The sequence below is a fragment of the Clostridium sp. DL1XJH146 genome, assembly GCF_054819755.1.
Window position 1 is genome coordinate 1 of sequence record NZ_JBTVVN010000009.1, and the last position, 57,671, is coordinate 57,671.

53 protein-coding genes and 1 other annotated feature (1 of these 54 running past the window's edge) are annotated in these 57,671 nt (G+C 28.4%); of the genes, 38 read left to right on the plus strand and 15 right to left on the minus strand.

Annotated elements, in window-relative coordinates:
• Positions 1–86: 86 nt before the first annotated feature.
• The 5 genes from ACVHXK_RS06130 to ACVHXK_RS06150 all read left to right on the plus strand — a co-directional run bounded on the left by ACVHXK_RS06130 (position 87) and on the right by ACVHXK_RS06150 (position 5,574).
• Positions 87–1,082 (plus strand): 3'-5' exonuclease, encoded by a 996-nt coding sequence (locus ACVHXK_RS06130; RefSeq protein ID WP_461205596.1) that lies wholly within the window; start codon positions 87–89, stop codon positions 1,080–1,082.
• Positions 1,083–1,267: 185 nt separating this feature from the next.
• The gene (locus ACVHXK_RS06135; RefSeq protein ID WP_461205490.1) at positions 1,268–1,567 is read left to right on the plus strand and encodes a hypothetical protein; all 300 of its coding nucleotides are present in this window, start codon (positions 1,268–1,270) and stop codon (positions 1,565–1,567) included.
• 131 nt (positions 1,568–1,698) lie between these two features.
• A complete protein-coding gene (locus ACVHXK_RS06140) occupies positions 1,699–2,877 on the plus strand; it encodes a M20 metallopeptidase family protein (RefSeq protein WP_461205491.1) in 1,179 nt (392 codons plus the stop codon).
• 100 nt (positions 2,878–2,977) lie between these two features.
• Positions 2,978–3,940: an RluA family pseudouridine synthase gene (locus tag ACVHXK_RS06145; RefSeq protein ID WP_461205492.1), complete on the plus strand. Its 963-nt coding sequence runs from the start codon at positions 2,978–2,980 to the stop codon at positions 3,938–3,940.
• Positions 3,941–3,951: 11 nt separating this feature from the next.
• On the plus strand, positions 3,952–5,574 hold the full coding sequence (locus ACVHXK_RS06150; protein ID WP_461205493.1) for a putative polysaccharide biosynthesis protein: 1,623 nt from the start codon (positions 3,952–3,954) through the stop codon (positions 5,572–5,574).
• Between the two features lie 215 nt (positions 5,575–5,789).
• Here ACVHXK_RS06150 and spoVB read toward each other — a convergent pair whose 3' ends face one another.
• The 3 genes from spoVB to ACVHXK_RS06165 form a co-directional block, all read right to left on the minus strand.
• Positions 5,790–7,301 (minus strand): stage V sporulation protein B, encoded by a 1,512-nt coding sequence (spoVB, locus tag ACVHXK_RS06155; RefSeq protein WP_461205494.1) that lies wholly within the window; start codon positions 7,299–7,301, stop codon positions 5,790–5,792.
• Between the two features lie 475 nt (positions 7,302–7,776).
• Positions 7,777–9,003, minus strand: a complete 1,227-nt coding sequence (locus tag ACVHXK_RS06160; protein WP_461205495.1) for a LysM peptidoglycan-binding domain-containing protein — start codon at positions 9,001–9,003, stop codon at positions 7,777–7,779.
• 283 nt (positions 9,004–9,286) lie between these two features.
• Complete coding sequence (locus ACVHXK_RS06165; protein WP_461205496.1) at positions 9,287–10,504, minus strand: dicarboxylate/amino acid:cation symporter; 1,218 nt, start codon at positions 10,502–10,504, stop codon at positions 9,287–9,289.
• A gap of 257 nt (positions 10,505–10,761) precedes the next feature.
• On the opposite strand from ACVHXK_RS06165, the gene ACVHXK_RS06170 reads away from it, so the two are divergent.
• The 16 genes from ACVHXK_RS06170 to def all read left to right on the plus strand — a co-directional run bounded on the left by ACVHXK_RS06170 (position 10,762) and on the right by def (position 26,010).
• A complete protein-coding gene (locus ACVHXK_RS06170) occupies positions 10,762–10,890 on the plus strand; it encodes a hypothetical protein (RefSeq protein ID WP_461205497.1) in 129 nt (42 codons plus the stop codon).
• Positions 10,891–11,074: 184 nt separating this feature from the next.
• A complete protein-coding gene (locus ACVHXK_RS06175; protein WP_461205498.1) occupies positions 11,075–11,629 on the plus strand; it encodes a ferritin family protein in 555 nt (184 codons plus the stop codon).
• A 137-nt stretch (positions 11,630–11,766) separates the two neighbouring features.
• The gene (locus ACVHXK_RS06180; protein WP_461205499.1) at positions 11,767–13,092 is read left to right on the plus strand and encodes a hypothetical protein; all 1,326 of its coding nucleotides are present in this window, start codon (positions 11,767–11,769) and stop codon (positions 13,090–13,092) included.
• 4 nt (positions 13,093–13,096) lie between these two features.
• Entirely contained in the window at positions 13,097–13,810 is a 714-nt protein-coding gene (locus tag ACVHXK_RS06185) for a zinc dependent phospholipase C family protein (protein WP_461205500.1), read from the plus strand.
• 203 nt (positions 13,811–14,013) lie between these two features.
• On the plus strand, positions 14,014–14,568 hold the full coding sequence (locus ACVHXK_RS06190) for a class I SAM-dependent methyltransferase (protein WP_461205501.1): 555 nt from the start codon (positions 14,014–14,016) through the stop codon (positions 14,566–14,568).
• The gene (locus ACVHXK_RS06195; RefSeq protein ID WP_461205502.1) at positions 14,528–16,258 is read left to right on the plus strand and encodes a B12-binding domain-containing radical SAM protein; all 1,731 of its coding nucleotides are present in this window, start codon (positions 14,528–14,530) and stop codon (positions 16,256–16,258) included. The genes ACVHXK_RS06190 and ACVHXK_RS06195 overlap by 41 nt, the downstream gene beginning before the upstream one ends.
• 246 nt (positions 16,259–16,504) lie before the next feature.
• On the plus strand, positions 16,505–16,831 hold the full coding sequence (locus ACVHXK_RS06200; RefSeq protein ID WP_461205503.1) for an ATPase: 327 nt from the start codon (positions 16,505–16,507) through the stop codon (positions 16,829–16,831).
• Positions 16,818–18,764 carry a V-type ATP synthase subunit I gene (locus tag ACVHXK_RS06205; protein WP_461205504.1) on the plus strand — a complete coding sequence of 649 codons (1,947 nt, stop codon included), beginning with the start codon at positions 16,818–16,820 and terminating at the stop codon, positions 18,762–18,764. Before ACVHXK_RS06200 ends, ACVHXK_RS06205 begins: the two co-directional genes overlap by 14 nt.
• Before the next feature lie 121 nt (positions 18,765–18,885).
• Complete coding sequence (locus ACVHXK_RS06210; protein WP_461205505.1) at positions 18,886–19,377, plus strand: V-type ATP synthase subunit K; 492 nt, start codon at positions 18,886–18,888, stop codon at positions 19,375–19,377.
• Between the two features lie 28 nt (positions 19,378–19,405).
• Positions 19,406–20,002 carry a V-type ATP synthase subunit E gene (locus tag ACVHXK_RS06215; protein WP_461205506.1) on the plus strand — a complete coding sequence of 199 codons (597 nt, stop codon included), beginning with the start codon at positions 19,406–19,408 and terminating at the stop codon, positions 20,000–20,002.
• A gap of 12 nt (positions 20,003–20,014) precedes the next feature.
• Positions 20,015–21,016 (plus strand): V-type ATP synthase subunit C, encoded by a 1,002-nt coding sequence (locus ACVHXK_RS06220; RefSeq protein WP_461205507.1) that lies wholly within the window; start codon positions 20,015–20,017, stop codon positions 21,014–21,016.
• A complete protein-coding gene (locus ACVHXK_RS06225; protein WP_461205597.1) occupies positions 21,003–21,317 on the plus strand; it encodes a V-type ATP synthase subunit F in 315 nt (104 codons plus the stop codon). Before ACVHXK_RS06220 ends, ACVHXK_RS06225 begins: the two co-directional genes overlap by 14 nt.
• Positions 21,318–21,335: 18 nt before the next feature.
• Entirely contained in the window at positions 21,336–23,111 is a 1,776-nt protein-coding gene (locus ACVHXK_RS06230; protein WP_461205508.1) for a V-type ATP synthase subunit A, read from the plus strand.
• Positions 23,104–24,486: a V-type ATP synthase subunit B gene (locus ACVHXK_RS06235; protein ID WP_461205509.1), complete on the plus strand. Its 1,383-nt coding sequence runs from the start codon at positions 23,104–23,106 to the stop codon at positions 24,484–24,486. The genes ACVHXK_RS06230 and ACVHXK_RS06235 overlap by 8 nt, the downstream gene beginning before the upstream one ends.
• A 2-nt stretch (positions 24,487–24,488) precedes the next feature.
• Positions 24,489–25,142, plus strand: a complete 654-nt coding sequence (locus tag ACVHXK_RS06240) for a V-type ATP synthase subunit D (RefSeq protein ID WP_461205510.1) — start codon at positions 24,489–24,491, stop codon at positions 25,140–25,142.
• 406 nt (positions 25,143–25,548) lie between these two features.
• The gene (gene def, locus ACVHXK_RS06245; RefSeq protein WP_461205511.1) at positions 25,549–26,010 is read left to right on the plus strand and encodes a peptide deformylase; all 462 of its coding nucleotides are present in this window, start codon (positions 25,549–25,551) and stop codon (positions 26,008–26,010) included.
• A gap of 351 nt (positions 26,011–26,361) precedes the next feature.
• Here the strand turns inward: def and ACVHXK_RS06250 are convergent, their stop codons facing one another.
• From ACVHXK_RS06250 to ACVHXK_RS06260, 3 genes are all read right to left on the minus strand, one after another.
• A complete protein-coding gene (locus ACVHXK_RS06250) occupies positions 26,362–26,649 on the minus strand; it encodes a hypothetical protein (protein WP_461205512.1) in 288 nt (95 codons plus the stop codon).
• 68 nt (positions 26,650–26,717) lie between these two features.
• Positions 26,718–27,524: a lysostaphin resistance A-like protein gene (locus ACVHXK_RS06255; RefSeq protein ID WP_461205513.1), complete on the minus strand. Its 807-nt coding sequence runs from the start codon at positions 27,522–27,524 to the stop codon at positions 26,718–26,720.
• Positions 27,525–27,763: 239 nt separating this feature from the next.
• Positions 27,764–28,600, minus strand: a complete 837-nt coding sequence (locus tag ACVHXK_RS06260) for an SDR family oxidoreductase (protein WP_461205514.1) — start codon at positions 28,598–28,600, stop codon at positions 27,764–27,766.
• Positions 28,601–28,757: 157 nt separating this feature from the next.
• Between ACVHXK_RS06260 and ACVHXK_RS06265 the strand changes: the two genes are divergently transcribed.
• The 5 genes from ACVHXK_RS06265 (at position 28,758) to ACVHXK_RS06285 (ending at position 33,347) form a co-directional block, all read left to right on the plus strand.
• Positions 28,758–29,312: a flavodoxin family protein gene (locus ACVHXK_RS06265; protein WP_461205515.1), complete on the plus strand. Its 555-nt coding sequence runs from the start codon at positions 28,758–28,760 to the stop codon at positions 29,310–29,312.
• A 151-nt stretch (positions 29,313–29,463) separates the two neighbouring features.
• Complete coding sequence (gene hprK, locus ACVHXK_RS06270) at positions 29,464–30,399, plus strand: HPr(Ser) kinase/phosphatase (RefSeq protein WP_461205516.1); 936 nt, start codon at positions 29,464–29,466, stop codon at positions 30,397–30,399.
• Positions 30,371–30,916: a 5-formyltetrahydrofolate cyclo-ligase gene (locus ACVHXK_RS06275; RefSeq protein ID WP_461205517.1), complete on the plus strand. Its 546-nt coding sequence runs from the start codon at positions 30,371–30,373 to the stop codon at positions 30,914–30,916. Before hprK ends, ACVHXK_RS06275 begins: the two co-directional genes overlap by 29 nt.
• A gap of 40 nt (positions 30,917–30,956) precedes the next feature.
• Positions 30,957–31,898, plus strand: a complete 942-nt coding sequence (locus tag ACVHXK_RS06280) for a magnesium transporter CorA family protein (RefSeq protein ID WP_461205518.1) — start codon at positions 30,957–30,959, stop codon at positions 31,896–31,898.
• Positions 31,899–31,925: 27 nt separating this feature from the next.
• Positions 31,926–33,347 (plus strand): aminopeptidase, encoded by a 1,422-nt coding sequence (locus tag ACVHXK_RS06285; protein WP_461205519.1) that lies wholly within the window; start codon positions 31,926–31,928, stop codon positions 33,345–33,347.
• A gap of 382 nt (positions 33,348–33,729) precedes the next feature.
• Here ACVHXK_RS06285 and ACVHXK_RS06290 read toward each other — a convergent pair whose 3' ends face one another.
• Complete coding sequence (locus ACVHXK_RS06290) at positions 33,730–34,572, minus strand: PHP domain-containing protein (protein WP_461205598.1); 843 nt, start codon at positions 34,570–34,572, stop codon at positions 33,730–33,732.
• 96 nt (positions 34,573–34,668) lie between these two features.
• On the minus strand, positions 34,669–35,394 hold the full coding sequence (locus ACVHXK_RS06295) for a L,D-transpeptidase family protein (protein ID WP_461205520.1): 726 nt from the start codon (positions 35,392–35,394) through the stop codon (positions 34,669–34,671).
• A gap of 142 nt (positions 35,395–35,536) precedes the next feature.
• Between ACVHXK_RS06295 and ACVHXK_RS06300 the strand changes: the two genes are divergently transcribed.
• The 5 genes from ACVHXK_RS06300 to ACVHXK_RS06320 all read left to right on the plus strand — a co-directional run bounded on the left by ACVHXK_RS06300 (position 35,537) and on the right by ACVHXK_RS06320 (position 41,462).
• Positions 35,537–36,319 carry a DUF4912 domain-containing protein gene (locus ACVHXK_RS06300; protein ID WP_461205521.1) on the plus strand — a complete coding sequence of 261 codons (783 nt, stop codon included), beginning with the start codon at positions 35,537–35,539 and terminating at the stop codon, positions 36,317–36,319.
• Between the two features lie 17 nt (positions 36,320–36,336).
• Positions 36,337–37,917, plus strand: a complete 1,581-nt coding sequence (locus ACVHXK_RS06305) for a glycoside hydrolase family 57 protein (protein ID WP_461205522.1) — start codon at positions 36,337–36,339, stop codon at positions 37,915–37,917.
• A 446-nt stretch (positions 37,918–38,363) separates the two neighbouring features.
• Positions 38,364–39,611 (plus strand): M16 family metallopeptidase, encoded by a 1,248-nt coding sequence (locus tag ACVHXK_RS06310; RefSeq protein ID WP_461205523.1) that lies wholly within the window; start codon positions 38,364–38,366, stop codon positions 39,609–39,611.
• Between the two features lie 4 nt (positions 39,612–39,615).
• Positions 39,616–40,245 (plus strand): recombination regulator RecX, encoded by a 630-nt coding sequence (recX, locus tag ACVHXK_RS06315; protein ID WP_461205524.1) that lies wholly within the window; start codon positions 39,616–39,618, stop codon positions 40,243–40,245.
• 50 nt (positions 40,246–40,295) lie between these two features.
• Positions 40,296–41,462, plus strand: coding sequence for a transglutaminase-like domain-containing protein (locus tag ACVHXK_RS06320; protein ID WP_461205525.1), 1,167 nt, complete (start codon positions 40,296–40,298; stop codon positions 41,460–41,462).
• 329 nt (positions 41,463–41,791) lie between these two features.
• On the opposite strand, the gene ACVHXK_RS06325 is transcribed toward ACVHXK_RS06320, so the two are convergent.
• The 6 genes from ACVHXK_RS06325 to ACVHXK_RS06350 all read right to left on the minus strand — a co-directional run bounded on the left by ACVHXK_RS06325 (position 41,792) and on the right by ACVHXK_RS06350 (position 48,372).
• On the minus strand, positions 41,792–42,154 hold the full coding sequence (locus ACVHXK_RS06325; protein WP_461205526.1) for a tetratricopeptide repeat protein: 363 nt from the start codon (positions 42,152–42,154) through the stop codon (positions 41,792–41,794).
• A gap of 161 nt (positions 42,155–42,315) precedes the next feature.
• Positions 42,316–43,116, minus strand: coding sequence for an ABC transporter permease (locus tag ACVHXK_RS06330; protein WP_461205527.1), 801 nt, complete (start codon positions 43,114–43,116; stop codon positions 42,316–42,318).
• The gene (locus ACVHXK_RS06335; RefSeq protein ID WP_461205528.1) at positions 43,103–43,897 is read right to left on the minus strand and encodes an ABC transporter ATP-binding protein; all 795 of its coding nucleotides are present in this window, start codon (positions 43,895–43,897) and stop codon (positions 43,103–43,105) included. The genes ACVHXK_RS06330 and ACVHXK_RS06335 overlap by 14 nt, the downstream gene beginning before the upstream one ends.
• A gap of 156 nt (positions 43,898–44,053) precedes the next feature.
• Positions 44,054–45,064 carry an ABC transporter substrate-binding protein gene (locus ACVHXK_RS06340; protein ID WP_461205529.1) on the minus strand — a complete coding sequence of 337 codons (1,011 nt, stop codon included), beginning with the start codon at positions 45,062–45,064 and terminating at the stop codon, positions 44,054–44,056.
• A 201-nt stretch (positions 45,065–45,265) separates the two neighbouring features.
• Complete coding sequence (locus ACVHXK_RS06345) at positions 45,266–47,626, minus strand: sensor histidine kinase (RefSeq protein ID WP_461205530.1); 2,361 nt, start codon at positions 47,624–47,626, stop codon at positions 45,266–45,268.
• 209 nt (positions 47,627–47,835) lie between these two features.
• The gene (locus ACVHXK_RS06350) at positions 47,836–48,372 is read right to left on the minus strand and encodes a serine/threonine protein kinase (RefSeq protein WP_461205531.1); all 537 of its coding nucleotides are present in this window, start codon (positions 48,370–48,372) and stop codon (positions 47,836–47,838) included.
• 202 nt (positions 48,373–48,574) lie between these two features.
• Between ACVHXK_RS06350 and ACVHXK_RS06355 the strand changes: the two genes are divergently transcribed.
• The 6 genes from ACVHXK_RS06355 to ACVHXK_RS06380 all read left to right on the plus strand — a co-directional run bounded on the left by ACVHXK_RS06355 (position 48,575) and on the right by ACVHXK_RS06380 (position 56,615).
• Entirely contained in the window at positions 48,575–49,870 is a 1,296-nt protein-coding gene (locus ACVHXK_RS06355; RefSeq protein ID WP_461205532.1) for a hypothetical protein, read from the plus strand.
• Positions 49,842–50,477: a hypothetical protein gene (locus ACVHXK_RS06360; RefSeq protein ID WP_461205533.1), complete on the plus strand. Its 636-nt coding sequence runs from the start codon at positions 49,842–49,844 to the stop codon at positions 50,475–50,477. The genes ACVHXK_RS06355 and ACVHXK_RS06360 overlap by 29 nt, the downstream gene beginning before the upstream one ends.
• The gene (locus ACVHXK_RS06365) at positions 50,474–51,361 is read left to right on the plus strand and encodes an ATP-grasp domain-containing protein (protein ID WP_461205534.1); all 888 of its coding nucleotides are present in this window, start codon (positions 50,474–50,476) and stop codon (positions 51,359–51,361) included. The genes ACVHXK_RS06360 and ACVHXK_RS06365 overlap by 4 nt, the downstream gene beginning before the upstream one ends.
• Complete coding sequence (locus ACVHXK_RS06370; protein WP_461205535.1) at positions 51,358–52,137, plus strand: ATP-grasp domain-containing protein; 780 nt, start codon at positions 51,358–51,360, stop codon at positions 52,135–52,137. The genes ACVHXK_RS06365 and ACVHXK_RS06370 overlap by 4 nt, the downstream gene beginning before the upstream one ends.
• A 42-nt stretch (positions 52,138–52,179) precedes the next feature.
• Positions 52,180–52,401: a binding site (T-box leader), on the plus strand.
• 48 nt (positions 52,402–52,449) lie between these two features.
• Positions 52,450–55,086: a valine--tRNA ligase gene (locus ACVHXK_RS06375; RefSeq protein WP_461205536.1), complete on the plus strand. Its 2,637-nt coding sequence runs from the start codon at positions 52,450–52,452 to the stop codon at positions 55,084–55,086.
• Positions 55,087–55,325: 239 nt separating this feature from the next.
• Positions 55,326–56,615, plus strand: a complete 1,290-nt coding sequence (locus ACVHXK_RS06380) for a bifunctional folylpolyglutamate synthase/dihydrofolate synthase (protein WP_461205537.1) — start codon at positions 55,326–55,328, stop codon at positions 56,613–56,615.
• Positions 56,616–56,866: 251 nt separating this feature from the next.
• On the opposite strand, the gene ACVHXK_RS06385 is transcribed toward ACVHXK_RS06380, so the two are convergent.
• A complete protein-coding gene (locus ACVHXK_RS06385; RefSeq protein ID WP_461205538.1) occupies positions 56,867–57,106 on the minus strand; it encodes a TIGR03905 family TSCPD domain-containing protein in 240 nt (79 codons plus the stop codon).
• A gap of 145 nt (positions 57,107–57,251) precedes the next feature.
• Here ACVHXK_RS06385 and ACVHXK_RS06390 point away from each other — a divergent pair, with 145 nt between their 5' ends.
• Positions 57,252–57,671: the 5' portion of a YncE family protein gene (locus tag ACVHXK_RS06390; RefSeq protein ID WP_461205539.1), read on the plus strand. It continues 474 nt past the right edge of the window; only the first 420 of its 894 coding nucleotides appear in the window; the start codon lies at positions 57,252–57,254; its stop codon lies off the right edge, out of view.

Genomic DNA, 57,671 nt, shown 5'->3' on the forward strand with positions numbered 1-57,671 from the left:
CTTTACTAATAATTATATAATATTTTATTACATTTTTGGATTAATTTATCTCGAAATATTTTTACTCGTTAAAGCTGAGGACCAATATTGAAAGTAGAAGTTTGATAGATGTTTTGTATAGTAAAAAAGTACCTTTTACATTAATAGATAAAAGTTATAATTTTTATGATCAATTTATTTGTAGAGATTTATTGGCATATTTGAGACTTTCAATTAATCCATACTCAAAGGAAGATTTTTTGAGAATTATAAATAGACCCTTCAGATATATAAGTGGTAGAATTTTAACCAAAATTAAAGGGGCATACATTGATGAAGATTTATTTGATTATTTAGTAGATGAATTTGAAATGCCAAATTTTCAAATAAAAAAAATAAAAGAATTAAAAAAAGATATTAAATATTTTAATAAGACATCATTACAATATGCTATCAATACTATTGTCAATGATTTGCACTATTATGATTATCTCATAGAATATTCTGAAAAGATGAAGATTCCAATGGAAGAATTAGAATCAGTTCTAGAAGAGTTTAAATTAGCGGCATCTAAGCACACTAATATTGTTAGCTTTTTAACATATGTTAATGAGATTGGAGAAGAGCTAAAGAAAAACGATAAAAAAAATAAGAATTCATTACAAGATGAGAATGAGGTTACATTAAGTACTATACATGGTGTAAAGGGAATGGAATTTAAAAATGTATTTGTAATTAATTGTAATGAAGAAAATATTCCTCATGGTAATGCTTTAGAAGAAAACAACATAGAAGAAGAGAGAAGACTTTTTTATGTTGCTATTACTAGAGCAAAAGAAAAGTTATATTTAGGCTATACAAACGAGATTAGAGGGGTTAGTAAAAAGGTTTCAAGATTTATAAATGAGTGTAATTTAGTAGAAGTTAAAAACTTAAATGAATTCAAAGAAGGAGATGAAATTAATCATAAGTATTTTGGTGAAGGGAAAATTTATAAAATTGTTGACGGTACAATAAAAATTAAGTTTCTAGATGATAAAATAAAATCTTTTAAGAAAGATATTATAATTAATAATGGAGTTATGAAAAAGAAATTAGATTAGGCATAATTGTGAGTGATAAATGACTTAAAAAATATATATAATACAATAATGTGTACTAATAAAAGCATTACTATACATTATTGACTGAGTATACTTTAGTGTGCTATACTTTTATAAAAGAATTGTTAGAATCAATAGGGTGAAACTAAATTTTGTTAAAACAAAAACAATAGGGGGTATTTCAAGTGGTTTCTTTTAAAAAAATGTGGGATGATGTATGGGAAATGATTTTAAGGGAAGATATGAAAGAGTTAGGTGTTGTTAAAGAATTTAGTAGTGGTTTTATTGTTAATATAAATGATGATAAACAAGAGTTTATAAGTAAAGATGATTTTGTTGACATATGGGCAAGGATGCTATTTTTTAACCAAGTGGATAGAGAACAAACATCAGGAAATGAAAAACATGAGTATGTTTATCAAGTTATAAAAAAATTACCATATATAAAGGAAGAAGAAAATTCGCTTTTGATAAAACAAATTTAAAAATAAATCTAAGAACAGATTTATTTGAATAAGATACCCACATATTATATAATTTTATTAGGCTCATATTCTCAGAATATGAGCCTTTAATATTGGTAAGTTATTAATAATAAAAGAAAGGGGTTTATGGAGTGGATTTTTTAGTAGAAGCAAAGAAAATAGAAAAAGAATTAATTCAGATTAGAAGAAATATTCATATGTGTCCTGAATTGGATTTTGATTTATATAAGACTTCTGACAAAGTAAAAGAGATATTAGATAGAGAAGGAATTGAATATTTTGATACAGCAAAAACAGGTATATGTGCTATCATAAGAGGCAATGGAAATAAAACTATTGCGCTAAGAGCAGATATGGATGCTCTACCTATGCAAGAAAAAAATGATGTGGTATACTCATCTAAGGTAGCAAATAAAATGCATGCTTGTGGACATGATGTTCATACTACAATTTTAATTGGAGCAGCAAAATTATTAAATAATATTAAGGAAGAGCTAAAGGGCAATGTTGTACTTTTATTTGAACCAGCAGAAGAAACAACTGGTGGCGCTAAACTTATGATAAGGGAAGGGGTTCTTGATAAAGTACATGTTGATGCTGTTTTTGGTCTTCACGTTGAGCCTAATATTGAAGTTGGTAAAATAGGGATCAAAAAGGATGTCGTTAATGCGGCCTCAAATCCATTTACAATTACAATTAAGGGAAGAGGAGGACATGGAGCTTATCCACATGGCGCCGTTGATCCAATCGTTGCTTCTTCAAATATAATTGTAGCTATACAAAATATAGTAAGTAGAGAAATTGACGCTACATCACCCTCTGTTATTTCAATTGGAACTATAAATGGAGGTACTGCACAAAATATAATACCAGACTCTGTTACAATTTCAGGAATAATTAGAACTATGACTACGGAAAATAGAGAATATGCAAAAAAAAGATTAGAAGAGGTAGTTAGTGGAATTTGCATTGCATCTAGAACAGAGTATGAAATTGATATAGAAGAAAGTTATCCTTGTTTATATAATGATGATGATATGACGGGGATATTAGAAAATAGTGCAAGTACAATAATAGGAAAAGAGAATATAGTAGAACTTAGAAAACCTGCAATGGGAGTAGAAAGTTTTGCCTATTTTTCACTTGAAAGACCTTCAGGATTCTATTTCCTAGGAACAAGAAATGAAGAAAAGGGAATAATATATCCACTACATAATAGTAAATTTGATGTAGATGAAGATGCAATTCCTATTGGAGTTGCAATTCAATGTCAAACGGTAATGGATTTTTTGAATAATAAACAAAAGTAGTTGAATATAAAATATTTTCAGAAATTCTTTAATTAAATAAAGATTTCTGGGGTTAAGTAGAAGAGTAATTTAGGAACTAATAAAAGGAGTTTAATAAAAGATGAAGATTGAGATAGGACAAAACGAAGCGGATCAAAGGTTGGATAAATTTTTGAGAAAGCTTATGAAAGATGTACCATTAGGCATGATTTTTAAATCAATTAGAAACGGTAATGTAAAGGTTAATGGCAAAAAATCAAAGCAAAATTATAGATTAGAATTAGGAGATATACTTACTATAAAATATGTTCAATTTGATAATGAGAATAATGTTAAGAAGTTTAATAGGGTTGATTTTTCAGCTATGCAAATAGCATATGAAGATGAAAACATTTTAGTTGTTGAAAAATGGCCTGGGGTTCTTGTTCATGCCGATGAAAAAGATGGAGAGGCAAGTTTGACAGATTATGTTCTTTCTTATTTGTTTAATAAGGGAGATTATGATCCTAAAGATGAACTAACTTTTAGTCCAGCACCATGTAATAGGTTAGATAGGAATACTTCAGGTTTGGTTGTTTATGGTAAAAACATGAAAGCGCTTCAAATAATAAATGAAATGATAAGAAATAGAAGCATTAAAAAATATTATAGTGCTTTAGTTAAAGGCAGAATAGATGGTGGGCTGTATGAAGGATATATTGTAAAAGATATTCCTACTAATACATCTAAAGTATTTAAAAAAGAGGTTGAAGGTTCTAAGAAGATAGCAATGGACGTAGAGGTTATTGATTCAGTTGGTAGTTATTCATATATTGAAATTGAATTAATTACTGGTAGAAGTCATCAATTGAGAGCACATCTTGCTTCTTTAGGAAACTTTATCATTGGTGATAAAAAATATGGAGATAAAAAGATTAATAATTATTTTAATAATAAATATACATTATGCTTCCAATATTTATATGCGTATAAATTAATTTTTAAAGATTGTCCTGAAGAATTTAGTTATTTAGAAAACAAGGTGATAACACAAGCTTTGCCACCTATTTTAAAAAGAGTTAAAAAGGACGTACTAAAATTTTAGGGGTATGAGATATGAAAAAACAGTCTACTACTAAAGGATTTGCCATTTTATCTATGGCATCTATGATAGTGAAGGTATTATCGTTATTATATCTTCCGTTTTTGCAAAATATAATAACCTTAGAAGGACAAGGAGTATATTTATCTGCCTATCAAATTTTTGTATGGATATACGTCTTGGCGAATTCGGGAATACCGGTAGCTATTTCAAAACTCGTGTCTGAGCAAATGGCACTAGGGAATTACAGAGATGCTGTGAAAAGTTTTAAGATATCGAGATTATTAATGCTTTGTTCAGGGGTGTTTTTTAGCTTGTTCTTATTTATATTTGCGGGTCCAATAGCTAATGTACAGGGAGTACCAAAAGCTAAATTGTCTATTATGGCATTAGCCCCAACTATTCTATTTACTTCAATTGTTTCATCCTATAGAGGATATTTTCAAGGAAGAGGTAATATGGAACCTACAGCAATATCACAAATTTTAGAACAAGTTGCGAATGTTATTTTTACTTTAGTTTTTGCAGCTATGCTTATGAAATATGGTATTGAAGCAGGTAGTGCTGGTGGAACTATCGGAACAACAGTAGGTGCTTTGTTTGCAGCTATATATTTGATTATTGTATATGAAAAGAATAAAATTATCCGTGTGCCTATTGGTTTTGTAGATAATAGTAGAGCTACCAATAAGGAAATATTTAAAAGAATAATAGGTTATAGTCTTCCAATAGTGATATGTGTTGGAATGCAATATTCTGGTGATATTGTTGATATGGGTATAGTTATAAATAGACTTAGAGATATTGGATTGACGGAGAAAATAGTTAATGAAAGATATGCTGTTTTAAGATACTATAGAACACTTATAGGAGTCCCTATTGCTTTGATTTCTGCTTTGGCGGTATCAGTGTTACCTTCTTTATCAGGGGCACATTCTTTGAAGAATAATGGACTAGTAAATGAAAAAGTAAATTTTGCTTTTAGGTTTTGCTATCTAGTAGCTATTCCTTCAGCTATAGGATTGACAGTACTTAACAAGTCAATAATAAAACTTGTATTTCCAAGAGTTTTTGGATATAACCTTGAGTTAGCTGGATATATGTTGTTTTTTGGTGGTGTGATTTTAATTCTACAATCGACTGTTCAAATACAGATTACTATACTTCAAAGTATAGGGAAATTGTATACATCCACAATTTATATGTTAATTGGAGTAACTTGTAAGATTATTGCTGATTACATTTTTGTGGGAATACCAACGATAAATGTATTAGGTGCTTTGTTTGGTAATTTTTTTATGTTTATTGTGCCTTTAATATTGAATTATAGAAAAGTAAATAAAGAATTAAAGGTTAAAGTTAATTTGTTGAAACATATGATTAAACCTCTATTAGCATCAATTCTAATGGGGGCAGTTGTATATGGTATACAACTGGTATTTTCAGTTCTTATAGCTAATTTTAATACTGGATATTTAAATAATGCTATTTCAACTTTAATTGCAATTGGTACAGGCGTTATTACATATGTGTATGGGCTTGCTTTATTTGGTGGTATTACAAAAGAAGATTTAAATGTATTACCAGTTAAATTTAAAAAAAATATGCCTAAATTTATTATCGACAAAATAGTTTAACTGAAAGAAGGATTTTCAGAAAGTTATATGAATAAAAACAGCCCTGTTTAGTAGACAATAGAAAGTCTATTATATAGGGTTTTTTAATTGGCTCTGTTTTAAAATATTGTTGATAGTTAAACTACTATTAATTAAAGATTTTCTGACCAAAGGGAAGAAAATCATCCATAATTGTGCATTGTAAATTGTGCATTGTGCATTGAATTTAACAAGTATCATTCTTCTTTTGAATAAAATAAAGAGTTTAAGTAGAAGAACAATATAAAGCCTGCAAAAATCATAAAAATAACTTTAAATTTGAAAAAATTTGTTGAAAATAACACATTTGTAATATTTATTAGTAAATAAATTAAAATACTTATTAAGAAACTGGTAAATATTCTTGTAGGTTTAAAATCTATATATATTTTTTTCTTGATTTCGTAAAGATTTAAAACTAAAGATGTTAAACTTGTTATAAGTAAACTGATTCCATATCCCATAATATTTATTTGTGGTATTGAAGTTAATAGGAATAAAAGTATTAATTCTTCGACAGAAGTTATAAGAGAGTTTTTAAGTAAAACACTTTGTTTCCCAAGTCCATTAAGGATGCTATAAGTAGTTGCAGCAACGAAAGTGAATGGGGCTGAAATGGAAGCAAATTTTATATAGTAGCCAAGGTCTAATCTATTGTAAAAAAGATACCCTAGTTCATTTGGAATACTTAAACATATTACCATTGTGGCAAGACCAAGTAGAAAAGAGATACTAATTACTTGCTTAATTCTTTTTTCAAGAGTATAGTAATCTCTTTTAGTTAAACTTTCTGAAATATCAGGAATTAAGACCATTGCCATCGACATAATTACAATTATAGGAAAATAGATAATTGTTAGAGCCATTCCTGAAAATTTACCTATCATACCTAAAGCTACCCCGTGATCAAAACCAGCTTTTGTAAGTCTAATAGGAATAATAAGCGTAGATACAGTCGATATTGCAGTTGATAGGAAGCCGTTAATACATAAAGGTACTGACATAATCAATACATCAAATAAGAGCTGTGCATTTCCTTCTTTTTCAGTAGAAATTTGAGTTGGTTTATTTTTTTTATTCCTGTCTATTTTATAAAAAATATACAGTAACAAAAAACTTAGTAATTCTCCACAAGCTAGTGCACCGTAAACAGCTGATACGGTATTTTCTATACCACTTAAAGAAAAGTAATTTATGATTATTACTACTGATATTATTCGAGTGGTTTTTTCAAATATATCGATTATTGCAGGCGTTTTTACGTTATATGTACCATAGAAATATCCCTTTATTATTGAAGATAGGGCAACAAAAATTAAAGCTAAAGAAATAAACCATAAGCTGTACAAACTTCGGGAATCTTTGATAATGTTACTTGATATGTATTTAGTATTTAAAAATAATAAAATTACTATTATTAGAGACCATAAAAAATCGAATATTAATGTTATTTTAATTGTTTTATGTAAATTTCTATTATCATTTTTACTTAAAAAAGCAGAAGATTGCTTTGATATTGCAGTTACCATACCACCACAAACTAAACAAGCAAACACATCATAAATAGGCATTATAAGAGCATAGAGTCCCATACCTTCTGCTCCTAGTTTACGGGATAAAATTATTGAAAAAATAAATTTCAAAATCCCTGTTGTGGAATTTGTTAACGTTAGTACTATGGAGTTTCTAAAAAATTTATCTTTAAACATAAAAATCCCCTCACATAATCAATTAATATTAATACTTATGTTAGGGGCTTTTGTTTTATACTAAGCTTGTTTTTAAATAATAAATTTTATGTTTAATGCACAGTTTTTTTAAAATATAGAGTGCAATTTGCAGAGCTTTTTAAAACATAGAGTGCAGTTTGCAGAGTGCTTATTTAAAACATAGAGTGCAGTTTGCAGAGTGCAGTTAAAGGATTAAAGGATTAAAAGATTAAAAGATTTAAGAGATTTAAGAGTTATGAGATTTAAGAGATTAAAAGATAAAATTGTAAAAGTTTAGGATTTTAGTGTGTGTTATATTTCTAGAATATGGTTAAAATATTATTGGGAGTTTCTAATTTAAAGAAGCTTCTCGACGTGAGTCGAGAAGCTTTAAATTTAATTAAAGATTTTCTGACCGAAGGGAAGAAAATCATCCTAAATTGTACATTGTGCATTGTGCATTGTGCACTGGGTTTTACTGTCCATTTGCTTTTAAAACGTTATTCTGATGAGTACTGCTTAATGAATTACTAACGTGACTTGTTGAATTATAAAAATACATATCAATATGTCCGGCGAGTCCATTAGTGTAGATATCAGTAGAAGAATGAGGCATACCTGTAACACTAACGGCTAATTGATAGTCTGTACCACCTTGATTGAAGTATAAAACCATTGGTCGCATAGCAGACCAAGACCATGTAGGATATATTTCTTCTACTTTATCTGTATCAGCTTTTGTTAAAGTAACTACGTCAGCATGATTAGAGCCACCATAGTATTTTATGTTAAATGCTATACCAGTTTGGATATCTTTTAAAGTAGCAACTTGTCCAACGGTGAAAATCCTTCTTGCGTTAGTCCAATCATATAAATCACCATAATTATCATTAGATCTTTTTTCCATCATAGTAATTCCTATAGGTGATACTGTTTCAGTGGAATCTACAGGTATAGTTATGATTTGGCCAGGCATCAGTATTTCTGTAGCAAGTTTATTTGAATTAATAATAGCTTCCATAGATGTGTTATAGTTTTTGGCAATTGTCCATAAATTATCTCCTGATTTAACTATGTAATTTACTGTTGAGATTTCCTGTTCGATGTATGTGCTATTTGTATTAGAATTATCTTCAGTTGGCAATTTTAGAACTTGTCCTATATAGATAGTATTTATTTCTAAATTATTTATAGTGCATAAAGTATCTACAGTAGTATTGTTGTTACAAGCTATTTTCCATAAGGAATCTCCAGATTTAACAGTGTAGGTCAGAGAAACAGTTGTATTTTGTGTATCTGTTATATTTGATAAATTATCAGGAACTACATTTGAACTTGCAGGTACATATATAATTTGACCTATTTGAAGATTAGAATTATATAAATTATTTAATTTCATCAATTCATTTGTAGTTGTATTATATTGTACAGAGATTTTCCATAATGAATCTCCTGAAAGTACAGTATATGTCGATAGTGTGGGGTCATCAACCTTTATAACTTGTCCAATTTGAATATAATCATTTGAATCCATATTATTCAAAGTAGTTATATCTGAAACTGTAGTATTATAAGTTTGAGCTATTTTCCAAAGGGAATCACCGCTTTTTACTTCATGATTCACGACAGATGCAAAAGCTTTTGTAGGAACTCCTAAAAATAATACTGTAGCTAATAAAGCTGTTATTTTCCACTTGTTCATAACAACACTCCTCTGTAGTTGATAATTTTTATTAATTAGATTAAACTTTTTATTAAATTATAATTTCTTCCTGCTCATTTATTATCTCAAAAAAAATCTTTTGTGTGAATAGTAGGTTAAAGGAAATATTGTTATTTATTTACTTGAAACCATAAAATAAGCATGCCACAAAAGTAATTTATTTTAACTTACTTTTGTGTTTTAACCATAAAATGAATTACTGTATAATTTTATAGGTGTAATAAAAAAAGCTAGAAGCGAAAACTTCTAGCTTTTTAAAGAATTACTCTTTAAATCTATCAACAATTACAGCACATGATGCGTCCCCTGTTACATTGACAGCAGTTCTGAGCATATCAAATATCCTATCTACTCCAAATAGTAACGGTAAAGCAACTATAGGAATATTAGCAGCTATTAATACAGCTACAACTAGTAATGATGGACCTGGAACCCCTGCTTGACCAATAGAACCAACTGTTGCAGTAAATATTATTGCAATGTACTCTGTAGGGCCTAAAGGTATGTTAAAGAATTGTGCGAAAAAACAAGCAGCAAGAGCATAATACACTGCATTTCCATCCATGTTTATTGTAGCACCTAGTGGAAGTACAAATGAAGTAGTTTCTTTTGAAACATCAAGTTCATTTTCACATGTTTCCATGTTGAATGGTAGAGTAGCCATTGAAGAGGATGTTGATAAAGCTACAAGTTGGACAGGATACAATTTTTTGAAGAAATCTAATGGTTTTACTTTTGATAAAAATTTAATAGCTGCACCGTATACTCCAAATGTTTGAATTAGTAAAGCAATTACGTAAACGCCAAATAATTTTAATACTAAAACTAAAAGTTTAGTACCTAATGTACCAACAGAATCAGCCATTAGAGCGAATACACCAATTGGTGCAATATACATGACTTTCATAATTACAAAAATTAATGCATCTGTTAATCCACCAAAAAAATTTGTAACAGCGGTTTTTTTATCTCCTTCTAAAGTTGAGATACCAAATCCTAAAAATAAGCAGAAAAATAATATTTGAAGCATATTTCCACTAACTAAAGATTCGATAGGGTTAGTTGGGATTATTCCCTTAATTGTTTCAAAAAATCCAGGTATAGAACCTTTATCGGCATATTCTGTTGAGAATAATGCTGTTACTTCTTCTATAGGAACACCTATACCGGGTTTGAAGAGTTGTCCAAAGATTAATCCTAATACAACTGCAAATGCTGTTGTAGTTAGATAATAACCAAAAGTTGCAGCACCTATTTTGCCTGCTGATTTTGAATTACCAATTGAAGCAGCTCCCATAATGATTGATGAAGCAACTAGTGGAATAACAACCATTTTAATTAGTTGCATAAATATTTCACCTAATGGCTTGAACATAGTTGCATTAGGTCCCATAATAAGTCCTACAATAATACCAACGAACATTGAAATAATAATCCATAAACCTAGATTTTTAGCAAACGCTTTTGAAGATTTTGACACTTGTATCGCCCCCTGTTTTTTAATATATGTTGATTTAATGCCAATATTATTATAATAGATTTTTTATAAAAATCAAATAAGAATTAAAAAAATGCAATGAATGGATAGTTTTATTAACGTATTTATATTTACAGTGCTAAATTTTATGATAAATAGTAAAGGAATTAAAAAAAGAAAAAAGTTATTTATTGAATAAATATTAATGGGTATATTTATATTTTTTTAAGAGAAATTAAATATAAGGAGGAGTGATGATTATGAAAAAGAAATCTTTCTGGGATAGATTTTTAGATTTGTTAATGCCCTATTATGATAGACTTCCGGATGATGAAGAGAACACTTCTACACGGATTGTTACTAACTATAATTATAAGAAGGAAGACTGACGGTTTATAAAACATAGAGTGAAATGTACAGAGTGAACATTTCACTCTGCGAACTGCACTCTTGTTTTAAAAAAAGGGTTGTTTTTTCCATTTATAGGACTTATATTTGATTATATAGAATTAGTCAATAATTGTGCATTGTGCATTGTGAATTGTGCATTGCCCTAAAAATGGGGGTATATTAGTGGAATTGTATTGTAAAATTTGTGGAATGAAAATTAATGAAAAGAATTATCAATTTAATGAAAATAGTTTTTTGATTAAAAATGAAATTGATGATATTAAGTATTGTCCATTTTGTGGTGTGGACAAAGAGTATTTTTCCAGTAAAGAGGATATTATAGTAATAGATAAAGGACTAGTGGATGAGAAAACAAAAAAGATTCTAGATAAAGCTATGAAACTTGAGGTTTTTAATGGAGAATTTTATGAAGAAGCATCAAAAATTGCTTGTAGTAAAAAAACAAAACAAATGTTTACAGATTTAAGTAGAGTAGAAATAATGCATGCTAAGATTCATAAAAAAATAGGGGGATTTAATTCGCTGCCTAATTTAAGTAAATTAGATTACACAAAATTCAAAGTAGATTCAGCATTAATTGAACAAGCTAATATAAGAGAAATCCATGCTGTTGAATTTTATAATAAGTATATTAAAGAAATACAATATGAGGATATTAAAATTATATTGGAAGCATTAGTTTCAGTTGAGAAGCAACATATTTTTCTTACAGAATAGATAAAATTAATAGTATTATTTCTTCATAAATATCTCAAAAAATAATATATTTTTTTATATAGGCTTATTTTAGTGATTTATAGTGATTTTAGCTAAAAGATAGCTTTAATACAGAGTAATATATTATTGGAGGAAATATGAAGAAAATATTTAAGGTGATATTATCTATTTTTATTGTATCAATTATTTTTTTAGCACTAAGAAATTATTACATAAAGGATTACAGTGTTAAAATAGAGAAAGAATATCTTGATTGTTCTACTAAATTTAAAGGTCTAAAGGGTGCCATAGATTTTGTAGGAGACAATAAAAATAATTTTTATATAGCGTATAAAAATAAAATTCAATTTGTGGGAAACAATGGACAGAGTTATAATGTAATTAACAATCCGAAATTTTGTATAACAGCCATTGAATATTTCGAAGGGGATCTTTATTTTGTATCACAAAATTCGCTATATTGTATTAATATAAAGACAAAAGAGTTAAAAGAAATTATGAATGATTTATCTAATTTTGGTGACTACGATGAAAGTAGATTGACTGTGTGTGAAAACTTTTTGTATATTTCTATCGGAGCGGCTACGAATTCTGGAGTTGTTGGCGACGATAATATATGGCTTGAAGAATATCCATATATCCATGATATTACACCTTATATGATTACACTTAGAGGTTTGAATTTTGGAGATAAAAAAACAGGAGCCTATTTGAGTAGTGGATCAAAAAGTATAGAAGGACAAATTGTTACAGGACATTTCCCAGGGAATGCATCTATAATAGTTTATAATATGGAGACTGGAGATATGGCTACTTTTGCTTGGGGTATTAGAAATGTAACTTCTATGGATTTTGACAGTAGATCAAAGTTGTTTGCATCCGTTGGAGGAATGGAAAATAGAGGCTTAAGACCAGTGATAGGAGATGTAGACTATATATTTGAAATACAAGCTAAAACATGGTATGGATGGCCAGATTATAGTGGAGGAGATCCTGTAAGTTCTCCGAGGTTTAAAGGCGAAGATAATAAAGAAATCCTATTTATTTTAGATAAGCATCCTACTACTAATCCACCGGCTCCTATCTATCAACATGATAAAGTTAATTCACTAACTTGTCTAGCCATAGATAATATAGGAACAATACAAAGGGTAGATACAATATATTTTTTAGACGATTTTAGTAAAACTTTATATTCTTTAGATACGGAAGGGATATTAGATGAAATACTAGTTTTTCAAGATGAAAGCTTGATTTCTAGTATTAAGTATATAAATAATGAAATGTTAATATTAGATTCTAAGAGTGGTATTATGTATAATTTAGAAAAAAAAGACAATGATAGTACAGAAAAGACTAAAATAATGGTAGCATATTGGTTTTTTATTTTCTTAATTATTTGTGTTTCTGGTTATTTAGCATGTACAATTAGAACAAACATAAAAAACAAAAAAAGAGAGTGATTATTTGAAAAGACGAATTGAAGCAACTTATGGTAAAACTTTAAGGGGAATAATGTTTGCAGTAAACCCTATAAAAAAAGCTATTCTTAAAACCCATTGTATTACTCATAAGTATATAAATACTAGATCGATAGATATTTTGAAAAATGAAAAGTACGAGAAAGAATATGAATTATTCAGAAAATATTTAGCAAATATTAATGAAGGGGTAACATGGGCGGATCAAGATTTTAAAAGTACAAATCACTTTTTCCACTATGAGAGGGAAGCTGGACTTTATGGATTTTCTAATGCATACGAAGAGTGCAGAAAATATTATAATAAGGCAGCAGCGTATTATGATGTAGGTGATGTAGGTAGGAGCATGTTTTATCTAGGTGCAGCTTGTCATTTAGTTCAAGATGCTACTGTTCCACAACATGTAAACAATAGATTATTGAATAAACATAGAGGGTTTGAACTATGGATAATTAGCAAAATAATAAGTAATTACCCATTCTATATATTAAAAGGTATTAAGAAATATGGAACAATAAGAGAGTTTATTAGAAAAAATGCGCAATTTGCAAATAAGACTAATTTAAAATACGCTATTATTACGGATAGCGAAAAAAGAAATTTGGGTATAGCAAAAGAGATACTTGCAGAAGCGCAGGAAACAACTGCGGGGTTTCTATTATATTTTTATGAAAATGAAATAGAAAAGAAAAAACACTAATTTAATAATAATTCTTCCATTAAATGGAGGAATTATTATTTTTATGTAGAATTTTTTATAAAGATAGTTTTATATTTTAAAAGTTAAAAAGGCAGATTGAATCTTTGTGCTGTGCACTATAAATAAAAACTATTCACTGTAAACGGGAAACGCTGAACCGTGAACTATGAACCGTGCACTGTGAACTGTGAACTGAAAAGTGGGTGATTGATATTAGAGGTGAAATTGTTTTAAATTTAGAAAACCAAAGATTTAAAGGAAATGTTTTAGATATTGGCGTTAATAATTATGGTATAGTATATAATATTTGTAATGAATCAAAAAGTAATTTAGAGGTAGATTATCTGCAAAATGGGAAGGATAAAGTTAAAGGAAGGCAATATAATAGCTGTGTTATGTTTTTGGGTATGAGCAGCCTATTATTTGAAAAAAATAAAGTCAAAATCTTTGAAATGATATCAAGACATTTAGATGAAAATGGTAAGTTGTTTATTTGGGATATTCAAAAAAAAAGAGGCGAAATAATTGATGTTGATATAAAAGTTGTGTTACCATATAGGAAAATAAAAACCATTAATTATAGGGATTATAATATTATTACAAAACAGGGTAGAAATTCTTTAGAAGTGTTATTAGAAAAAAAATTTGAAATTATTGTCTCAAGAGATATTAACGGATTATTTTACATTGAAGCTCAAAAGAAAAGGAGAAAGTTAAATGAAGAAAAAGAAAGTAACACTAGTGGGAATAAACTCTAAGTTTATTCACAGTAACTTGGCTATAAGATATTTAGAGGCCAATACAAGAGATTTAGACTATGAATGTAATTTGAGAGAGTTTTCTATAAATGATAGGACAGAAAAAATATTAGAAGAAATAATAAGAGAAGAGCCGGACATAATTGGCTTTTCTTGTTATATATGGAATATTGAACTAGTTAAAAGTCTAGCTACTTTGATAAAAATTATTGATAAAAAAATAAAAATTTTATATGGAGGGCCAGAAGTATCTTATTCAGGAAAAACTTTTCTAGAAGAGAATCCTGGTGAGTATTTGATTGAAGGAGAAGGCGAAGTAGCTTTTAGAAAATTAATTTCTTTTGAAATAGAAGAATTACAGTGTAAAAATGGTGAAAAAGAAAGTCAATATGAAAGACTTAGAGATATAAAAGGTATTTATTTTAAAGATAAAGATAATAAAATTATATATACAGGATACAAGGGAAATATGGATATAAATGATGTGGTTTTTCCGTATGAAGATATGGAAGAATTGAATAACAAAATAATATACTATGAAGCATCAAGAGGATGTCCTTTTGGATGTAAGTATTGTCTTTCATCAGTAGATAGAAATGTAAGATTTAGAGATATGGAAAAAGTTAAAAAAGAATTAAAATTTTTGTGTGATAAAGAGGTTAAATTAGTTAAATTTGTTGATAGAACTTTTAATTGTGACATTAAATTTGCTATGGATATTTGGTCGTTTTTAATTGGACTAGAAACTAACACTAAATTTCATTTTGAAATTTCAGCAGATTTAATGACAGAGGAAGAAATTGAATTATTAAAAAAAGTCCCAAAAGGTAGATTTCAATTTGAAGTAGGAATACAAACTACAAATTTTGATGTACTCAATAATATAAATAGATCTGTAAACACAGATAATATCAATAATAAAGTAAAAGAAGTTAAAATTCTATCTAATATAATGCAACATTTGGATTTGATTGCAGGACTTCCTGGAGAGAAACTTTCTTCTTTAAAAAGATCATTTAATGACATTTATGCAATGGAACCTGAAGAAATTCAATTAGGATTTTTGAAAATTTTACATGGAACACCAATGGAAAAAGAAAAAGAAAAATGGGGTATAAAACATTCACCATATCCACCTTATGAAGTGTTGAAAACTAACGATATTTCTTATAAAGAACTTATTTTTCTAAAAAAAGTAGAAGCTATGGTTGATAAGTATTATAATTCAAATAAGTTTAATAATACAATGAGATATCTTGTAACTTTTTTCGAAAATCCATTTTTGCTCTATGAAAGAATGGGATTATTTTTTGATGAAAAGCAATATTTTGATAGAAATCTTTCAAATACTGAATATTATAGAGCTGTTTTAGAATTTTTCAAAACTAATATTAATGAAAAGGATGAAGAGTTAATTGAAATAATAAAATATGACTATTTAAAGCATAATAAGAAAAGGTGGTTACCGGAGTTTTTGCATAGAAATTTGTCAGTGGAGCAAAATAAAAAAATTAAGCATTTTCTAGTACAAAATGATATAATTACAAGTAGAGAAAAGATTCATATCGAAAAATATTTAATTGATGTAATTGAATATGAAAGAAGTAATACTGTAATCCGTAGAGAAACATATATAATGTATTATGAGAATACTAACAATTATTTAATAATTAGTGATTTGAATTTATAGAAAAATGAATGTTAGTTTGTTTTAATTATCAAATTTTTTTAAATTAACTGAATTTTCCCTTGAAAAGTATGTCCACATAGTAGTATAATCTAAATAGTTAAGTTGTTTTAATTACCATATAAAGCATTAGAATTTAAAATGTATAAGGTTAGCTTTTATAGCTTATTGAGTTAGAATATATAGCTTAGTGAGGTAGTTAAAGCTATAAACTAAAGATTCAGAATATTATGTAAAGGTGGTGATAATTTGGCGCTAGAAGCTTTGAATGAAATAAAAAAAGCTGAAGAAGAAGTGAATGAAAAAATTAAAAAGGCACAAAGTGAAAAGATTCAAATAGTTAAAGAGGCTGAAATAAAGGCATCTACTGAGAAAAAAAGAATTTTAGATGAAAAGAAAAAAGAAGCAAATGAAATTATTGAAAAAGCAATTGCTGATGCACAAGAAAAAGCAAAACCTATTCTTCAAACAGGAGAAGAGGCAACAAAAGCTATTATGGATGTTCCAAAGGAAAAATTTGATGGAGCAGTAAATTTAGTTATTGAGAGGATAGTGAATATCAATGGCAATAGTTAAAATGAATAAATTTACACTATATGCTTTTGAATCTCAGAGAAGAGAATTGCTTCAGAATTTGCAGAAATTTGAAGGCGTTCAATTCACAAACCTTCAAGAAAAAATCAATGATGAAAATTTAGAGTTTTTAAAAAGTGCTTCTCAGATTGGGGAAGTTTCCAAAATTGAAAGCGAAATTGCAAAAATTAAGTTTTCTATTGATTTTTTGAACAGATATATTGAAAAAGAAGGTGGATTGAAAGCTCTTAAGGCAGGTAAGAAAACGCTGACCTTTGATGAATTAAATTCATTCATAGAAAAGTCGTCTTGGGAATCTATATATAAGGATTTAAAAGAGAAAGACGAAAAGATGCTAGCTCTACATAACGAAAAAACAAAATTGTTAAATGAGATAGAGTTTTTATATGAATGGTCAAGTTTTGATGCCCCTTTAAAAGATTTGAAAGCATTAAAATTAACTGAAGGCTTTATAGGTTCAATACAAAAGAATTTTGAAGAAAATGTTTTTTCAGAATTAGAAAAAGAAATACCTGATGTTTATTATGAAAAGATTAATGAAAGTAAGACTGATGTATTTATATTTGTTCTTATTCAAAAACAATTTGCAGAAAAAGCTAGTGATATTCTAAAAAATCTTGGATTTAGTAAAGCTACAATTGATTATAGTGATACTCCTCTTAATGTTATTAAAAATCATAAAGATAGAATTAGTAGCATAGATACAGAGGTTGAAACATCAATAGAAACTTTGAAAGAAATGAAGAATGAACTAGATGAAATGGAGCTTGCTTTTGAATATTATAGTAATGAGTTAGAAGTTAAAAAAGTGTGTGAAAATTTTGTTAAGAGTGAAAAGGTTGTTGCAATTGAAGGATGGAACACTCTTGAATCTAACGAAGAATTAGAAGAAATTGTTAAAAATACACTTTCATCTAATTATTATTTGGAATTCAAAGAAGTTGAAGATAGCGATGTTGTTCCTATAAAACTTCAAAACAGTGGTTTAGTAGAACCTTTTGAAAGTATTACTGAAATGTATTCACTTCCAAATTATAAAGAGATTGACCCTACACCAATATTATCAATTTTCTATTTTGTATTTTTTGGGATGATGCTATCAGATGCAGGGTATGGAGTTATTATGGTAATAGGTACAATTCTTTCTTTAAAACTGTTTAAGCTTGAAAAAGGTACTAAGAATTTTATGAAGTTATTCTTATATCTTGGAATTTCAACTACTATATGGGGAGTAATTTACGGTGGATACTTTGGTGATGCTCCAGAATCTTTATTTAATAAACCAGCGCATGCATTTATTAATTCTCAAGAGCAAATTATGCTTATTCTTGGGATAGCTGTAGCAATGGGGATTGTTCATATCTTTACTGGATTAGCTATCAAAGCATATGTGTTAATTAGAAATGGTAAACCGATGGATGCCATTTATGATGTATTAACTTGGTATGTTACTTTAATAGGGTTAGGGTTACTTCTTGGTGGAATTGGTGGAAGTGCAGGTAAAATACTTACAATAGTAGGTGTTGTATCATTGCTTTTAACTCAAGGAAGAGATGCAAAATCCATAGGTGGTAAAATAGGCGGTGGAATATACGGATTATACGGAATTACTTCGTATATAGGAGATGTTGTTTCATACTCAAGATTACTTGCCCTTGGGCTTGCAACAGGATTCATAGCAAATGCATTTAACTTAATGGCTAATCTTATTCCAAAACCAGCGGGTTACGTATTTGGATTAGTAATATTCTTATTTGGACATTTATTCAATTTGGGTATAAATGCTTTAGGAGCATATGTTCATACAAGTAGATTACAATATTTAGAGTTTTTTAATAAATTCTATGAAGGTGGAGGAAAGAAATTTAATCCACTTAAATCTACTAGTAAGTATGTGAATATCACTGATAAATAGGTTTTAAATTGAAATTTGATTTTTACTTGATAAAATCACAATGATGTGAAAAATGTAAAAAATATTAAAACTAATAAAAATATCAAAAAAATTAATTTTAAATTGGTAGGAGGAAAATTATATGTTTGGAACATTTATGGAATTTATGAGTCAAAACGGAGGATTAGCTTTAGCTTTATTAGGTGCAGCACTTGCAACTGCACTACCAGGTATAGGTTCAGCAAGAGGTATTGGTATAGTAGGGGAAGCTGCTGCTGGAGTAATTACTGAAGATCCTGATAAATTTGGTAGAGCACTTATTTTAGAATTGTTACCAGGAACACAAGGTTTGTACGGATTTGTTACTACAATTATTATTTTAACAAGAATTGGATTATTAGGCGGATCAACTCCTGATATGCAAACAGGTTTCTTTATATTTATGGCGTCACTTCCAATTGCTTTAGCAGGATGGAAATCAGCTATATCTCAAGGAAAAACTGCAGCAGCAGGGCTTGCAATTTTAGCTAAAAAACCTGATCATGTAATGAAAGGTGTTTTATTTGCAGTAATGGTTGAAACTTATGCATTATTAGGTTTCGTATCTTCATTATTAATGATCTTATTTATTTAAACTATAGAAGGTTAGGATGTGAAGACGAATGTCTAATATTAGTAATTTAGTGAAGAAAATTATAGAAGAAGGAAATAGCAGCGCAGAAGCAATTTTAAGTGAAGGAAGAAAAGAAGAAGAAAAAATTCTAAACAAAAATATTAAAGAAGCTGAAGAAACTGGTAAGCTTATCATTGAAAAAACAACATTAGAATCTGTTACAAGAGGTGAAAGAGTTATCTCTAATGCAGAATTAAAAGTTAGAAATTCAAAGTTAGAAGCTAAGCAAAAGGTATTGGATAAAGTTTTTGAGGAAGCATTAGAAAAACTTACAAAGATATCTGGAGAAGAGCACCTTAAATTTATTGAAGAAAGTATTTTAGCTTTAGATATTGAAGAGGATGAAGAACTTATAATTGGTAGAGATAATACTGATGTAACTGCTGAATTTGTAAATAAAATTAATGCTGAGCTTGTTAAAAAAGGTAAAAAAGCTGGTATTAAACTTAGTTCAGAAAAAAGAGATTTTAAGGGCGGTTTTGTTATGCAAAAAGATGGTATTGAAATTAATAATACTTTTGAAGCCTTAATAATGTCTCTAAGAGATGAGCTTGAAGCAGACGTTGCAAATGTATTGTTCCAATAAGGGAGGATAGCTATGAGTAATTTAACTTATGCTCAAGCGGTATCAAGGCTTAGAGCAATTGAATCTAAACTCCTTGATAATACAAAAATTGAAAGAATGATAGATAGTAAATCTGCAGAAGAAACTTTTAAATTACTTCAAGAAACTGAGTATGGTAATTATATGGCTCTCATAAAAAGACCAGAAGATTATGAAATACTTTTAAGCGATGAATTGAAAAGGCTTTATAATTTGATGTACGAAATATCACCAAATAAATTATTAATTGATGTTATGAGTCTAAGATATGATTATCATAATATTAAAGTAATTATGAAAGGAATAGCTTTAAATAAAGATTTAAGTAACCTAACTATTGAGGTTGCAACTATTCCTGTATCAAAACTAAAGTCTATGATTACATCAAAGGATTATTATGATTTTAATCTAATAATGAGAGAAGCCATTGAAAAAGTAGAAAAGTTAATTGAAGGTGAATATGACCCACAAGATATAGATATAATTTTAGATAATTATATGTATAAACATATTCTTTCTGCTGCTAGAGAAATCAATGAAGAATATTTAATGAAATATATAAAAATAAACATTGATTTAATTAATATAAAGACATTACTAAGAGTAAAGAAACAAAATAAAGGAAGAGACTTCCTTAAAAAAGTACTTATTGAAGGTGGGTCTATTGATTTAGATACTTTGATTTCTATGTTAAACGAATCTTTTGAGAATATAATTTCTAGACTGGACCACACAGACTACAATGGGGTGCTTAGACAAGGAATAGATGAATTTAATAAGACAGGCAAATTCAATCTTCTAGAAAAGCTTTCTGATAATTTTATTATGAATTTCATTAAGGATGCGAAATATGTTAGTTTTGGTGTTGAACCTTTAATTGCATATATATTTGCAAAGGAAAATGAAATTAAAGTTATTAGAATTATTATGGTAGGTAAGTTAAACAACATTGCGCCTGAAGTAATTAGAGAAAGGCTGCGTGATATATATGTATAAAATTGGAGTTGTAGGAGATAAAGATTCTATACTTGCATTTAAAGCTTTAGGAATTGAGGTTTTTCCAGTAATTGAAAAAGATGAAGCTAGGAAAACCGTTGATAAATTGGCTATGAATAAATATGCTGTTATTTTTATAACAGAACAAGTAGCTAAAGATATAGAAGAGACTATAGAAAGATATAACAGACAAACACTACCGGCGGTTATATTGATTCCAAGTAATCAAGGTTCTCTAAATATTGGTATGCAGAGAATAAGTGATAATGTGGAAAAAGCTGTAGGAGTTAATATTTTATAAGGAAGGTAGGTAAAGAACTTGAAGATCGGAAAAATCGTAAAAGTATCCGGTCCCTTAGTAATAGCTGAGGGTATGGAAGATGCAAATATATATGACGTTGTAAAAGTTGGTAATCAACGTCTTATTGGTGAAATTATAGAAATGAGAAGAGATAAGGCTTCTATTCAAGTATATGAAGAAACATCTGGTCTTGGACCTGGTGCTCCAGTTGAAACAACAGGAGAACCTTTAAGTGTTGAACTTGGACCTGGTCTTATTGAATCAATGTTTGATGGTATACAAAGACCTCTTGATAAGATAATGGAAAAAGCAGGTAGCTTTTTATCTAAAGGGGTAGAGGTTTCTGCACTTAATAGAGAAAAAAAATGGGAATTTAAGCCTACTCTAGCAGTAGGAGATGAAGTAAAAGCAGGATACATAATTGGTCTTGTTCAAGAAACAACTGTAATAGAGCATAAAGTTATGATTCCTTATGGTATTGAAGGAAAGATTACTGCAATTACAGAAGGTGAATATACTATAGAAGATACTGTTTGTGAAGTTGAAACAGTAGATGGAGTAAAAAAAGTTACAATGCTTCAAAAATGGCCTGTAAGAAAAGGTAGACCATATAAATCAAAAATTAATCCTGAAGAACCAATGGTTACAGGACAAAGAATAGTAGATACATTCTTCCCAGTTGCAAAAGGTGGTACTGCATGTGTACCAGGACCTTTTGGTAGTGGTAAGACAGTTGTTCAACATCAGCTTGCTAAATGGGGAGATGCTGAAATAGTTGTCTATATCGGATGTGGAGAGCGTGGAAATGAAATGACAGACGTTCTTAATGAATTCCCAGAACTTAAAGACCCTAAAACTGGTGAAATTCTTATGAAAAGAACAGTACTTATAGCAAATACTTCAAATATGCCAGTTGCTGCCCGTGAAGCATCTATATATACAGGTATTACTATAGCAGAATATTTTAGAGATATGGGATATTCAGTTGCCTTGATGGCTGATTCAACTTCGCGTTGGGCTGAGTCTTTAAGAGAAATGTCTGGTAGACTTGAAGAAATGCCTGGTGATGAAGGTTACCCTGCATATCTAGGATCAAGACTTGCAGACTTCTACGAAAGAGCTGGTAAAGTAGTTTGTCTTAGTGAAGATGATAGAGAAGGTGCTTTAACTGCAATCGGTGCTGTATCTCCAGCAGGTGGAGATATTTCAGAGCCAGTATCTCAAGCAACTTTAAGAATAGTTAAAGTTTTCTGGGGACTTGATGCTCAACTTGCTTATAAGAGACACTTCCCAGCTATTAACTGGTTGAGTTCTTATTCATTATACCTTGAAAAAGTAGGTTCATGGATGAATAGAAATGTATCAGATGAATGGGTTGCACTTAGAACTAGAGCAATGTTACTTCTTCAAGAAGAAGCATCTTTAGATGAGATAGTAAGACTTGTAGGTTTGGATGCTTTATCAGAAGGAGATAGACTAAAACTAGAAGTTGCAAAATCATTAAGAGAAGATTATTTGATGCAAAATGCCTTCCATGACATTGATACTTATGCATCACTAAACAAACAATATAGAATGTTGAAGTTAGTTCTACAATTCCAGGATGAAGCTGAAAAGGCGTTAAAAGCTGGAGTTTATTTAAAAGATATTATTGCCATGGATGATGTTAAAGATAAAATCGCTAGAGCTAAATATATCGACGAAGATCATTTAGATAACATCGATGTAATAGGCAAAGAATTAACTGAGGCAATGGATAAGTTAATTGAAGAAGGCGGTGTTGTGAATGCTTAAGGAATATAAAACCGTTACTGAAGTTGTAGGACCTTTAATGCTTGTAGAAGGAGTTAAGGGAGTAACTTACGACGAACTTGTTGAAATCCAATTACAAAATGGTGAGATGAGACATGGTAAGGTACTTGAAATAAATCTTGACAAAGCTCTTGTTCAAATTTTTGAGGGTTCAACAGGAATCAACTTAAAAGGAACAAAAGCAAGATTTTTGGGAAGACCTCTTGAAATAGGTGTTTCAGAAGATATGCTTGGAAGAGTATTTGATGGAATTGGAAGACCAAAAGATGGTGGACCAAAAATAATTGCTGATGCTAAAATGGATATTAATGGTGAAGCTATTAATCCGTACGCTAGAGATTATCCATCAGAGTTTATCCAAACTGGAATATCTGCTATTGATGGACTTAATACACTTGTAAGAGGACAGAAATTACCAGTTTTCTCTGGTTCAGGACTTCCTCATGCAGAACTTGCTGCACAAATTGCAAGACAAGCAAAAGTTTTAAAATCTGATTCAAAGTTTGCCGTTGTATTTGCTGCGATGGGTATTACTTTCGAAGAAGCTCAATACTTCGTTGAAGATTTTACAAAAACAGGTGCGATTGATAGAACAGTTCTATTTATGAACTTAGCAAATGATCCAGCTGTTGAACGTATAGCTACTCCTAGAATGGCTCTAACTACTGCTGAATATCTAGCTTATGAAAGAGGAATGCACGTACTTGTAATTATGACTGATATTACAAACTATTGTGAAGCTCTTCGTGAAGTATCAGCTGCTAGAAAAGAAGTTCCAGGTAGAAGAGGATATCCAGGATATTTATATACTGACCTTTCTACATTATATGAAAGAGCTGGAAGAATTAAAGGTAAAGAAGGTTCTATTACACAAATACCTATATTAACAATGCCAGAAGATGATAAAACTCACCCTATTCCTGACCTTACAGGATATATTACAGAGGGACAAATAATTCTTTCAAGAGAATTGTACAAAAAAGGTATAATGCCTCCAATAGATGTTTTGCCATCACTTTCTAGACTTAAAGATAAAGGTATTGGTAAAGAAAAAACAAGAGAAGACCATGCAGATACTATGAATCAATTGTTTGCAGCTTATGCTCAAGGAAAGCAAGCGAAAGAATTGGCAGTTATCTTAGGTGAATCAGCACTTTCAGATGCAGATAAAGCTTTTGCTAAGTTTGCTGAAGCCTTTGAAAAACAATATGTAGCTCAAGGGTTTGATAGTAATAGAGGGATTGAAGAAACTCTTGCTCTAGGATGGAAACTTCTTAAAATACTTCCAAGAACAGAGCTTAAGAGAATTAGAGACGAGTATTTAGAGAAATACTTAGATGAAAAAGAAGGTGAGTAAAAATGGCAAGGTTGAATGTAAACCCAACCAGAATGGAACTCACAAAACTTAAAAAAAGATTGACTACTGCAACAAGAGGACATAAATTACTTAAAGATAAGCAAGATGAACTTATGAGAAGATTTATTGAGCTTATTAAGTATAATAATAAACTTAGGAAAGAAGTAGAAGAAATGTTATCTTATTCTTTCAATGATTTTGTAATGGCTAGAGCTTTAATGTCTTCAGAATTATTAGAAGAGGCTATAGCTTATCCGAAAGAACATATAACAGTTGATGTAACTACTAAGAATGTTATGAGTGTTAATGTTCCTAAAATGGAATTTAAGAGAAAGCTTGAAGATGATGAGGGAAGTATATATCCATATGGATTTGCAAGTACTTCAGCAGAATTAGATGGTTCTCTAGAAAAGCTTTATAGTATATTACCAAAATTACTTGAACTTGCAGAAGTAGAAAAATCTTGCCAACTTATGGCAGATGAAATTGAAAAAACAAGAAGAAGAGTTAACGCTCTTGAGTATATGACTATTCCACAACTTCAAGAAACAATCAAGTATATAAACATGAAGCTTGGTGAAAATGAAAGAGGAGCTCTTACTAGACTTATGAAAGTTAAGAGTATGATGGAAGAAGCAGAAGCACAGAAAGGCTAGTTATTAAACTACATTGCAGATATTTGCGGTGTAGTTTTTTTGCGTAGAAAAAATAGAGATATTAAAAAAATGCACAAGGCACTTATAAGAAAAAAATGCACAATGCACAATGCACAATGCACAATTGTGGATGAAATTTTTTAGCGGAGCTAAAAAATTTCTTTAATTTATAAAAGATTAAAAGATTAAAAGATTAAAAGATTAATGATTCAATGTTTTGGTAAATTTAAACAAAGATTTTCTGACCAACGGGAAGAAAATCATCCTTAATTGTGCATTGTGCATTGTAAATTGTGCATTATCTTTTAAAGTGCATTATCTTTTAAAGTGCATTATCTTTTAAAGTGCATTATCATTTAAAGTTTGCTATAATTTAAGTATAAAATAATGATTTGGAGTTGATTTTTTGGCAGTTAAGGAAATTGTGACGGTTGAAAATCCTGTTTTGAGGAGAAAAAGTAGAAGAATAACTGAAATCAATGCTGAAGTGAAAAACTTGATTAAGGATTTAAAGGATACTTTATATGCAGGGGATGGAGTAGGTCTTGCAGCACCTCAAATTGGCGTACTTATGAGAGTTTTTATCGTTGATTTAAGAGAAGGTGATGGAGCTACTGTGATTATTAATCCTAAAATAACTAAAAAGGTTGGTAAACATGATGATATAGAAGGATGTCTTAGTTATCCTGGATATGAGGGGACTGTAACAAGGCCTAAGAAAATAGTAATAGTAGGACAAAATGAGAAAGGTAATTTAGTAAAATATGAAGTATCAGGGCTACTAGCACGTGCATTTTGCCATGAAACAGATCATCTTGATGGGATTATGTATATGGATATGGCAAAGAAAGTGTATAAGATAGAATAACAATGCACAATGCACAATGCACAATGCACAATGCACAATTGAGGAGGATTTTGCTAGCGCAAAATCTTTAAATTAAGTTAAAAGATTTTTATAATGGGCTATCTTGGGATACAATCTGAGATGGTCTTTTATTTTACATTTTTATATACTAAATTAGCAATAATAATACAGCCTAATAAATACATTATATAGCTTATATATAATACAATTTGTATACACTGATTAACTTTATTAATTAAGATAAAAAATAAAGTTAATAATACAGGGGCGTACATTAGATATATTAATAAAGGTTTATTTTTTTTGAATTTTGTCATTTATATATTTACCTCCAATAGTATCAGCTTGTTTTTATAAGCTATAATTTTGAGAATTTTTTTTAGGAGTAGTTTGTCCTGCAACAGCAACTAAAGGTCCTGCAATTATGCCTATAATAACGTCACCATAGTCTTTTGTAGCATCAAAATTATTTGTAATATGAAAAGTAAGTGTAGCTAAACTTAGTAAAAACAAATAAGAAATTAATCTTTTTTTAGTAGTATTTATATGTTTTTTTATGTTTATTTTATTGAAAATAAAATCGAAAATAAAGTATGAAATTAGCATTGCTGGTAGAGTAAATATTATATAATTTTTCATAATCAAACATTCCTTTTTAAAATTCAATTTTAGAAAACTACATAAATGGATATTAGACCTTATTATATTTAATATTTGTTTTTGAATAGCTTGTCTAAGTTATAAACTCCAAAAATAAATATTACAATACTTAAAATATCAATCCATATAGGAAGAAAAGAAATATTACTGTAATCAGATATATAATTTGGATTAAATAATTTAAACAAATCTTCAGTTATGAAACCTAAAAAATTGAAAAATGAATGAGATATAATACATATTAGTAAAGAATTAGTTTTATAATAACACCAGCCAATAAAAATTCCTGCTAAGGTAGCTGCAAGAAATTGCCAAGGATTAAAATGCATTATTCCAAATAATAAGGATGATAAAAATATTGCTTTTTTATAAGAATAGTGTTTTAAGAAACCCTTTAAAATTAGTCCTCTGAAAAGAAGTTCTTCCATTATTGGTGCTAAAATTACAATACATAAAAATAATTGTACTGGTTTATTTTGCGAATTAAAAGTATTATTAAACACTTCAAGCCAAAAACCTTTAATAGGAATAAATATTGTTAGTAGATTAGTTAATTCAGATACTATTATTGATAGTGATAAAATAGTTAATAATATTGATATTATCTTTCTGAAAGAAAGAGGTTTTGTGGATAAGTAAACTTTAAATGAAATTTTATACTGTAGTTTTAACCAAGCAATTATAAGTAATAGACAAAATAATTTTATTACCGCAGAAACTAATAGACTTGAATTTATAGTATGGTGACCGTATATATAAATAAGGTAACAAAAATTAGATAAAAATAGATAAGCAAATAAAATTAATATTGCATTTTTTATTTTAGGGTAGTATTCTTGTTTTTCCCTTAGCATTACTATCAACCTCTCTGTACAAAAAAATGTTTATATACAATATACTTCCTTTAATTATAAAATAATGGAAAGAGTATGTAAAGATATTTTAATGGACTAACTGTTACTATATAAGACTACAATATATTTTTTGTACAAAAGAGTTATGTAGTTCTAAGTTTTGAATATGTGTAATTAGAAGTGAAAGAAGGTCCCTCTAAGAATAGAATCTATGCGGAACCTTACTGCTTTTGAAGATGTCAATCAATATTTGATGGAGATAGCATTGTTTCTAATCTATCTTGCCAGTTGGGGTAGTCGATTTCTAGACAATTATTTATTAAAGATGTATCTAATACAGAGTATTCAGGTCTTCTTGCAAAATTACTTAGATAGTTTGAAGGAATTTCTACTATGTTTTTCTTTATATTGAGATAATTGAATATTCTTTCTACTAATATTGACTTTTTAATTGGATCTGGATTTGCACAATTGTATATTCCGTAGTAATCTGTGCTTATCAATTTTGATATTGAAGAGTATATATCTTCTATACAAGTTGGTGAGCCGATTTCGGAAGAACACATAAAGAGGTCACTGTGTATGTTTTGAAGAATTTTATTCATAAATTCATTCTTTCTACCAAGAATCCATCCACAACGAATTATAAAATATTTTTCGCACACATTTTGAATTAGTTTTTCTCCAGCCAGCTTTGATTTTCCATAATTATTTATTGGATTGCATTCATCAGTTTCAAAGTATGGAGCATCTTTTGACTCGCCATAAACAGAATAGGAGGATAAATACACCAGTGGTATGTTTAAACTTTTACAAACATAGGCTAAGTTTACTGCAGATATTGAGTTATCTCTGTAGGCCACTTTAGGTTCAATTTCACATTTCTCATAGTCATTCTCCTCAAATAGATCTATAACCAATTCTGAGTTAGTAGTTTTTGCTATACTATAGAGACGTGATTTATTGAAGATTATTTCATTATCTTCTTCTATATAGTACACATTATTCTCTGTCTTGAATTGATTGAAGAGTGTACTACCAATATAATTTTTTTTCCCAATGATTAGAATATTCATTTAAAACCCCCAGTTTTAAATTATTGAAGCTATAAGGTATCTAGTATAATATATTTAATAAGTTACTATTTTATTAATAAGTTTTTTATTTATATTGAAATTATAAAATATTACTAAAGAAGAATATAAAATATAATTCAAGAAATGAGGTAATTTAATGAAAACACTGATAATTAATTGTTCGCCAAGAAAAAAAGGTGATAGTTCTAGGATTTCATCTTTTATTTTTTCAAAGATCAAAGGAGAAGTTGAAATAATAGAAACACAAAGCTTAAATATAAGACCTTGTATGGATTGTAAATATTGCTATAACCAGTTTTTAAAATGTTCGATAGATGATGAAATGGTTGATATATATGAAAAATTTATTTTGTATGATAATATAATAATTGTATCTCCAGTCTATTTTGCAGGGTTTCCATCTACTTTTAAAATGCTATTAGATAGGATGCAAGTATTTTGGAGTGCTAAGTATATATTGAAAAAAAAGGTAAGGGAAAAAAACATACAAATCGCAACTATTTTCATATCTGGTGGTGATTATAAAAAGAATTTTATAGGAATGGAGACAAACATAGAATATTTAGGCAAATCTCTAGATGCAATTTATAAACATAGAATATTTATTAAGAATACCGATAAAGAAATTTGGGAAAATAATAAAAATATAGTAAATCAATTGTTGTATTTATCTAAAAATTTGGTTGTATAGGTTGTTTTATGAAAGTTTTTATGAAATAATGTATAATTGAGATAAATAAGATTAGACAAAATAGGATAGAAAAACATTATTAATGGGACATTGATAATTGTATTTTTGACAGTAGATAATAATAATTAATACTGAAAGGAGAATATAACTAATGGGCGTGAGTATAAAGAAATTAATAAAAGATTTAAGTATGGAAATAATTGTAGAAGGAAATGAAGATGTAGACATAAAAGTGTCAAATGTTAATAGACCAGGATTACAATTAGCGGGTTTTTATAACTATTTTGCGCAAGAAAGAATTCAGATTATAGGGAAAGCAGAGTGGAGCTTTCTTGATTCAATGCATACATCAATAAGAAAAAAAAGACTAGATAAATTCTTTAAATTTAAGACTCCATGTATTATTTATTCAAGAGATTTAGAACCACAAATAGAATTAATAGAAAATGCTAAAGAAAAACACACATGGGTTTTAAAGACTAATATGGTAACTACTAAATTTACTAATAGATTGATGAACTATTTAGATAAAGAATTAGCTCCAGAGGTAAGGATGCATGGAGTTTTGGTAGATATTTATGGAACAGGTATCTTAATTATTGGAGAGAGTGGAATAGGCAAAAGTGAAACAGCCTTAGAATTGATAAAAAGAGGTCATAGACTTGTTGCAGATGATGCTGTTGATATGAAGGAAGTTGATGGTGAATTGCATGGAACAGCACCGTATATTACTTCAGGAATGATGGAAGTAAGGGGGATGGGCATTATTGATGTCCCAGCAATTTATGGTATGAGTTCCGTTCTAGATGAAAAGATTATTGATTTTATAATTTACTTAGAGCAATGGAAAGAGCATGAAAGTTATGATAGGTTAGGTATAGATAATGAGTATATGGAAATATTAAAAGTTCCAGTTAAAAGAATTAGGATACCTATTAGACCTGGTCGAAATGTAGCTGTTATTATAGAAGCGGCTGCAGCAAATTTCAGGTATTCAAGCATATCAAAAGAATCTCCGGTGGAAACGATTGATAGAAGAATGAGAGAGGTTATTGCAATTGAATCAAAAAGAAATAATAAGAAATAAAATTATGTATGTTAGAGATAATTTAAGTAAAGAAGAAAAAGAAAAATATGATAGTATTATTTTAAAAAAATTAATTAATTCAGATATATTTAAGAATTCAAAAATAATTTTTACATATGTTAGTATGCAAAATGAAATTAATACTATTGATTTAATACAAAATTGTTTTAAAAATAACAAAGTTGTATGTGTGCCGAAAGTTAATCCTAAGGAAAAGGTAATGAATGCGTATCAAATCAAATCTTTAAGTGAATTAACAGAGGGGCATTTTGGAGTTTTAGAGCCAAAAGAAGGAAATAGAATTGAGCCTTATAAAATAGATTTAGCTATATTTCCAGGTTTAGCTTTTGACAAAGAAGGTTATAGAATAGGATACGGTGGAGGATATTATGATAAATATTTTTCACAAAATAATATTACTGCAAGGAAAATTGCTTTGGCATATGAATTTCAAATAATGAATGATATACCTAGTGAGAAACATGATATCGCAGTAAATTGCATAATCACCAATTGATGTGGAATAATAATATCAAAAGGGTTAAATTGGTGATTTTATGCAGATATTTGACTTAAAGAATAATTTTAGTTTGCTGGATAAAGAGGTAGTTAAAAAAGAATATCAATTATGGATTTATGCAAATAAAGAAGAAATAGAAGAAGTAATTAAAGAATATGATTTAAATAATAATATTTTATTAGAATTTATGAATAAAGGTACAAAGCCATCTAAAATAATTATTTATGATAAATGTATTTATCTTAGTTTGAACCTTTTGCAAATTAATAACAAAAGGATTAATTGTGAAGATATTGATATTATTTATACTGGAGATAAAGTGATTACTATATTAGGAAAAGATTTTGGCTTTATTGAAGAATTGATAAATGATATTCATAGTAAAAAAAATTGTGGTATATTAAAGGATAAAACATCAGCAATTTTTGTTTTTTATTATGTTATTGACAGAGTTATAGTAAATAATTATGAAGCTATTGCAGAGTTAGAGATAGAAGCTGACAAAATTGAAATATCAATATTAAAAAACCCTATGAAGGAACATGTGGATAAATTAATCTCTTTTAGAAGACAAGTATACACTATAAGAAAAAATTTAAATCCAATGAGGTATATAGGCGATTCACTTACTAGAAAAGATAATAAGATGATTGAAAATCAGTATATATCATATTTTTCTGATCTAAAAGATAGGATAGATAAATTAATGGATTCGCTAGATAATCTAGTGCAAGATTTAGCTTTAGTTAGAGAGGCTTTTGAATCTGAAGTTTCAAATAAAACTAATGAGATAATGAAAGTGTTCACAATAGTCACAAGTATTTTTCTACCGCTGAACTTAATTACAAGTATGCAAGGAATGAATTTCAAGAAAATGCCATTAATAAAATATGATTATGGCTATTTTTATATGTTATTATTTATGATTGTAATAAGTATTATATTAATTATAATATTTAAAAAGAAAAAATGGCTTTGATTGTTTAAAATTAAGGAGGAAATATAAATGACAGAAAAGAAAAAAGTAGAAGAGAATGAATTAGAAAAAAAGTATGATTTAGCTTGGGATATATATTCAGAGGAAGACTTAGTGAAATTGGATATTTTAAATGATAAATATATTGAATTTATGTCTAAGTGTAAGACAGAAAGAGAATGTGTAGACGAATTTGTTATTATAGCTGAAAAAAATGGGTACACAAATATTGAGAAATTAATAAAAGAGAAAAAGCAAGTAGTTAAAGAAGATAAAGTATATTATTCTTTCAAAAACAAAGCTTTGATACTTTTTAATATTGGAGAAGAAAAGTTAGAAGATGGCATGAATATTCTATGTTCTCATGTTGATTCACCAAGAATAGATTTAAAACAAAATCCATTGTATGAAGATTCAGATTTAGCTTTGTTTGATACTCATTATTATGGTGGAATAAAAAAATATCAATGGGTAGCTACACCTTTATCAATTCATGGTGTGGTAGTTAAGAAAGATGGTTCTATAGTTAATATTGTAGTAGGTGAAGAACTTAGCGACCCAGTTATTGGTGTGCAAGATTTGTTGGTACATTTATCTAAAGACCAACTAAAGAAAACTTTAGATGAAGGCGTTACTGGAGAAGATTTAAATCTTCTTATTGGAAGTATGCCTATTAAAGATAAAGAAGTAAAGAATAGAGTGAAACTAAATATATTAAATATATTAAATGAAAAATATGGTATAAATGAAGAAGATTTTGTTTCAGCTGAAATTGAAATCGTGCCAGCAGGTCCGGCAAGACATTATGGATTAGATAAGAGTATGGTTATGGCGTATGGACATGATGATAGAGTTTGTGCATATACTTCTGTAGAAGCAATGTTAAATGTGGAGAAAGTTAAAAAGACTGCAGTAACTTTACTAGTTGATAAAGAAGAAATTGGAAGTGTAGGTTCAACTGGCATGCACGGATTATTTTTTGAAAATGCTGTAGCTGAACTTATGAATTTAACTGGTGATTATTCTGAACTAAAATTGAGAAGAGCACTTTTAAACTCTAAAATGCTTTCATCAGATGTAAGTGCAGCATTTGATCCTAATTATGCAGGAGCCTATGAAAAGAAAAATTCAGCCTTTTTAGGTAAAGGAATTGTTTTTAATAAATATACAGGTTCAAGAGGTAAATCTGGTTGTAATGATGCTAATCCAGAATTTATAGCAGAAATAAGAGGAATTATGGCAAAACACAATGTAGTTTGGCAAACATCAGAATTAGGTAAGGTAGATCAAGGTGGCGGTGGTACTATAGCCTATATTGCAGCTAAATATGGAATGGAAGTAATAGATTGTGGGGTTCCGGTACTAAGCATGCATGCGCCAAATGAAGTTGTTTCAAAAGCTGATGTTTATGAAACAATGAAAGGGTATGAAGCGTTTATAAAAGAAGCATAGATAATTCAATGCACAATGCAAGATGCACAATCAAAAGATAAATAAATGTTAGCAATTAGCAATTAGCAATTTGCAATTAAGGATAATTTTGCTACGCAAAATTTTTGAGTTAATTAAATTAAAGATTCTCGTTGCAAGACGATAATTATCCACAATTGCAAATTGTACATTGCAAATTATTCATAAAAAAACTATAAAACTAACAAATCTTATTATTATCAAAAATTCTTTAAAACATAGCACAATTATAAAAGAGGTGATTAGATGGATGAAATTTATCAGTTTATAAAGGCTCCTGAGAATTCTAAGAAGGTTTATGTTGTATTTGTTATCATTGGTATTGGGATGATTCTAAACCTCATTAAAAGGGTAAGAGATGAGATTAAGAAGAAGTAATTCCAATAGCTTCGACAAGAATTCTAAGATCATCGCCTTTAAGAGGACAACTTCCTATATATCCATGTTTACCATCATTATCATGAAGACCATGGTAATCAGATCCTGCCGTTATTATTTTATTGTATTTATTAGCTAAAAGTCTAAATTTTGCTTCGTCCCCATGTTTATTTAGTGGGTATTTAGCTTCTACACCATCAAAATCGAGTTTAAACAATTCTTCAATAGTAACTTTTTTCACTAGTGTTGGATGAGCTAAGACTACAAAACCTCCAAGAGATTTCAACATTTTTATTGCATCTTCAGTAGTAATTTTTTTGTTTGGAATATATGCAGGACTATCATCCCCAATTAAATTATCAAATATATAATTCCAAGTTAAATTGTATCCAGCATCTATAATTGCGCTAGCTAAGTGAGGTCTACCAAGAACTCCATGCGATTTTTTAAGTACTTTTTCAAAATCTAATTTTATGTCAAAAATCTCGTCTAAGTTTTCAATGATTTTTTTCCCTCTATAAGTTCTGTAATCTTGAAAAGATTTAAGAGAATCTATCAATTGAGGGCTATCGTAATTATTACTGTTAAAGTATGCAAGAACATGGACACTTATATTATTATATTGAGTTGACATTTCGATTCCAGGAATAACCTTCACACCTAGTTTTCTACCAATTTCAATAGCTTCTTTGTTTCCCGATATATTATCATGATCAGTTATTGCTATTATATCTAAGTTAACTTTTGATGCTAAAGTTACTAACTCTGACGAAGAAAGCTTTCCATCAGATGCCAATGTATGTAAATGAAAATCACCTTTATTAAATATATTATCACTTCCTTATTTAGTATAATAATAAGTATAACATAATTAATATTTACATAAGAAAGTTTTTTGTTTTTATAAGGTGTACTTGGAATAATATTAGTCAATAAGTTCTACTCCTAGTTTTTCATAAAATGTCCAATCAACATAGTCGTTAATAGGCAAGCTGTTATCTTTTTTGAATTTGTGAACTACTTGTTTAAAGTAATCACCATATAGCCCATCAGGATTAGCATTGTAATAGCCCTTTTCTTTTAAAATTCTTTGAAGTTCATATACATCAGCGCCTCTCATGCCTGGTTTTAGTTTTCTAAGATATGACCCGAAATTTCCAAATGGACCAGCCCATATAATAACTTTTGTTCCATGTTTGGTTATTTTATAAAGTTCAGCTACATCTTTGTTCCACATTCTAATGCAACCATGCGAAGAGTTCCAACCGATAGAATTAGGATAAATAGTACCATGTATACCAAATTTACCCCAAGGAACATTGAAACCCATCCAACGGCCACCAAAGCCTTCACCCCAAGTACCCTTGCTTATTACGGTCCATGTACCTATAGGTGACGGAGATATTGGTGCACCACCTGCTATAGTATATGTTTTTATGATTTTACCATCTTGGAATACATTCATAATACTGTCTACAACATCTACTAATATTACTATTGGTTTGCTAGAATCGTAATTTTCTATATCGACTTGGATTTCATAATTACTTTCTTCAGCATACACTGGTGTAATCATAAATAGACAAGAAAAAATAATAGAAAATATAAATAATTTTTGTGAACTTTTAAATAATTTCATACAAATATTCATATATATATAATCAACTCCTATAGGTATTATTATCAGCATTTAAATTTTTTTTATGATATGTTTAGTACAATTAATCATTTATTTTTGAATATTTTCATTTTTAATGTATAATTAAATATAAAAGAATGAAGAGGTGATATTAGTGCATTTTTATGATAAAATTTCTATTGTTTTGATGGTACAAGGTACATTTGATTTGTTTTGTTATTTTAGTGTTTCTCCAGATGCAATTTATGGTTTCGAGGTGAAATATGGGGTAGGGTCATGGAATGGTTCACAGCCCATTTTGAAAGTTAAGAAGATGGTAGATGGTAAGGACATAGAGATTAAAAGCAAAGAAATAAATAAATTTGATACTAGCTCTTTTATAAAATTGGAAGAAGACAATATTGATGTATTTGTTGAATATGGAAGAAAATTATTTGGACATGATTACGTGGCATTGGCAAGTTCTAATATGGTATCAACTCCAAGAAGTAGCAATTCAAAAGAAGATTTAATCTATTTCGTTGAATTAGAAAATAACCAAGTTTCTACGATTAATACAGAAAAGTTTGATAGTGAAGATTTTATTAATGAATCATTTAGTGTTTCTGATGAAACAAGTAATATTATATTAGGTAATAATATTTCATCAAGTATTAACATAAATGATGTAAATAATAATAAAAGCGGAGAGAGTAAATATAATTTTGGTATTAGATATAGTATATCCGCAGATGATCTTATTTCTAATAATGTACTTAAAGAAAGTAGCTTTATAAACATAGAAGAAACTAGTAGAATGTATTCTTCATCAGATAATATTGATACTAATTCATATTATTCTAATAAAGACAAATTTGAGGATAATGAAAATATAGAATTTTTCAAGCAACACTTTTATAATATTAATAGAATATATAAAACAAGTTCTTCAAAATAAAGCAAGGAGGAAGTAATATGAAGGACGGATATGTATCATTAGTTCTCCACAGCCATTTGCCATTTGTTAGGCATCCTGATGAAGATGATGCACTTGAAGAGAGATGGTTATTTGAAGCAATAAATGAATCGTATATTCCTCTTATAAGTATATTTGATAAGCTACTTGAAGATAAAATTGAATTTAAAGTAACTATGTCTATTACACCTACATTGATGAGTATGTTAGAAGATGAATATTTAAATAAAAAATATTTTATATATTTAATTAATGCAATTAAATTAGCAAGAGAAGAAATTGATAGAACTAAGTATGACAAGAATTTAAATGAACTAGCAAAATTTTATTATGATCGATTTAATAAGATATTAAGTATATATGATAATTATGAAAAAAGACTAATGAATGCTTTTAGAAAGTTTGATAAGTTAGGGTGTTTAGAAGTAATTACTTGTTCTGCAACGCATGGATTACTACCATTATTAACAATAAATAAAGAAACAGTGAAAGCACAGATAAATATAGGTGTTGATTATTACACAGAAATTATGGGACATAAACCTACAGGTATTTGGCTTCCAGAATGTGCATATACTTATGGAATTGAAGAGGTACTTAAGGATTGTGGGATCCAATATTTTATTGGTGAGAACATTTCTGTAATGAATGCTTCTCCTAAACCTGTTTATGGTACATATGCCCCTATTGTTGATAGAAGTGGTGTATGTGTCTTTGGGAGAGATGTTGAAACATCACATCAAGTTTGGAGCAGCAAAGAAGGATATCCAGGTAATTATAGTTATAGAGAGTTTTATAAAGATATAGGATATGAATTAGATTATGATTATATAGCTCCTTACATTCAAAAAGAAGGAATTAGAGTAGATACAGGAATAAAATATCATAGAATTACTGGTGATATGCGGAATAAAGAATACTATAATAGAGCAGAGGCTTTAGAAAAAACTAAGGAGCATGCACTTCATTTTATGGAGGGTAGAAGCAGGCAAATATCAGAAATATCAAAGCATATGAATGTTAAACCAATAATTACTTGCCCTTATGATACAGAATTATTTGGTCATTGGTGGTTCGAAGGCCCTGAATTTCTTGGCGAATTTATTAGATTTGCAGCTTCTAAAGAAAGCAATTTTGAATTAATAACACCTAGTGAATATCTTAAACTAAAGCAACCAATACAGATGTCAGCCCCTTCTCCATCTACTTGGGGAGAAAATGGAGATTATAGAGTATGGCTAAATGATTCTAATTTTTGGATCTATAAAGATATTCATGAGTGCGCTTTGTATATGAAAAAACTTGCAAATTTATATAATAATCCAGATAAGTTATTAGAGAGAGCTCTAAATCAAGCTGCAAGAGAACTTTTATTGGCAGAATCATCAGATTGGCCCTTTATCATAACCAATAAAACAGCAGAAGATTATGCAATAAGAAGAGTTAATTTGCATATACAGAGATTCTATAAAATTTGGGACCAAATATTGAGGAATAAGATTGATGATAATTGGTTAGAAAGTGTAGAAGAGTTGGATAATATATTTGAAAATATTGATTATAGAATTTATAGGGGATAGTGTACAATGTACAATGCACAATGCACAATGCACAATGCACAATCAAAAGATAAAAGATAAAAGATAAAAGATAAAAGATAAAAGATAAAAGATAAAAGATAAAGGACAAAAGTCAAATAACAAAGGCAAAAGATAAATAGCAATGATAAATAGCAAAAGATAAATAGCAATGATAAATAGCAAAAGATAAATAGCAATGATAAATAACAAAGATAAATAGGTAAGATAAATAATAAAGATATAAGATTAATAAGAATGATAAATTACAAAGATAAAATATAAAAGATGAAAATTAAGAAATATTACTATTTTAGAATGAGTGATTTACATGGATTCTCTTGTGATGGGGGAATCTTTTGTTTTGCTTTTGGATATATTAAGTTTTCGTTTATTTTTGAGGGTATTTCACTTATAATGAGTGATATAGACTAATTTAAGGAGATTATATGGATAAAAAACACTTTGACTGGCAAGAATTTAACTTAAATAATGGATTAAAAGTAATTACTATAAAAAAACCTACACAATTGATGTCAATAAATTTGTGTGTGAATATAGGTTCATTTTATGAGACAGAAAAACAAAAGGGCATGTCTCATTTTATAGAACATATGCTTTTTAAGGGAACAATAAGCAGAACAAACGAAAAATTAAATAATGAATTAGAAAATTTGGGTGGAGAGTACAATGCTTACACAGATTATAATAGTACTGTATTTACAATAAATGCACTAGAGAGCGAAATGAGCAAAGCCATGGAATTGTTAGCGGATATGTTCATGAATTCGAATTTTTTGCACGAGGAAATGGAAAAAGAAAAATCTGTAATAATATCGGAAATAAACTCAAGTAAAGATGATGTAGAAGACTTTGGGTATCAAAAAATATTGGAAGTTGCTTTTTCAAAAAGTGATTTAAGATATGATACATTAGGAATAGAGGAAAATATTATTAATTTTGATAGAGATACTGTTTTAGATTTTTATAAGGAATACTATAGACCTAATAATTCTGTTATTATAATAACATCAGAACACGAGCATGGGGAAGTTAAAAAACTTGTTGAAATGAACTTTATGGATTGGGAAAAAGGTGATTTTAAGAAAAAGGATATAATACTTGAGAAAAATAGCAATAAATTAGAGATTATAAGAAAAGGTGAGATAGAACAGTCTACTATTATTTATTTGTATACTTTTTATGATCTTACTGAAGAAGAAGAACTTGCGTTAAGAATATTATGTTATAAACTTGGAGAAAGTCAGAATTCGATTTTGTTTAGGAAACTTAGAGAAGAAAAAGGTTTAGCTTATGATGTTTATTCAGATATTGATACTGGGAAGAATACAAAATTACTATTTTTGTACACATCAATCAATAAAGAAAATTTAGATGAAACTTCACTTATTATAGAACAATGTATTGATGATATTATTAATGGAACAATTGAATTTACTTTTGAGGACATTGAACTTATGAAGAAGGTATTTAAAACATCAACTATTGCAGCCTTAGAGGATACATCTGAATTAGGTTCATATGTATTATCACAAGTAATAGAGGGCAAGAAAGCAGATCATTTTCTGGAGTATTTAGAGGAACTTAAAAAAGTAAAATTAGATATTATTAGAAATGTTGCAAGGAAGGTTTTTTCTAATCCAACTAAATTGATTATTATATCTGAAGAGGATTGATTAAGTGAAAAATATTATTACTAGAATTGAAGTAGGAAAGAGAAATAAAAATAGAGTTAATGTGTATATAAATTATGAATATACTTTTTCGTGTAATGCAGAATTAGTATATAAATTTAATCTTAGTAAAGATGAAGAAATTGATTTAGAATATATAAAAGAATTAGTTATAGAAGATAATTATCTATCGTGTAAGGAAAGTGCATTAAACACAATATCAAGAACATATAAAACAGAAAAAGAAATGAAGGATAAGTTGAAAATGAAGGGCTATGATGAGAGCTCAATTGATAGGGTAATGAGTTTTTTAAAAGAATATACATTTATAGATGATAATAAATATGCAGAGATGTATATAAAAGATAATTGTGCTAAAAGTGGAAGAAATAAAATAAAATATAATTTATCTAGAAAAGGTATAAAAGAAGATTTAATACAAGAGAAATTATCACTGATAGATGAAGAGGGAGAATTTAATTCTGTTATGGAGTTAGCGAAAAAGAAGTATAATATATTAAAGAAAAGCCAAGATGATAAATACAAAATTAATGGGAAGTTAGTTCAGTTTTTATTAAGAAGAGGATTTAAATATGATATTATAAAAAATGTTTTAAATGACTTGTTGGAGAATTAATATAGTATAAACATAACGGAATCCTATGTTAAGAGTGAAGAGGTGAATTCATGAAAAACCCTGTAGATATTGGACTTATATTAATTATTTTATTTCCTATAATTAAAGGATTTATGACTTCTTATTCGTCAAAAAATCTAAAAGAAGATGCTGAACATTTTTCTAGTAATATAGCATTTATAATTAGTATATTTGTTGGGTCGTATTTTACAAAGAAAATATTTATTGAAAGAGATTTACTTATTTATGAGAAAATTTATAATTATATTCCTTTTAATATAATTAATTTTATTGAAGCCCGTCCTATTACGTTATATATTATTGTAATGCCAATAATGATATTCTTAAGCTATTTTATAATAAATGGACTATTAAAGGTGATTAATTCAATAAGCTTGTTTTTGATTTTAGATGGAATCGAGAAGTTTTTAAAAAAGAGAAGTGATGCATCTAAAAAAATTGTGGGAGCTATATTTAGAATCCCTATGGCCATAGGGTTGCTTATTATTGTCGTGGTAGCACTTAATATAGGGAGCTATTTTGAAATTAGTGATGGTTATCAAGAGGCATTAGAGAAATCTATAATTTTTAGTAAAGTTAATGCAGAAATATTAACTCCAATATCTAAATCAAATTTTGCACAGAATATTCCTAACATTATAAATAACTCTTTCAAAATTGAAATTAAATATGATCAATCTGAAGATGGTAAGAGTGCATCTACTAATACAAGAACAATAGTTTATTATAATGGGATTACTTTAGAAGATGGAATTTCTTCAAATGAAGAAATCAATGCTTTTTCTAGGGAACTTGTAGTTGATAAAGCTACAGTAAAAGAAAAAGCTCAAGTTATATATGAATGGGTTGGCGCTAATATAGAGTATGATTATTCAAAAGCGGAAAAAATATTGAGGAGTGACTATAGTGTTGAATCGGGCTCCATTAATACTTATTATACAAGAGAAGGAATTTGCTTTGATTATTCATGCCTTTTTGCTACTATGTGTATAGCAAATGATATACAAGTGAGAATTATAACAGGTGAAGGAAAAAGTAATGATGGTTGGGTAGGTCATGCATGGAATCAGGTTTATGACCCTGTTGAAGAAAAGTGGATAAATGTTGATGCTACTTTTTATGTTGGCGGTAACTATTTTGATAGTCCTATTTTTAACTTAGACCATAGGGAAAGTGAAATTGCTGGAGAGTGGTAATTTTAGAGTAATGCACAATTTTAAAGCAATGCACAATGCACAATGCACAATTGTGGATGAAATTTTTTAGCGGAGCTAAAAAATTTCTTTATTTTATAAAAACAATAAAACAACAAAACCAAAAATCAATAAAAACCAACACTAAAAAAATGAACGAATGAATAATTGAATTAAATATTAAATGTTTTAAATTAAAAGCTCAATGACCGAAGGTCATTGAGCTTTTAATAGTTTGGTTTTATTCAATAAAGATTTTCTGACCAAAGGGAAGAAAATCATCCTTAATTGTGCATTGTAAATTGTGCATTGTGCATTATCTTTTTATATATCTATTTTGACATATTTTTATAATAATGTTTTAGTATAATATCTATAGCTTTTTTGCATTCTTCATCATTATTATTGAGAGCCCAGGCGGTGTTGAAATTTCTAAGAGCAGCTCTAGGATTGTTTATTTTAATATGGCAATATGCTAGATTATAATAGTATTTGCCTTCTTGTTTTTCTAGTAGTGCTTTTTCGAAAAAATTAATGGCTTCAAAATACTTATTAAGTTTTATAAAACAAACACCAATATTATAAAGTACAGATGCCGAATTATCAGATGTATAAAGTGCTTTTGTATATGTTTTAATAGCGTCATTGTATTGCTTGTTTTTATAAAGTAGGTTTCCTTTTTCAAAATTGTCCATAAATATCCTCCTATACTTTGAATATATCCAAAATTATGGAAAAATATTCTTCTTGAAATAATATATCTAATTTCAAAATATGACAATGTTTTGAGATTATAAACATTTGTTTTATTAATGTAAACAATGGCTGTTTTTCCAAGGGAAATGTAACGGTTGTCCTAGTTGCTATATTTTGAGATTAATTTCTTTTCAATGAAAGCAACTCCTTGATACATTATAAAAGCAAGTATAGCAAGTATAATGATACTCATCATTACCATATCTAGTTGAGAAATTTGACCACCATATATTATAAGAAATCCAAGACCTTCTCTAGCTACTAAAAATTCACCCATTATTACTCCTACCCAAGATAGTCCTACACTTATTTTTAAGGCTGATATAATTGTTGGAATCGAGGAAGGTATGATGAGGTGATTAAGTATTTGTTTTTTTGAAGCACCAAAGGTTTTTAATAGTCGTATTTTATCTTGTTCTACATGAATAAAACCATTTAAGATGCTGATTATAGTGGTGACAATAGAAATTAGTATGGCTATAAAAATTATAGATTTTAAACCATTACCTATCCAAAAAATTATTATGGGTGCTAATGATACTTTAGGCAGTGCATTTAATACAACTAAATATGGGTCTAAGACTTTTGAGGCAAAATCTGACCACCATAGTAAAATAGCAATTATTGTTCCGAGTAAGGTTCCTATTACAAAACCTAAAATTGTTTCAAAACAAGTAATAAATATATGTCTAAATAATGTTCCTTCATTATAGATTTTAATTAAACTTTTAAGCATTCGAGAAGGGGTACTTGTTAAAAATGGATCTATCCAGCCTAAGTCTCCTGCGATTTCCCATAAGGCGAATAAAAGAAATAAAATTAAAAAACGAGTGAATATAATTAAATTTTTTCTTTTTTTAATAGTTTTTAAATATTGAAGGTGTTCATTACTCCAGTTCATCTATTTTATCCAGCTCCTTCCAGATGGTATTAAAATAATCCTTGAAATTTGGGGATTCTCTTCTTTTTAAAGGAGAATTATATTTATTTTCATAATACAGAGATAAAATGTCTTTTACATAAGCAGGTCTTTTCGAAAGAATAATAACCCGATCACTCATAGAAGTAGCTTCTGCAATGTCATGTGTTACCATTAAAGCAGTTTTGTTCTCTTTTCTAATTATTTTGTAAATGTCATTGCTTGCATTTAGCCTACTTTGATAATCTAAAGCTGAAAAAGGTTCATCAAGCAATAAAATTTCAGGTTTTAGGGCTAAGGTTCTAATTAAAGCTATTCTTTGGCGCATTCCACCTGATAATTGACTAGGAAGTTGAGATTTGAAATCCCAAAGGCCATAATTTTTTAGTAAACTGTCTACGAAAGACTCATTTTCCTTTGTAAGTTTATGTTGGATTCTTAAACCTAAAGTAATATTGTTATATACCGATGTCCATTCGAATAGTTGGTCCGTTTGAAACATATATCCAATCCTATTATTCATATTATTATCGGCATTTTTAAATGGTGTATTGTTTTTATTATTAAATATGATTTCACCTGAAGAAGGCTTGTTTAACCCTGCTATTAGATTGAGTAAAGTGGATTTACCACAACCAGAGGGTCCAACTATAGTTACAAATTCACCTTTTTTCAAGGAAAAATTAATATTAATAAGTGCATTTGTTTCTTTCTCAGGCGTATGATAATTCATATATATATTATTAATTTCTAGTATTTCCAAAAATAATTCACCTCGTAACATTGATAATATTAGTATATGTATCATTTAGAAGAATGTTATTAATTCACACTGAACACTTTATAAATCAACAATTCTTTAATTATAGACAATAAAAAAACCCCTAATGGGGTTTTCAGATTGTTGATAAAGCCTTGCTTATTTAACTGCACTATCGGCGAAGCTAGTATCGACAATTACATCATAAGATGGTCTATCAGGTATTAATGTTTCATCATAACTTTCTATAATGAACATTAATTTTGAAAGGTCGTCTTCTGATAAATTTGGTACTTTTGCGTATGCTTCTATTTCTTTGTAATGGCCTACAGATTGAGCTATTAGAGCTACATCTGTTCCAGGGAAATATTCGCTAATAGCTTCTGCAATTTCTTCATTTGAATGGCTATAAACCCACTGTTGACCTTTATAAATTGCATTTGTAAAACATTGAACTATTTCAGGATTTTCTTCTATATATGATTTTGTGGCAAAATAACATGTATAAGATATGTTGCCTGCTTCATTCCCTATTGAACTAACTATTGCAGCTGCACCATCGTTTTCTAAAACACTAGCAGTTGGTTCAAAAGAAGCTACATAATCACCAGTACCTGCTTTAAAAGCACCAGCAGTTGCAGTGAAATCAAGATTTGTTATAATTTCAACATCTTCTCCTGGAGTAAGACCATGTGTTTTTAGAACATATTCTAATGTCATTTCAGGAACGCCACCAGGACGACCACCTATGATAGTTTTGCCTTTTAAGCTTTCCCATTTAAAGTTTTCTTCAGCAGTTCTACCTACTAAAAATGAGCCATCTGTTTTAGTTAACTGTGAGAATAGAACGGGGTAGTCTTCTCTACCTTGGTTATAGATATAAACTATTTGCTCAGGACCACAAAAACCTATATCGCAAGTCCCACTTAATACTTGTTGCATAGTTTTATCTGCTCCTTGTCCAGTAGAAAGATCAATTAAAAGACCTTCTTCTTCAAAAAAACCTTGGCTTATTGCAACATACATTGGAGCATAAAAAACAGAACGAACAACTTCATTTAAATTTACTGTTTTTAGTTCAGAAGAGTTTTTATTGCCACAGGAAGTAAGTAGGGCTAGTGAGAATAAAAGAGTAGCAAATAAAGTAAAGATTTTAAAGCTTTTTTTCATTTAATATACCTCCGTAAAATGGATACAGTATAGTATATGATTATGTGTTTTTTTTGTTCTTTAATAATATTATATATATGTACAAAAGGTGATTTAGTTGAAAATAAACCACAATATATTGCCTCAGAATACATGAACCTGCTGAGTATATTGTGGTTTGGTTTACTTTATTAGAATTTAATACATAGGTTAGTTTAGAATTTATGAATAGATATCTGAAAATTCTATGCATATTTTTTCGACATTTGAATTGTAAGAGGTATTTTCTGTATTTTGAGAATCATCAGAATTAGGTAATGTAAACACTGGCAATTCAATTATAAATTCACAACCTTTACCAAGTTCACTGATTAAAGATATATTTCCATTATGTAATTCTACTATTGATTTTACTAGAGCTAAGCCTATACCAATACCCTCAGCCTTTCTACTAAGAGATGAATCTACTTGCCTAAATCTATCAAATATTTTTTCTTGCATATTGTAAGGTATTCCAATGCCAGAGTCTTTTACACTAATTAAAATGCTATTTCCTTTATCGTAAATATTTACTTCTATTGTACCGTTTGTGTCAGCAAATTTAATGGCATTAGAAAATAGATTTAACATAATTCTCTCTATTTGGTTAGCATCAATAGCTAGAAATTTCTCCTCTATTTCTGTGTCAAATATCAATGTAATTCCTTTGCTTTCTGCATAACATGCTATTGAAAGGGAAATTTCTTCAATTACATTAACTATATTATAGTTTTTAATATTTAAATTCATAAAACCTGAATTGATTTTTGTAATATCAATCAAATTGTTGATTAGTTTTAGCAACCTGTAGCAATTTTGTTTTGAGATTTTAATATAATTTTTTAATTTCTCAACGTCTGGTTTTTGAGAGTTTTTGAAATAGCAATTGTCAACTATTTGTACAATTCCAAGAATGATATTTAATGGAGTTTTAAGTTCGTGTGAAATAGTAGCTAAGAATTGGTCTTTCATATAATCATATTTTTTAGCTTCATCTAGGAGTCTTGCTTTTATTTCTACCTCTTTTTCAAGATTTTCAATTTCTTTTTTTCTTGTAATATCCCTAAAACTCCATACATGGCCAGCTGGAATATTATTAGTAATTAAATTTTCACAATTTCCTTCGATTAGATTATTATCTTTTAGACTAAATATAATAGTGGTATTTATTGAATTAGCAAGACAATGTTTAAACCAATTAATAACTTCCGTAGGATTCATAGTTATTTCCTTTATGATTTTGGCGAAATTTTCCTTTTCATTAGGATAAAATTTATAATTATCTAGAAATAATATGTCTATAAAATTCTTATTATAATTAATTATTTCATTATTATTGTTAGTAACAAGAATAGCATCACAGGTAGAATTTAGAATTGATTGTAATGTTTCTTTTTCTTTAGATAATTCACAGTGAATCCTATTTAATTCTTTATTTTTACAATGCATTATTAAAATAATCAATAATAAGGAAATAATTAGCGCTATTATTGAAAGATAGACTAAGTTCTTTTCAATTTGAAAAGAAGTAGATGGCATATTTATAAAAATACTTTCTTTAGGTAATTCTTTAATGTTGATAGAATATTTTTTTAATAAAGTATAGTCAAAAACGTATTTATTAATGCTTTCCTCTTTAAAAGGTATTTCATTAATATCTTTACCGTACAATACTTCATTTGCCATATTTGCGATTGCCTGTCCTTGTTCATAACCACTTATCATTTTCCCACCAATAACACTGTTTCCCATATGCATTTGCCAACAACTAAACAAAGGAACATTTGATCTTTCATATATATACTTAATACCTTCTTTAACGTCTATTAGTTCTCCAAATGAATCTTTAAAAATACCATCAGTAAAAATAATACTGTTTGGGGGTAAATTGCTTACGTTGTCAGCAATAACTTCCATGTAGTCAGATTTTATATAATTAAAACTAATTTCGTCAGGGTAATATAAAGCAGTTTTTCTAATTATTCCTTCGTTACTAATACCAGCAGAGGAGTTATCAGATATAACATATATATTTTCAGTATTTGGGAAAAGTTGCAATGCTAAATCTAGGGTGCTTTTTATATCAACAATTTCAGAAATACCAGTAAAAGAATTACTACTATTAGTAATATAATTATCATATTCGTTTAAACCGCAAACTACTACTGGAGTATCAGGGAATAAATATTTACGATAGAGCTTTAGAAATTCATAGGCATCATTATCGCTTGCTATAATGACATCAAAGTGACTGTTAGCATATTTATGTTTGTACAATTCATACAAATTATTCATATGTTTGCTATCTTTTATTACTTTTGTATCCATATATTCAATACGGATTACATTATTTGAGTTGTTTAGAATACTATTTATTCCATTAATTACATTATCGGTCCAAATATATCCTTGATGGTAGGAATTTAGAATAAGTATATGATTTTGAGTAGAATTGGCAGCGTAGGTAGCGTTATTGTACAAAAATGATATACTAATTAATAGTAGTATGAACAATATTATTTTTTTTACATATTTCGATATCATATGGGAAAAAACTCCTTTGAAAGACTAATCGTTGCAATAACTGTAATTTAATTCTAATATGTTATATTATATCATAATAATACATTAAATTGTAAATATAGAGAATGTTTGAGGTAGGTTATTTTAACTAATTTATAAAAAGATTTATTTAAGTTTATAGGTAAATAAAAAAAGATAGATCTGAAAATAATCTATCTTTTTTCATAGAATTAAAGATTTTTAATCCATTCACTATAAATATCAGGTTTTTCTTGCTTTATGATGTTCAAAAATTTTTTTGAGCACTTAATTTTTCTAAATCCTGATAGCATATGTTTTGGATAAGGTTCTATATGCCAACAATTGCTTTTTAAACCGAGTACTTTTATTTTTTTGTTTTTTTGAACAAAAATATGAGATATGCCACTATCTAATCTAGTGAATTTGAGTTTTTGAAATGTGCTATACATTTCAACTATGTTAAGAGCTAACTCTTTGTCCATAGCGTTATGTTTCAAATAGTCTATTATACATTCTCCGTGTACATATTCTCTAATCAAGTAGCCTAGTCTGTATTCATAAATTTTCGGAAATACACTATATTTATATCCATATCGTAGAATCAAATATTCTCTTCTGCATTCTTTATAGTTTTTACATATTTTAAGTGTCCTATTATTTGGAAGTAAGTAAACCTTTTTTTTTCTGCTTTTATAGAGAACTTTGTAATCTTGGAGTGAGTTAAAAGGATAATAATCAGAGCTCATAATATTACCTCATATATTTATACTACCTTATTAATAATATATTCAAATGATACTTGTTTTGATAAAGATTTTTTTAATATAGCTTGTACTTTTTACACATCATTTTGTTGATAGCTATTTTACAATTGAGTAAATAGACTTCATTGTTATTAATATCTAAGTATGATAAAATTTAATTATTTGAATACAATGGGGTGGTATTGTGGAACTAGATATAACTAAGGTATCGTTTTCTAAAAATAAAAATTATACAATGAAAAATGAAATTACTTTCAATCTCAATTTATTTGAAAATATGATATTTGATGAAAATGAGATGGTTGAATTAGTAACTAATAACTGTAAAAAAATATGTATTATAACATATAAAAGGTATGATACTGAAAAAACTGCGTATTTATCCCGATCTTTAAAAAAATATATTGACGGGGATAAAGTAACTATATCTAGAATACCTCATGTTAATTTGAATAAATATTATACTTCAAAAATTGAAAATATTAAAGATGAAGTAGTTGAAATATCAAAAGACATAATAGATAATATTAAGGATGGGAAAAATTTAAATGGTGTAATTTTTTTAAATAAATTAAATGGATATATGTTAAATGTTCCTATAAACAAAATTCAAGTAAATGTTAAAACAAATAATAAGGTTAGATTAAGTATTAAACATCGTAGATTACTTGATATAGAATTGCCTACATATATTAATCAAATATATATCGATAAGTATAGTAATATATTAGATAAATATTATAATTCAGAATTCACTAATGTACAATATGATAATTATTATGAAACTGTGCAATGGTTTAAAAATTCAATAAGTGAGCATAATATTGATTCATTTTCTGTTTATCCATTATATGAAACAAAGAAAAAATATAATATAATAGAATCCTTAACGAGTAGAGTGAATAGTACTAAAATTAGTTTGTTGAGTTTTTTTATTGGGCAGAGACAAATTACATTGAGGGTAATTAGGCCTTATCCAATAGACGAAAGTGAAAATTCTATTAGAGTGTCTCAAACAGCAATGAAATTATTAGGACTTGAAGAAACAGATACTGTAATTATAAGAAATGGGAATAACCAATGTAAAGCAAGGGTGCTTTGCATTGATGAACCTTCAATTATTTTTAATGAAAATAGAATTAAATCAGATGAAGAATTAAGTATATTAGTTGGAATACCATCATATATGAGGATAGAATTAGGATTAGAATATATTAACAGTAATGTTTCTATTGAGAGAGATTTGAGTTATTTTTTTAGGAAGCATTTAAATAAGCAGATTATGACTATTATTGGATTAATGATATCTATTTCAGTACTTCAGAAATTTTCTAATATTATTTTGAGAACAGTTTTAATTTTTGTTCTAGTGATATTATTTATCTATCATTTTCTGAAATACGTGAAAAAATATCAAACAAGTAATTTAAATTATAGGAATGGGAATTGTTATGGGAAAAGAAGATTACAAAACTATTGAAGATTATTTTATAAATGAAGTTGATAATACCTCTGTGGGCCATGTGATTGAAAAAGGAAAAGCTTCTATTATATTGACTTCTCCTCATAGTGTTAGTCATATTCGTGAAGGTATTAACAAAATTGGTGAATACAGAACAGGGTTAATTGTTAAGCAGTTAGGAGAAATGTCTAATTGCCATATAGCCTATAAAACTAGGAATATGAATGATGATGCTAATTATGATCAAGAATCTATTTTTAAAAAAGACTTAGTAAGGTATATAAAGACAAATAATATAAAATTATTAATAGACTTCCATTTGTCAAAACCAAATAGAAAATTCAGTATAGACATTGGAACAGGAAAAAAAGCAAATATAGAAAATCGAGAAGATATATTAAATATTTTTATTAAAGAGTTTAGTAAGGTTTATAAGGCTGTAAAAGTAGACAATACTTTTACAGCTTCATTCCCTTATACTGTTTCCGCAACTGTATCTAGAGAATTAAATATTGCAGCATTTCAAATAGAAATAAATTGGGAAATAGTAGATGATTATAATAAAACTGAATTTTTTATTATAAATTTATTAAAAATTCTAGAGAAATTGGAAGGGTTACTATGAATGGTTGGATAATTTATAATGGAACATTAAAAATTACAAAAATACAAGCATTGGTTTTTAAGTTTTCAAAAATAGCAAAGGAAAAAGGTATTAACTTTTATACAGTTAAAAATAATGAGCTGATACCATTTTATAATTCACTTGGAGAGGCACAATTAAAGTCCTTAGTTAAATTAGAAGAGCCTGATTTTATAGTTTTTTGGGATAAAGATATTTTTTTGGCTAGACATTTAGAATTGATGGGATATAAACTATTTAATACTAGAGAAGCTATAGAAATATGTGATAATAAAGCTTTAATGCAACTATATTTATCTAAAACAGGAATAAGAGTACCTAAAACTATTGTTGCTCCTTTTGTTTTTAATCAGCAAGAATTAAAAGATGATTATTTCAATATGGTACATAATATTTTAGGTGATAAATTTGTACTAAAGGAGTCCTTTGGTTCTTTTGGTATGCAAGTTTATAAATTAGAAGGAATAGAGGCTCTTAAGGATAAAATTAATGAAATTGAGAATAGTGATTTTATTATTCAAGAATATATTGAGAGTTCTTATGGAAAAGATATTAGAGTGAATATTGTTGGAGATAAAATTATAGGTGCAATGGAAAGAAAAAATCCGTTTGATTTTAGAGCAAACATTACAGCCGGTGGTAAGGGTGAGTTGATTCAATTGAATAAAGAACAAAAGGATATTGCTATGCAGGCACATAAAGCTTTGAACTTAGATTTTAGTGGAGTTGATTTGCTTTATGGCGAAAATAATGAGCCTATATTATGTGAAGTTAATTCTAATGTAAATTTTTTGAGTTTCGAAGATATTTCACAAGTAGATTTCAGTAATATTCTTCTTGATTATATTTTGGGCAGAATAAGATGATAGGTTTATTGATATATAACAAAATTGATTATAAAAAAAATGAAGATTATGTAAAATGGCTCAAGAATATATCTTTAAAAAATAATATAGATTTAAAGTTAATAATAAAAGAAACTTATTTGGTTGAAGGATTACCACACTTTAAAGAAGTTGACTTTGTTATAAATAGAACAAGGAGCTATGAAATTAGTCTTATTTTTGAAATGAATGATATTAGGGTTTTTAATAATTCAAATATTACTTTATTAGGAAACAATAAGTTGGCAGCCTACAGTTTTGCGAAAAATAAGGGTTATGAATATCCTTCTGTTTTGACCTCGTGGGCTAACAATAAAGGAATTATTTCAAAGCCTAATAATGAACATGGAGGAACTGGAATAGGTTTATTAGAAGAAATTAATATTAGTGATGGATTCTTTAGATTTCAGCAAGAATTTATAAATAATCTCGTTGGGGATATAAGATTTTATATAATAAACAATAAGGTTATTCATGCTGTTTTAAGAACTTCACAAGATAAAATAATTTCTAATTTTACTCAAGGTGGAAATATACAAGTATATAATTATAGTGAAAGTGAAAGGGAATTTGTTGAGAATTTTATAGATGATTTGTCAATAGACTACGCTGGAATAGATTTTTTATTGACTAAAACAGGTAAGTTAATATTTAATGAAATTGAAGATGTCGTGGGAAGCCGAATGCTAAGTTTATTAGGAATTAATAATACTACAGATTTGTTCATTAATCATATAATTAAAACAATTAAACCTTGACACAAAGGAAATTACATATATAATAGAAAATAAATGAATATTGAATAAGCAGAGATGAAGAGGAGTAAAGATAAACACTTATATAGAGATGAAAGTTCGGCGGCTGAAAGACTTTCTATAAGAAATATCTTGAAGGTAGCTTCGGAGTATCTTTACTGAATAAAATAGTAGGTAAAGACGGCAAAGTCGTTAAAATATCGAGAGCTCAAATTTTTATAATTTAATTTGAGAATTAAGGTGGTATCGCGTGCAGTCGTCCTTTTGAGGATGAGGCGCTTTTTTTTTGGTTAAATATGAAACGGAGGGATAAATATGAAAGAAGTAAATATCAGTAAAACTTATGCACCAAAAGAATTTGAAAAGAGAATTTTTACTAAGTGGGAAGAAAAAGGGTATTTCACACCTGAAGTTAATGAAAATAAAAAACCTTATACAATTTTAATGCCACCACCAAATATAACAGGACAATTGCATTTAGGGCATGCACTTGATGGTACTCTTCAAGATTATTTGATAAGAGTTAAGAGAATGCAAGGGTTTGAAACTTTATGGTTACCAGGTGAGGACCATGCTAGCATAGCTACTGAAGTAAAGGTTGAAAAGCAATTACTCGACCAAGGAATCAATAAAAAAGACTTAGGGAGAGACGGATTTTTAGAAAAGGTTTGGGAATGGTCTGATAAATATAAAGAAAGAATTAAAACTCAGTATAAGAGCTTAGGTGTATCAGCAGATTATACAAGAGAAAGATTTACAATGGATGAAAATTTAAGTAAAGCTGTAACTGAAGTTTTTGTGAAATTATATAATGATGGTTTAATTTATAGAGGCAATAGAATTGTTAACTGGTGTCCTAAATGCCAAACTGCTATATCTGATGCAGAAATTGAGCATGAAGAAAAAGAAGGTAACTTCTGGCATGTAAATTATCCAATAAAAGATGAAGATGGATTTATCGAGATAGCTACAACAAGACCAGAGACAATGCTTGGAGATACTGCTGTTGCTGTTAATCCAGAGGATGATAGATATAAACATTTAATAGGCAAGACGTTGATATTACCACTAGTTGGAAGAGAAATTCCTATAGTAGCAGATAATTATGTAGGCATTGATTTTGGAACAGGGGCTGTTAAAATTACTCCAGCACATGATCCTAACGACTACGAGGTAGGAAAGAGACATAATTTAGCTGAAATAAATATTATGAATAAAGATGGTTCTATTGTAGATGGTTATGGAAGATATTCAGGAATGGATAGATACGAAGCAAGAAAAGCTATGGTAGAAGATTTAGATAAACAAGGATTACTTGTAAAAATTAAAAAGCACGACCACAATGTAGGTACTCATGATAGATGTGGTACAGTGATCGAACCTACAACTTCAAAGCAATGGTATGTAAAAATGGAATCTCTTGCAGGGCCAGCCATTGATGTTGTAAAAGAAGGAAAAATCAAATTTGTACCTGAAAGATTCTCAAAAACTTATTTTAATTGGATGGAAAATATTCAAGATTGGTGTATATCAAGACAACTTTGGTGGGGACATAGAATTCCAGTTTGGTATTGTAAGGATTGTGGAGAAATAATTTGTCAAAGTAGTACTCCATGTAAATGCACTAAATGTGGAAGTGAAAATTTGAAACAAGATGAAGATGTATTAGATACTTGGTTTAGTTCAGCTTTATGGCCATTTTCGACTTTAGGTTGGCCTGATAAGACACCTGATTTAGAATATTTTTATCCTACGGATGTACTAGTAACAGGGTATGATATTATATTCTTCTGGGTAGCTAGAATGATTTTTTCATCGCTATACAACATGGGAGAAATTCCTTTCCATACTGTACTGATACACGGTATAGTAAGAGATGATGAAGGAAGAAAAATGTCTAAATCATTAGGTAATGGTGTTGATCCACTAGAAGTAATAGAAAAATACGGTGCCGATGCACTAAGATTTAGCTTGCTTACTGGTAATGCTCCTGGAAATGATATTAGATATTATGAGGAAAGGGTAGAATCGGCTAGAAACTTTGCAAATAAGATTTGGAATGCTTCTAGATTTGTAATGATGAATCTTGATAAAGACCTTATGGATAAATATGCTGATTGTGAAGACTACACATTGGCAGATAAATGGATTCTTTCTAGAATGAATACTGTAGCTAAAGAAATAGGAGAAAATATAGATAAGTATGAAATAGGAATAGCAACTAGCAAGGTTCATGAATTTATGTGGACAGAATTTTGTGATTGGTATATAGAACTTGCAAAACCAGTGCTTTATGGAGAAAATGAGAAGGCTAAAGGGGTAGCTCTAAATGTATTAAATAGAGTTTTGATGACAGGACTTAAACTTCTTCACCCAGCAATGCCATATATAACAGAAGAGATTTATACTAACCTTCCTAATGCTGAAGAAAGTATATCAACTGCAAAATGGCCTGAATATGATGAAAAATTAAACTCAAATGAATCAGAAGATAAAATGAGTAAAATCATAGAAGCTATAAAATCAATTAGAAATCTTAAAGCAGAAATGAATGTACCACCATCAAGAAAAGCTAAAGTCATATTATATGCAGAAGATAAAAATGCTTTTAAAGAAGGAAGTAAGTATTTTGAAACTTTAGCTTCTGCACAGGAAGTAATCTTAATCAAGTCAAAAGAAGAAGTTCCTGAAAATGTTGTATCAACAGTAACAAAAAGCGCTGAAATATTTATGCCACTATTAGATTTAATTGATGTTGAAAAAGAATTAGAAAGATTAGATAAAGAAAAAGCTAAATTAGAAAAAGAAATAGATAGAGTAGAGAAGAAACTTGCAAATGAGAGATTTATATCAAAAGCACCAGAAGCTGTAGTGAATGAAGAAAAAGCTAAAGGCGAAAAATATAAAGAAATGTATAATGCAGTTTTACAGAGTATTGAAAACCTTAAATAAATAATAAGGCACAGGAAATAATAATGCACAATGCACAATGCACAATGCACAATTAAGGATGAAATTTTTTAGCGGAGCTAAAAAATTTCTAGAATCTAATTAAGTAATTATTAATTAAAAGACTTTGTGGTTTGATTATTTTTAAATTAATTAAAGATTTTCTGACCAAAGGGAAGAAAATAAACCTTAATTGTGCATTGTAAACTGTGCATTGTGCATTGGTTTAAAAGGGGTTTATCATGAATTATATAGAAGCTATGGATTACATAAATTCAAGTGGTAAATTTAATATTAATTTAGGACTACAGAGAGTTGAAAAAATACTTTCAATATTAGGTAATCCACATAAAAAATTAAAGATTGTGCATGTAGGTGGGACAAATGGAAAAGGCTCCGTATGCGCTATGATTGGATCTATATTGATTGAACAAGGCTATAATGTTGGAATGTATATATCGCCATTTTTAGAAGAGATTGAAGAAAGTATTCAGATAAATGCCAATAATATTACTAAAGATGATTTTGTATCTTTGATTGAAGAAGTTAAAATAGCAGCAGATAAAGCAGTGAAAGAAGGCTGTGAAAACCCAACTCAATTTGAACTAGTTACCTGTATTGCTTTTTTATATTTTTATAGGAAAAATGTAGATTATCTTGTACTAGAGGTTGGGCTTGGAGGACGGCTAGATGCTACAAATGTAGTTCATCCTTTAGTTAGTGTTATAACATCTATCAGTTATGATCATACCAATATATTAGGGGATACTATTGAAAAAATAGCTTTTGAAAAAGCAGGAATAATAAAGAAAAATGTACCTACTATAATATATCCATCTTCTTATGAAGCTAGTAAAGTTTTTTGCGAAGTCTGTAGGAAAAACAACTCTAGACTTATAAAAGTTAAAAAGGATAATGTTAAACTTATATCTTCAACATTAAAAGGGCAGAAATTAGAAATAAAAACTTTTGCTAATAGATATAGTATTAATTTATCTTTACTTGGAAAACATCAAATGAAAAATTGTTTAATGGCATTAACGACAATAGATTTACTTAGAAGTTTGAGAATAAAAATAGATGAAGAGGCAATTAATAAAGGGTTAGTGAAGGTTAGGTGGAAAGGAAGATTTGAATTAATAAAAAAAGAACCTTTAGTTATAATTGATGGAGCTCATAATTATGATGGGATAAAGAATTTGATTTCTAGTATAGATGAATATACAAAATATGATAGATTAATCATTATTATTGGAATCCTTGGTGATAAAGATATGCAAAGTGGGATAATGGAGTTAGCCGAAAAAGCCTATAAAATAATCTGTATAACTCCAAATAATGAAAGGGCAAAAAATGGAGAGAGGTTAATGCAAGAAATAATTAAGTATAATGAAAATGTTTCATTTATAAAAGATTACAATGAAGCGTTTTCGGTGGCTTTAAATTCTTGTGGTAAAGATGATTTACTTCTTGTTTGTGGGTCTCTTTATATGATTGGTGATATGAGAAAGATTATAAAAAACTCCCTATGAAAAAATCATAGGGAGATTATTTTTTTTAGCAACAGCATAATCCACAGCCACATAGACCACCAAATCCACAACCGCAGCAACAGATAATTATTATAACTAAAATTATAAATAATATATCATCACAACCACAATAACTTTTTGACATAGAGAGGGCCTCCTTTTCAAAAGAAATAGTAGTGGCGCTTGTCCACATATAATAATATATGAAGGAAGGATTTTTTTAGTGACTATTTTAGTTGTACTATTTTAGATTAAATTGTTTGTTTTAAGGCTAAGGATAATTGGTCAGGGCAAGAAGTGTTTTTTCTTCCACAATGGATTCCTTTAAGCTTCTTAATCACATCTTCAGTTTTCATACCAATGCAAAGATTTGAAAGTCCTTTTAGATTTCCATCGCAGCCACCGATAAATTCGATTTTTTTAACAATCCCATCTACCACTTCAAAATTTATTTTTCTTGAGCATACTCCTTTTGGTATATATGAGTCCATTTGATAGCATCCTTTCTTCATTAAATTATATTATACGGTTTATTTTGCAAACTATATTTTATTATAGATTAAAGACAAAAGAAGGTCAATAAATTATATCCATATAATAAACTCTTTCATAGTATATTTAGTAGGTGGTGATAATGTGGAACTTTTATGTGTGTGTAATCTTTCTTCTGATTCAATTTCTATAATTGATCCTATAAATAGTATAATTAAAAAGACTATTGATTTAAAAAAGTACATTTCTGTGCCGATAGGACCTCATAATATTAGATATAGTAAAGGTTATATTTTTGTAGCTAATAATTATAGCAATAGTTTTTCTGTATATGACCTTAAGAATGAGTGTTTTATTGATGATTATTTTGTGGGAATGCATTGCAATGACCTTGAAATTGTTAATGATAAGGTTTATGCAATATGTGGTGAAAGCAATTATGTAATAGTATTTGATTTGCTTAAGAATAAAATTATTGAAGAAATTCCTTGTGGCAATGGACCACATAATATTGCTTATGATAAAAGAACAGGTTTGCTTGCAGTATCAAACTTTTTGAATAAT

What these genes read in the sequence shown, in the direction of transcription:
- ACVHXK_RS06145 (WP_461205492.1), top strand. Translation starts at nt 2,978, where the DNA reads ATGAAGATTGAGATAGGACAAAACGAAGCGGATCAAAGGTTGGATAAA.
- ACVHXK_RS06150 (WP_461205493.1), top strand. Translation starts at nt 3,952, where the DNA reads ATGAAAAAACAGTCTACTACTAAAGGATTTGCCATTTTATCTATGGCA.
- spoVB (WP_461205494.1), bottom strand. Translation starts at nt 7,301, where the DNA reads ATGTTTAAAGATAAATTTTTTAGAAACTCCATAGTACTAACGTTAACA.
- ACVHXK_RS06160 (WP_461205495.1), bottom strand. Translation starts at nt 9,003, where the DNA reads ATGAACAAGTGGAAAATAACAGCTTTATTAGCTACAGTATTATTTTTA.
- ACVHXK_RS06170 (WP_461205497.1), top strand. Translation starts at nt 10,762, where the DNA reads ATGAAAAAGAAATCTTTCTGGGATAGATTTTTAGATTTGTTAATGCCC.
- ACVHXK_RS06180 (WP_461205499.1), top strand. Translation starts at nt 11,767, where the DNA reads ATGAAGAAAATATTTAAGGTGATATTATCTATTTTTATTGTATCAATT.
- ACVHXK_RS06195 (WP_461205502.1), top strand. Translation starts at nt 14,528, where the DNA reads ATGAAGAAAAAGAAAGTAACACTAGTGGGAATAAACTCTAAGTTTATT.
- ACVHXK_RS06205 (WP_461205504.1), top strand. Translation starts at nt 16,818, where the DNA reads ATGGCAATAGTTAAAATGAATAAATTTACACTATATGCTTTTGAATCT.
- ACVHXK_RS06210 (WP_461205505.1), top strand. Translation starts at nt 18,886, where the DNA reads ATGTTTGGAACATTTATGGAATTTATGAGTCAAAACGGAGGATTAGCT.
- ACVHXK_RS06215 (WP_461205506.1), top strand. Translation starts at nt 19,406, where the DNA reads ATGTCTAATATTAGTAATTTAGTGAAGAAAATTATAGAAGAAGGAAAT.
- ACVHXK_RS06220 (WP_461205507.1), top strand. Translation starts at nt 20,015, where the DNA reads ATGAGTAATTTAACTTATGCTCAAGCGGTATCAAGGCTTAGAGCAATT.
- ACVHXK_RS06235 (WP_461205509.1), top strand. Translation starts at nt 23,104, where the DNA reads ATGCTTAAGGAATATAAAACCGTTACTGAAGTTGTAGGACCTTTAATG.
- ACVHXK_RS06240 (WP_461205510.1), top strand. Translation starts at nt 24,489, where the DNA reads ATGGCAAGGTTGAATGTAAACCCAACCAGAATGGAACTCACAAAACTT.
- ACVHXK_RS06250 (WP_461205512.1), bottom strand. Translation starts at nt 26,649, where the DNA reads ATGAAAAATTATATAATATTTACTCTACCAGCAATGCTAATTTCATAC.
- ACVHXK_RS06255 (WP_461205513.1), bottom strand. Translation starts at nt 27,524, where the DNA reads ATGCTAAGGGAAAAACAAGAATACTACCCTAAAATAAAAAATGCAATA.
- ACVHXK_RS06260 (WP_461205514.1), bottom strand. Translation starts at nt 28,600, where the DNA reads ATGAATATTCTAATCATTGGGAAAAAAAATTATATTGGTAGTACACTC.
- ACVHXK_RS06265 (WP_461205515.1), top strand. Translation starts at nt 28,758, where the DNA reads ATGAAAACACTGATAATTAATTGTTCGCCAAGAAAAAAAGGTGATAGT.
- hprK (WP_461205516.1), top strand. Translation starts at nt 29,464, where the DNA reads ATGGGCGTGAGTATAAAGAAATTAATAAAAGATTTAAGTATGGAAATA.
- ACVHXK_RS06280 (WP_461205518.1), top strand. Translation starts at nt 30,957, where the DNA reads ATGCAGATATTTGACTTAAAGAATAATTTTAGTTTGCTGGATAAAGAG.
- ACVHXK_RS06285 (WP_461205519.1), top strand. Translation starts at nt 31,926, where the DNA reads ATGACAGAAAAGAAAAAAGTAGAAGAGAATGAATTAGAAAAAAAGTAT.
- ACVHXK_RS06295 (WP_461205520.1), bottom strand. Translation starts at nt 35,394, where the DNA reads ATGAATATTTGTATGAAATTATTTAAAAGTTCACAAAAATTATTTATA.
- ACVHXK_RS06305 (WP_461205522.1), top strand. Translation starts at nt 36,337, where the DNA reads ATGAAGGACGGATATGTATCATTAGTTCTCCACAGCCATTTGCCATTT.
- ACVHXK_RS06310 (WP_461205523.1), top strand. Translation starts at nt 38,364, where the DNA reads ATGGATAAAAAACACTTTGACTGGCAAGAATTTAACTTAAATAATGGA.
- ACVHXK_RS06320 (WP_461205525.1), top strand. Translation starts at nt 40,296, where the DNA reads ATGAAAAACCCTGTAGATATTGGACTTATATTAATTATTTTATTTCCT.
- ACVHXK_RS06325 (WP_461205526.1), bottom strand. Translation starts at nt 42,154, where the DNA reads ATGGACAATTTTGAAAAAGGAAACCTACTTTATAAAAACAAGCAATAC.
- ACVHXK_RS06330 (WP_461205527.1), bottom strand. Translation starts at nt 43,116, where the DNA reads ATGAACTGGAGTAATGAACACCTTCAATATTTAAAAACTATTAAAAAA.
- ACVHXK_RS06340 (WP_461205529.1), bottom strand. Translation starts at nt 45,064, where the DNA reads ATGAAAAAAAGCTTTAAAATCTTTACTTTATTTGCTACTCTTTTATTC.
- ACVHXK_RS06345 (WP_461205530.1), bottom strand. Translation starts at nt 47,626, where the DNA reads ATGATATCGAAATATGTAAAAAAAATAATATTGTTCATACTACTATTA.
- ACVHXK_RS06350 (WP_461205531.1), bottom strand. Translation starts at nt 48,372, where the DNA reads ATGAGCTCTGATTATTATCCTTTTAACTCACTCCAAGATTACAAAGTT.
- ACVHXK_RS06360 (WP_461205533.1), top strand. Translation starts at nt 49,842, where the DNA reads ATGGGAAAAGAAGATTACAAAACTATTGAAGATTATTTTATAAATGAA.
- ACVHXK_RS06365 (WP_461205534.1), top strand. Translation starts at nt 50,474, where the DNA reads ATGAATGGTTGGATAATTTATAATGGAACATTAAAAATTACAAAAATA.
- ACVHXK_RS06370 (WP_461205535.1), top strand. Translation starts at nt 51,358, where the DNA reads ATGATAGGTTTATTGATATATAACAAAATTGATTATAAAAAAAATGAA.
- ACVHXK_RS06375 (WP_461205536.1), top strand. Translation starts at nt 52,450, where the DNA reads ATGAAAGAAGTAAATATCAGTAAAACTTATGCACCAAAAGAATTTGAA.
- ACVHXK_RS06380 (WP_461205537.1), top strand. Translation starts at nt 55,326, where the DNA reads ATGAATTATATAGAAGCTATGGATTACATAAATTCAAGTGGTAAATTT.
- ACVHXK_RS06385 (WP_461205538.1), bottom strand. Translation starts at nt 57,106, where the DNA reads ATGGACTCATATATACCAAAAGGAGTATGCTCAAGAAAAATAAATTTT.